Annotated in this window: 51 protein-coding genes (1 of these 51 only partly in view); 21 read left to right on the top strand and 30 right to left on the bottom strand. The window is 63.8% G+C overall.

Going from position 1 to position 57,252, the window contains the following annotated elements:
- The 4 genes from uca to FFS60_RS16955 form a co-directional block, all read left to right on the top strand.
- Positions 1–1,015, top strand: the end of a protein-coding gene (uca, locus tag FFS60_RS16970) for an urea carboxylase (protein WP_137822620.1). Its footprint begins 2,624 nt before the window's first position; only the last 1,015 of its 3,639 coding nucleotides appear in the window; its start codon lies beyond the left edge, outside the window; it ends in the stop codon at positions 1,013–1,015.
- Positions 1,016–1,119: 104 nt separating this feature from the next.
- A complete protein-coding gene (locus tag FFS60_RS16965) occupies positions 1,120–2,190 on the top strand; it encodes a DUF2157 domain-containing protein (protein WP_137822619.1) in 1,071 nt (356 codons plus the stop codon).
- A complete protein-coding gene (locus tag FFS60_RS16960; RefSeq protein WP_137822618.1) occupies positions 2,187–3,041 on the top strand; it encodes a DUF4824 family protein in 855 nt (284 codons plus the stop codon). Before FFS60_RS16965 ends, FFS60_RS16960 begins: the two co-directional genes overlap by 4 nt.
- Before the next feature lie 55 nt (positions 3,042–3,096).
- Complete coding sequence (locus FFS60_RS16955) at positions 3,097–4,590, top strand: sensor domain-containing diguanylate cyclase (protein ID WP_137822617.1); 1,494 nt, start codon at positions 3,097–3,099, stop codon at positions 4,588–4,590.
- A gap of 63 nt (positions 4,591–4,653) precedes the next feature.
- Here FFS60_RS16955 and modC read toward each other — a convergent pair whose 3' ends face one another.
- From modC to FFS60_RS16925, 6 genes are all read right to left on the bottom strand, one after another.
- Positions 4,654–5,739 carry a molybdenum ABC transporter ATP-binding protein gene (modC, locus tag FFS60_RS16950; protein WP_137822616.1) on the bottom strand — a complete coding sequence of 362 codons (1,086 nt, stop codon included), beginning with the start codon at positions 5,737–5,739 and terminating at the stop codon, positions 4,654–4,656.
- Between the two features lie 3 nt (positions 5,740–5,742).
- On the bottom strand, positions 5,743–6,429 hold the full coding sequence (gene modB, locus FFS60_RS16945; RefSeq protein ID WP_137822615.1) for a molybdate ABC transporter permease subunit: 687 nt from the start codon (positions 6,427–6,429) through the stop codon (positions 5,743–5,745).
- Positions 6,430–6,504: 75 nt separating this feature from the next.
- On the bottom strand, positions 6,505–6,951 hold the full coding sequence (locus FFS60_RS16940; RefSeq protein ID WP_137822614.1) for a diguanylate cyclase domain-containing protein: 447 nt from the start codon (positions 6,949–6,951) through the stop codon (positions 6,505–6,507).
- Positions 6,952–7,008: 57 nt separating this feature from the next.
- Positions 7,009–7,401: a lactoylglutathione lyase gene (gloA, locus tag FFS60_RS16935; protein ID WP_028626303.1), complete on the bottom strand. Its 393-nt coding sequence runs from the start codon at positions 7,399–7,401 to the stop codon at positions 7,009–7,011.
- A gap of 92 nt (positions 7,402–7,493) precedes the next feature.
- Positions 7,494–8,711: an argininosuccinate synthase gene (locus FFS60_RS16930; protein ID WP_028626302.1), complete on the bottom strand. Its 1,218-nt coding sequence runs from the start codon at positions 8,709–8,711 to the stop codon at positions 7,494–7,496.
- A 129-nt stretch (positions 8,712–8,840) separates the two neighbouring features.
- Positions 8,841–9,839: an OmpA family protein gene (locus tag FFS60_RS16925; protein ID WP_137822613.1), complete on the bottom strand. Its 999-nt coding sequence runs from the start codon at positions 9,837–9,839 to the stop codon at positions 8,841–8,843.
- 167 nt (positions 9,840–10,006) lie between these two features.
- Between FFS60_RS16925 and pyrC the strand changes: the two genes are divergently transcribed.
- Positions 10,007–11,053, top strand: a complete 1,047-nt coding sequence (gene pyrC / locus FFS60_RS16920; RefSeq protein ID WP_137822612.1) for a dihydroorotase — start codon at positions 10,007–10,009, stop codon at positions 11,051–11,053.
- Positions 11,050–11,724, top strand: coding sequence for a ribonuclease T (rnt, locus tag FFS60_RS16915; protein ID WP_028626299.1), 675 nt, complete (start codon positions 11,050–11,052; stop codon positions 11,722–11,724). The genes pyrC and rnt overlap by 4 nt, the downstream gene beginning before the upstream one ends.
- Before the next feature lie 70 nt (positions 11,725–11,794).
- On the opposite strand, the gene FFS60_RS16910 is transcribed toward rnt, so the two are convergent.
- A complete protein-coding gene (locus FFS60_RS16910) occupies positions 11,795–12,397 on the bottom strand; it encodes a peroxiredoxin (RefSeq protein ID WP_028626298.1) in 603 nt (200 codons plus the stop codon).
- A gap of 285 nt (positions 12,398–12,682) precedes the next feature.
- Here FFS60_RS16910 and FFS60_RS16905 point away from each other — a divergent pair, with 285 nt between their 5' ends.
- Entirely contained in the window at positions 12,683–12,901 is a 219-nt protein-coding gene (locus tag FFS60_RS16905; protein ID WP_028626297.1) for a bacterioferritin-associated ferredoxin, read from the top strand.
- Between the two features lie 204 nt (positions 12,902–13,105).
- Positions 13,106–13,576: a bacterioferritin gene (gene bfr / locus FFS60_RS16900; RefSeq protein WP_028626296.1), complete on the top strand. Its 471-nt coding sequence runs from the start codon at positions 13,106–13,108 to the stop codon at positions 13,574–13,576.
- A 178-nt stretch (positions 13,577–13,754) separates the two neighbouring features.
- Here the strand turns inward: bfr and grxD are convergent, their stop codons facing one another.
- The 3 genes from grxD to FFS60_RS16885 form a co-directional block, all read right to left on the bottom strand.
- Positions 13,755–14,081: a Grx4 family monothiol glutaredoxin gene (grxD, locus tag FFS60_RS16895; protein ID WP_028626295.1), complete on the bottom strand. Its 327-nt coding sequence runs from the start codon at positions 14,079–14,081 to the stop codon at positions 13,755–13,757.
- 93 nt (positions 14,082–14,174) lie between these two features.
- Entirely contained in the window at positions 14,175–16,283 is a 2,109-nt protein-coding gene (locus FFS60_RS16890; protein WP_137822611.1) for a molybdopterin oxidoreductase family protein, read from the bottom strand.
- Positions 16,284–16,418: 135 nt separating this feature from the next.
- Positions 16,419–16,856 (bottom strand): hypothetical protein, encoded by a 438-nt coding sequence (locus tag FFS60_RS16885; protein ID WP_028626293.1) that lies wholly within the window; start codon positions 16,854–16,856, stop codon positions 16,419–16,421.
- Between the two features lie 232 nt (positions 16,857–17,088).
- Here FFS60_RS16885 and FFS60_RS29070 point away from each other — a divergent pair, with 232 nt between their 5' ends.
- From FFS60_RS29070 to FFS60_RS16870, 4 genes are all read left to right on the top strand, one after another.
- Positions 17,089–17,259 (top strand): hypothetical protein, encoded by a 171-nt coding sequence (locus FFS60_RS29070; protein WP_245586460.1) that lies wholly within the window; start codon positions 17,089–17,091, stop codon positions 17,257–17,259.
- A gap of 4 nt (positions 17,260–17,263) precedes the next feature.
- Complete coding sequence (locus tag FFS60_RS16880) at positions 17,264–17,833, top strand: site-specific integrase (protein ID WP_371926443.1); 570 nt, start codon at positions 17,264–17,266, stop codon at positions 17,831–17,833.
- Positions 17,834–18,017: 184 nt separating this feature from the next.
- A complete protein-coding gene (argF, locus tag FFS60_RS16875; protein ID WP_028626292.1) occupies positions 18,018–18,935 on the top strand; it encodes an ornithine carbamoyltransferase in 918 nt (305 codons plus the stop codon).
- Complete coding sequence (locus FFS60_RS16870) at positions 18,932–20,041, top strand: ABC transporter ATP-binding protein (RefSeq protein WP_028626291.1); 1,110 nt, start codon at positions 18,932–18,934, stop codon at positions 20,039–20,041. The genes argF and FFS60_RS16870 overlap by 4 nt, the downstream gene beginning before the upstream one ends.
- A 98-nt stretch (positions 20,042–20,139) precedes the next feature.
- On the opposite strand, the gene FFS60_RS16865 is transcribed toward FFS60_RS16870, so the two are convergent.
- From FFS60_RS16865 to ybaK, 4 genes are all read right to left on the bottom strand, one after another.
- Positions 20,140–20,922 (bottom strand): PhzF family phenazine biosynthesis protein, encoded by a 783-nt coding sequence (locus FFS60_RS16865; RefSeq protein WP_028626290.1) that lies wholly within the window; start codon positions 20,920–20,922, stop codon positions 20,140–20,142.
- A 99-nt stretch (positions 20,923–21,021) separates the two neighbouring features.
- Positions 21,022–21,813, bottom strand: coding sequence for an ABC transporter substrate-binding protein (locus tag FFS60_RS16860; RefSeq protein WP_028626289.1), 792 nt, complete (start codon positions 21,811–21,813; stop codon positions 21,022–21,024).
- Between the two features lie 28 nt (positions 21,814–21,841).
- A complete protein-coding gene (gene glpK / locus FFS60_RS16855; protein WP_137822610.1) occupies positions 21,842–23,329 on the bottom strand; it encodes a glycerol kinase GlpK in 1,488 nt (495 codons plus the stop codon).
- 32 nt (positions 23,330–23,361) lie between these two features.
- A complete protein-coding gene (gene ybaK / locus FFS60_RS16850; RefSeq protein ID WP_028626287.1) occupies positions 23,362–23,832 on the bottom strand; it encodes a Cys-tRNA(Pro) deacylase in 471 nt (156 codons plus the stop codon).
- Positions 23,833–23,934: 102 nt separating this feature from the next.
- Here ybaK and FFS60_RS16845 point away from each other — a divergent pair, with 102 nt between their 5' ends.
- Positions 23,935–24,693, top strand: a complete 759-nt coding sequence (locus FFS60_RS16845) for a DeoR/GlpR family DNA-binding transcription regulator (RefSeq protein ID WP_028626286.1) — start codon at positions 23,935–23,937, stop codon at positions 24,691–24,693.
- Positions 24,694–24,830: 137 nt separating this feature from the next.
- A complete protein-coding gene (glpD, locus tag FFS60_RS16840; protein ID WP_137822609.1) occupies positions 24,831–26,360 on the top strand; it encodes a glycerol-3-phosphate dehydrogenase in 1,530 nt (509 codons plus the stop codon).
- A gap of 46 nt (positions 26,361–26,406) precedes the next feature.
- Here the strand turns inward: glpD and FFS60_RS16835 are convergent, their stop codons facing one another.
- The 5 genes from FFS60_RS16835 to FFS60_RS16820 form a co-directional block, all read right to left on the bottom strand.
- On the bottom strand, positions 26,407–27,402 hold the full coding sequence (locus FFS60_RS16835; protein ID WP_137822608.1) for an alpha/beta fold hydrolase: 996 nt from the start codon (positions 27,400–27,402) through the stop codon (positions 26,407–26,409).
- Between the two features lie 158 nt (positions 27,403–27,560).
- Complete coding sequence (betA, locus tag FFS60_RS16830; protein ID WP_028626283.1) at positions 27,561–29,246, bottom strand: choline dehydrogenase; 1,686 nt, start codon at positions 29,244–29,246, stop codon at positions 27,561–27,563.
- Positions 29,239–30,720, bottom strand: a complete 1,482-nt coding sequence (locus tag FFS60_RS16825) for a cytosine permease (RefSeq protein ID WP_137822607.1) — start codon at positions 30,718–30,720, stop codon at positions 29,239–29,241. The genes betA and FFS60_RS16825 overlap by 8 nt, the downstream gene beginning before the upstream one ends.
- 3 nt (positions 30,721–30,723) lie before the next feature.
- The gene (locus FFS60_RS28710) at positions 30,724–30,897 is read right to left on the bottom strand and encodes a hypothetical protein (RefSeq protein ID WP_171016533.1); all 174 of its coding nucleotides are present in this window, start codon (positions 30,895–30,897) and stop codon (positions 30,724–30,726) included.
- A gap of 99 nt (positions 30,898–30,996) precedes the next feature.
- Complete coding sequence (locus FFS60_RS16820) at positions 30,997–32,505, bottom strand: aldehyde dehydrogenase (RefSeq protein ID WP_137822606.1); 1,509 nt, start codon at positions 32,503–32,505, stop codon at positions 30,997–30,999.
- Between the two features lie 168 nt (positions 32,506–32,673).
- Between FFS60_RS16820 and FFS60_RS16815 the strand changes: the two genes are divergently transcribed.
- Complete coding sequence (locus FFS60_RS16815) at positions 32,674–33,579, top strand: LysR family transcriptional regulator (protein WP_028626280.1); 906 nt, start codon at positions 32,674–32,676, stop codon at positions 33,577–33,579.
- A gap of 40 nt (positions 33,580–33,619) precedes the next feature.
- On the opposite strand, the gene metE is transcribed toward FFS60_RS16815, so the two are convergent.
- Entirely contained in the window at positions 33,620–35,914 is a 2,295-nt protein-coding gene (gene metE, locus FFS60_RS16810; RefSeq protein ID WP_137822605.1) for a 5-methyltetrahydropteroyltriglutamate--homocysteine S-methyltransferase, read from the bottom strand.
- Positions 35,915–36,023: 109 nt separating this feature from the next.
- On the opposite strand from metE, the gene metR reads away from it, so the two are divergent.
- Entirely contained in the window at positions 36,024–36,941 is a 918-nt protein-coding gene (metR, locus tag FFS60_RS16805) for a transcriptional regulator MetR (protein ID WP_137822604.1), read from the top strand.
- Positions 36,942–37,083: 142 nt separating this feature from the next.
- On the opposite strand, the gene FFS60_RS16800 is transcribed toward metR, so the two are convergent.
- The 4 genes from FFS60_RS16800 to FFS60_RS16785 all read right to left on the bottom strand — a co-directional run bounded on the left by FFS60_RS16800 (position 37,084) and on the right by FFS60_RS16785 (position 42,685).
- The gene (locus FFS60_RS16800; RefSeq protein ID WP_028626277.1) at positions 37,084–38,427 is read right to left on the bottom strand and encodes a TolC family outer membrane protein; all 1,344 of its coding nucleotides are present in this window, start codon (positions 38,425–38,427) and stop codon (positions 37,084–37,086) included.
- Position 38,428: 1 nt separating this feature from the next.
- A complete protein-coding gene (locus tag FFS60_RS16795) occupies positions 38,429–39,712 on the bottom strand; it encodes an HlyD family type I secretion periplasmic adaptor subunit (RefSeq protein WP_371926442.1) in 1,284 nt (427 codons plus the stop codon).
- A gap of 66 nt (positions 39,713–39,778) precedes the next feature.
- Positions 39,779–41,515: a type I secretion system permease/ATPase gene (locus FFS60_RS16790; RefSeq protein WP_028626275.1), complete on the bottom strand. Its 1,737-nt coding sequence runs from the start codon at positions 41,513–41,515 to the stop codon at positions 39,779–39,781.
- Between the two features lie 528 nt (positions 41,516–42,043).
- The gene (locus FFS60_RS16785; protein WP_028626274.1) at positions 42,044–42,685 is read right to left on the bottom strand and encodes a TetR family transcriptional regulator; all 642 of its coding nucleotides are present in this window, start codon (positions 42,683–42,685) and stop codon (positions 42,044–42,046) included.
- Positions 42,686–42,887: 202 nt separating this feature from the next.
- Between FFS60_RS16785 and FFS60_RS16780 the strand changes: the two genes are divergently transcribed.
- The 5 genes from FFS60_RS16780 to FFS60_RS16760 all read left to right on the top strand — a co-directional run bounded on the left by FFS60_RS16780 (position 42,888) and on the right by FFS60_RS16760 (position 50,199).
- Positions 42,888–44,030 (top strand): efflux RND transporter periplasmic adaptor subunit, encoded by a 1,143-nt coding sequence (locus FFS60_RS16780; RefSeq protein WP_028626273.1) that lies wholly within the window; start codon positions 42,888–42,890, stop codon positions 44,028–44,030.
- 11 nt (positions 44,031–44,041) lie between these two features.
- Positions 44,042–47,176, top strand: a complete 3,135-nt coding sequence (locus tag FFS60_RS16775) for an efflux RND transporter permease subunit (RefSeq protein ID WP_137822603.1) — start codon at positions 44,042–44,044, stop codon at positions 47,174–47,176.
- Complete coding sequence (gene adeC, locus FFS60_RS16770) at positions 47,173–48,606, top strand: AdeC/AdeK/OprM family multidrug efflux complex outer membrane factor (protein WP_137822602.1); 1,434 nt, start codon at positions 47,173–47,175, stop codon at positions 48,604–48,606. The genes FFS60_RS16775 and adeC overlap by 4 nt, the downstream gene beginning before the upstream one ends.
- Before the next feature lie 293 nt (positions 48,607–48,899).
- Positions 48,900–49,199, top strand: a complete 300-nt coding sequence (locus FFS60_RS16765; protein ID WP_137822601.1) for a hypothetical protein — start codon at positions 48,900–48,902, stop codon at positions 49,197–49,199.
- Positions 49,200–49,500: 301 nt separating this feature from the next.
- Positions 49,501–50,199: a transglutaminase-like cysteine peptidase gene (locus tag FFS60_RS16760; RefSeq protein WP_137822600.1), complete on the top strand. Its 699-nt coding sequence runs from the start codon at positions 49,501–49,503 to the stop codon at positions 50,197–50,199.
- 38 nt (positions 50,200–50,237) lie between these two features.
- On the opposite strand, the gene FFS60_RS16755 is transcribed toward FFS60_RS16760, so the two are convergent.
- From FFS60_RS16755 to FFS60_RS16730, 6 genes are all read right to left on the bottom strand, one after another.
- Positions 50,238–51,812: a FadD3 family acyl-CoA ligase gene (locus FFS60_RS16755; RefSeq protein WP_137822599.1), complete on the bottom strand. Its 1,575-nt coding sequence runs from the start codon at positions 51,810–51,812 to the stop codon at positions 50,238–50,240.
- Between the two features lie 64 nt (positions 51,813–51,876).
- Positions 51,877–52,650, bottom strand: a complete 774-nt coding sequence (locus FFS60_RS16750; protein ID WP_137822598.1) for an SDR family NAD(P)-dependent oxidoreductase — start codon at positions 52,648–52,650, stop codon at positions 51,877–51,879.
- Between the two features lie 358 nt (positions 52,651–53,008).
- Positions 53,009–54,067, bottom strand: a complete 1,059-nt coding sequence (locus tag FFS60_RS16745) for a ferredoxin--NADP reductase (protein WP_137822597.1) — start codon at positions 54,065–54,067, stop codon at positions 53,009–53,011.
- A 13-nt stretch (positions 54,068–54,080) separates the two neighbouring features.
- On the bottom strand, positions 54,081–54,839 hold the full coding sequence (locus FFS60_RS16740; RefSeq protein WP_028626265.1) for a glucose 1-dehydrogenase: 759 nt from the start codon (positions 54,837–54,839) through the stop codon (positions 54,081–54,083).
- Complete coding sequence (locus tag FFS60_RS16735; protein ID WP_137822596.1) at positions 54,836–56,512, bottom strand: FAD-binding protein; 1,677 nt, start codon at positions 56,510–56,512, stop codon at positions 54,836–54,838. The genes FFS60_RS16740 and FFS60_RS16735 overlap by 4 nt, the downstream gene beginning before the upstream one ends.
- Positions 56,513–56,521: 9 nt before the next feature.
- Positions 56,522–57,028 carry a flavin reductase family protein gene (locus tag FFS60_RS16730; RefSeq protein ID WP_028628248.1) on the bottom strand — a complete coding sequence of 169 codons (507 nt, stop codon included), beginning with the start codon at positions 57,026–57,028 and terminating at the stop codon, positions 56,522–56,524.
- Between the last annotated feature and the right edge of the window lie 224 nt (positions 57,029–57,252).

Below are 57,252 nucleotides of genomic sequence, written 5' to 3'. Positions count from 1 at the left end.
GGCGCTGCTGGAAATCATTGCCGGACTCTGGGATGGCGTCTGCGCTGCCGGCGACCTGAAAGTGCCGTCGCGGATCATCCACTTGCCGCTCTCCTGGGATGACCCGGCCTGCCAACTGGCCATCGAGAAATACATGACCACGGTGCGCAAGGACGCCCCCTGGTGCCCGAGCAACCTGGAGTTCATCCGCCGCATCAACGACCTGCCAAACCTCGACGACGTACAGCGCACCGTGTTCGACGCCAGCTACCTGGTCATGGGCCTGGGCGACGTCTACCTCGGTGCTCCGGTGGCCACGCCGCTGGACCCGCGCCATCGTCTGGTGACCACCAAGTACAACCCGGCGCGTACCTGGACCGCCGAGAACTCGGTGGGTATCGGCGGCGCCTACATGTGCGTGTACGGCATGGAAGGCCCCGGCGGCTACCAGTTCGTCGGCCGCACCCTGCAGATGTGGAACCGCTACCGCGAAGTGGAAGCCTTCGCCGGCAAACCCTGGTTGCTGCGCTTCTTCGACCAGATCCGCTTCTACCCGGTATCCGCCGAAGAACTGCTGCACATCCGCCGCGACTTCCCCCTGGGTCGCTATCCACTGCAAATCGAAGAAAGCGAGCTGTGCCTGGCCGACTACCAGGCCTTTCTCACCCGCGAAGCCGAGGGCATCGCCGCCTTCCGCCAGCAGCAGCAAGCGGCCTTCAATGCCGAGCGGGAACGCTGGATCGCCACTGGCCTGGCACATTTCGAAAGCGAAGACGTCGCCGCCGACCTCGGCGAGGATGCCCCGCTGGGGGCCGGCCAGCATGCTGTGGAAAGCCATATCGCCGGCAACCTCTGGCAGGTGCAGGTGGAAGCAGGCACCAGCGTGAAGGCCGGGGACATTCTGGTGATCCTCGAATCCATGAAGATGGAAATCCCCCTCACCGCACCCCGTGATGGCGTCGTGCGCGAGGTACGTGTGCAGCCGGGTTCGCCGGTGCGCGCCGGGCAGCGGGTGGTGGTGATGGAGGAGGCGTGAGGAATCTCTTGGGCTGAAACCCCTACAGAAACATCCAGTCCCCATTGCCGCTCCCCATCCGCGGCCCTACAGTTCAAGCGGCACCGCACGCAAAAGGACCCGCAATGCCGCCGCTCAGCCGCGACCAGGCACAACACCGCGCCGACGACATCCAGGCCTTCTACCGGGAAGTGGAGCGCCTGCACGATGAGCAGGCGCTGCTGCTTTCCCCCGAACAGATCGAGCAGCTCGGCGAGCACCATCGTCAGTTGCTGGCGGATTACCGTACCGCCTTCGACATTGACTCTGACGCCCAGGCCAGACGCCTGTCGCTGGGCATGCGCATCGCTTCCTTGCTGGGCGCTTTGGCCCTGGCCGCCAGCCTGCTGTTCTTCTTTTATCAGTTCTGGGGCCTGTTCCCGGAAACCGCGCAGGTGGGCATTCTCACTGGCTTCTCCGTGGGCAGCCTGCTGCTGACCCTGCTGCTGCACCAGCGCGCGCCCTCCGGGTATTTCACCAAGCTGGCGGCGATCCTGGCCTTCGCCTGCTTCGTGCTGAATGTGGTCATGCTCGGGCAGATCTTCAATATCACCCCCAGCGACAAGGCCCTGCTGCCCTGGGCCGCCTACGCCCTGCTGCTGGCCTACGCCTGCGAGGTACGGTTGCTGCTGGGGGCCGGACTGGCGTGCATCATGGCGTTCGTGGCCACCCGCCTGGCGAGCTGGAGCGGGCTCTATTGGCTGGACTGCACCGAGCGGCCGGAACACCTGCTGCCTGCCGGATTGCTGATCTTCCTGGTGCCGCAGTTCATTTCTCAGGCGCGCTACAGCGGTTTCGCCGCAATCTTCCGGGTACTGGGCTTGTTCGGTCTGTTCGTGCCGGTGCTGGTACTGGCCACCTGGGCTGACGGCAGCTACCTGCCCTGGTCGCGCGACCTGGTGGAAGTCATCTATCAGCTACTCGGCTTCGGCGGCGCGGCCCTGGCCATCTGGCTCGGCAACCGCCGCGACTGGCCGGAAGTGGTGCACACCAGCCTGCTGTTCTTCGTCCTCTTCCTCTATATCAAGCTGTTCGACTGGTGGTGGGAGGTAATGCCCAAGTACCTGTTCTTCCTCGTCCTTGGCCTGGTCGCCGTGCTCATCCTGCTGGTGCTTGGTCGCCTGCGTCGCACCCACAAAGGGGGCCAGCGCACATGAGAAACCGCAACGCACTGCTCGGCGGACTCGCCCTGATCGGCCTGACCAACGCCATCGCCCTTGGTGGCGTCTGGCTGAACCGCAGCGGCGAGCCGGATAGCCGCCTGCTGCTCACCGAGCGGGAACTGCGCCGCAGCCACGACTGGGCCGACCGAGAAAACAGCGGCCTGGCCCTGCGTCTGGACTGGCGTCGTCCCAGCGATCCCACCAGCGACGACCGCTACCAGAGCCTGATGCTGAGCGAGGCCCAGCTGTTGGGCCTGGGTTTCACCACCGAAGGGCGCGATGGACGGCGTTTCGCCAACCGCAACCGCGAAGCGCTGGTGGTGCTGGAACTGGACGGCCCGGCACACAGGGCCGAGCTCGAACGCGCTAACCAACAACTGAGGAAGGCCCGCAGCGAGTTGCACGCCGCGCCAACCGATAAGCGCCTGCAGGACGCCGAAAGCGCCGCCCGCGACTATGTTGAAGATGCAGAGCAACGCGACAGCCGACTTCTTGCCGTGGATGTGGGCGTGGAGAGGGAGGTCCTGCGCAGTCGTTACCCTGACCGTAGCCGCTACGCCATCGTGCCCGGCCACGTGAGCGCCTGGGTACGCGAGGGGCACCTGACCGGTCAGATCAGCCGACTGCGCATCACTGAAATCAACGTCCCCCACACCTGGCGCGAAAGGCTGGACGAGGAGTTGGCGCGCAACCGCAATGGCGACACACCGCCGCGCTTTCGACTGTGGCTCAGTGTCGGCCAGCGCCTGGAGCCCTGGATCGATTCGCCCCCGGAGTTTCCGCGCGAAGGGCCCCGCGCAAAGGCAGGAGACGCCGTTAGCCTGGCGTCAAGTACCCGTCCGTGACGCTCGCATTAGCGCACGCTAGCATTGCGCCACTACCCAGAGGCCAGATTGCCCGATGCCGTTAAAAGAACACGCCAAGCAAAGCCATCGCCTGTTGGTCCTCACCCTGGTACTGCTGCTTGGCAGTGGCTTCCTGGCCACCTCTCTGGTGAGTTACCAGGCGTCGCTCAAGTCCATTCGCAACAGCATCATCAACACCGAATTGCCGCTGACCTCGGACAACGTCTACTCGGAAATCCAGAAGGACCTGGTCCGGCCCATCCTGATTTCCTCGATGATGAGCCGCGACACCTTCGTGCGTGACTGGGTGATGCAGGGTGAGAAAGACATCGAGCCGATGACCCGCTACCTGCGCGAGATCCAGGAGCACTACGGCGCCTTCACCAGCTTCTTCATCTCAGACCGCACGCTCACCTACTACCAGACCAAGGGTGTGCTGAAAAAGGTGAACCCGAAGGAGCCACGGGACATCTGGTACTTCCGCGTACGGGACATGAAGGAGCCCTACGAGATCAACGTCGATGTGGACATGGCCAACCAGGACCAGTTGACCATCTTCATCAACTACAAGGTATTCGACTACGACGGCAAGTTCCTCGGCGCCACCGGCGTCGGCCTGACGGTAGATGCAGTGATCAAACTGATAGACGAATACCAGCGCCGCTACGACCGCAGCGTCTACTTCGTCGATACCACTGGACGCATCGTCCTCACCGGGGCGGATGGCGGCCCGCTTGGTGCGCGGGTCGGCCAGTCGCTCGCCGAGGTGCCGGGCCTTGAGGACCTGCAGGCCAAGCTGCGCCGCCCACAGACCGGCAAATTCGAGTACCACGAACGCGGCCGCGACCACTACCTGAATGTGCGCTACATCCCCGAGCTGGACTGGTACCTGTTCGTCGACAAACACGAAGGCGGCCTGCTCGCCAGCCTGCGCAACACCCTCTACCTCAACCTGTTGATCTGCCTGCTGGTCACCGCCGTCGTGCTGGTGCTGGTGATCCGCCTGATGCGCCGCTACCAGCACAGCATCGCCGCGCTGGCCACCACCGACAGCCTGACCGGCCTGCCGAACCGGCGCGGCTTCGAGTTGCTCGCCGGCCAGGCACTGCAGGAGGCCCGGCGCGACCGCAAACCGCTGGTGGCGCTGATGCTGGACCTCGACCACTTCAAGATGCTCAACGACACCTACGGCCATCAGGCTGGCGATGAGGTGCTGCTGGGCTTCGCCCAAAACCTGCGGGACAGCCTGCGCCAGTCAGACATCATCTGTCGCTGGGGTGGCGAGGAGTTCATCATCCTGCTCAAGGACACCGGAAATTCCACCGCCCACCAGTTGGCCGAGAAGGTCCGCAGCGAAGTGGCCGCCAAGCGCTATCCCTTCAAAGGCGTGAACCTCCAGGTGACCACCAGCATCGGCCTGGCCCAGATGCATCCGGATGACTCGCTCGACAGCCTGATCGGCCGCGCCGACCGTGGCCTCTACCGGGCCAAGCAGTCAGGACGCAATTGCGTGTGCGTGGAGCCTTCGGGGAATCACGACGCCGTGTGATCCTGTGGGAACGAATTCATACGTGGATGAATTCGCTCCCACAATCCCCCATCGCCACCAACCTCAGGCCAGCAGCGCCACCGACTTGATCTGTGCCCAGAGCGACTGGCCCGGGTAGAGACCAAGCTGGTCGCGGGAGAAGCGAGTGATGCGCGCCAGCATCGGCGTGCCATCCACATCGAGGCGTACCAGAACGTGGGCCGGATTGGCGGCGGGAGACTCTTCCACCATCCGCGCCGGCAGCAGGTTGAGGATGCTGCTGTCGCGCTGCTTTTCCAGGCTCAGGCTGACATCCCGCGCCAGCACCCGGAAGCGCAGGGAGCGGCCCTCGGCGACTGGCGAGTGGGCCACCCGCACACTGAGTGAGCTGCCGGGCAGCCCCAGGGTCAGCAACTGGTACCGGGCATCGAAACCTTGCACCCGCCCTTCTATGACGACGCCCGCTTCATCTTCCCGGGCGGTGGGCAGGTCCAGGCGCGCCAACGTCTGGTCCAACGGACCGCTGGCCAGCACCTGGCCGTTGTCCAGCAGCACCAGGTGGTCCGCCAGGCGCGCGACTTCGTCCGGCGAGTGGCTGACGTAAATCACCGGAATATCCAGTTCGTCGTGCAGGCGCTCCAGATAGGGCAGGATCTCGGCCTTGCGCTTGAGGTCCAGCGCCGCCAGGGGTTCGTCCATCAGCAGCAGGCGCGGGCTGGTCAGCAGGGCGCGGGCGATGCCGACGCGCTGCCGTTCTCCGCCTGACAGACCGCCCGGCATGCGTTCCAGCAGATGGCCGATTCCCAGTAACGCCACGGCCTGGTCCAGCTCGACACGACGCTGCCCCGAAGGAATGCGCCGCAGTCCAAACGCCAGGTTGTGCCGCACCGAGAGGTGCTCGAACAGGCTGGCTTCCTGGAACACATAGCCCAGGGGACGCTTGTGGGTGGGCAGGAAATGGCCACGGGCGCTGTCCTGCCAGACCTCGCCATTGACTTCCAGGAACCCCTCCGCGGCCTGCTCGAGGCCGGCGATGCAGCGCAGCAGGCTGGTCTTGCCCGAGCCGGAATGGCCGAACAGGGCACTGACGCCCCGGCCGGGCAGTTCGAGGTCCGCCTTCAGGGCAAAACCCGGGTGGCGCAGGCGGAAACGTGCACGAATCTGTTGCATGGCTCAGGTCCAGCCGGGTTTCAGGCGCCGACTGGTGTTGAGCGCCAGCAGGATGAGGAAGGAGAACAGCAGCATACCGCCGGCCAGCCAGTGGGCCTGGGCGTACTCCATGGCTTCGACATGGTCGAAGATCTGCACCGAGACCACGCGGGTCTTCTCAGGGATATTGCCGCCGATCATCAGCACCACGCCGAACTCCCCAACCGTGTGGGCGAAACCGAGGATGGAGGCGGTGACGAAGCCGGGTCGCGCCAAGGGCAGCACCACCGAGAAAAAGGTGTCCCAGGGGCTGGCGCGCAGGGTCGCAGCCACTTCCAGCGGGCGCGGGCCAATGGCGGTGAAGGCGTTCTGCAGGGGCTGCACCACAAAGGGCATGGAGTAGATCACCGACCCGACTACCAGGCCGGCGAAGGAGAAGGGCAAGGTGCCGAGGCCGAGACTCTGGGTGAACTGGCCGATGAAACCATGGGGCCCCATGCTCACCAGCAGATAGAAACCGATGACGGTGGGCGGCAGCACCAGTGGCAGGGCAACGATGGCGGCCACCGGCCCCTTCAGGCGCGAATGGGTGCGCGCCAACCACCAGGCGATGGGCGTACCCACCACCAGCAGGAGCACCGTGGTGAGGGTCGCCAGCTCCAGGGTCAGCCAGATGGCGGCCAGGTCGGTACGGTCGAGGGGGAAATCCATGGGTTGGCCGGATGATCGGTTTTCGCTATGTGGCGAACTATATAGCGAAGCGCTGCGTCCAGCCAGAATCGGGCGTCAGTCGATTTCCGGCGCGCGGCGATGCAGGGCATTGTCTGCTTCAAGCAGCAGTTGCTCGAGGTCCTGACCGCGAGTGGACTCGGCATGGCCAATGCGCAGCGTCAGGCTCTGCTCTGCGGCACGGTTGAAGGCACCCAGACCGGCACGCAGGCGTTGCAGCACGGCATCCGGATCACCGTAGCCGGTGGTCAGCACGAGGAACTCACCACCGCCAAGACGCGCCAGCAGGCCTTTCCACAATGGCGAGATGGCGTCCTCGTCCTTGTAGTAGCAGCGATCGCCATCGCGCAGGACGAAGGTAGCGCCGTCGGCACCGACCAACTCCCGCGCCGCGCTGCGCACGATCTCGGCGATACGGTCGAGATCACGCGCCAGGGAAAGCTCCTGGATGGCCCGAACCAGGCATTCGAGATTACGTTCGTAGCTGACTGCGGAACCATCCATAGACCCACGCCTCCTGACCGGGGCGATGACGCCCCGGTTTCATATCAGCACAGAGCTTCAGTCGTTGCGAGAGGGAGACAGCAATTCGATCTTGTAACCGTCGGGATCTTCCACGAACGCCAGGATGCTGGTGCCGTGTTTCATCGGCCCCGGCTCACGGGTGACCTTGCCGCCACGGGCGCGGATGTCCTCGCAGGCTTTGTAGACGTCATCCACTTCCAGGGCGATGTGACCGTACGCTGTACCCAGCTCGTACTTGTCCACACCCCAGTTGTAGGTCAGCTCGATCACGCTGTTGTGGGCTTCGTCACCGTAGCCGACGAACGCGAGGGTGAACTGGCCATCCGGGTAGTCCTTGCGACGCAGCAGGGTCATGCCCAGCACTTCGGTGTAGAAGGCGATGGATTTGTCCAGGTCGCCGACTCGCAGCATGGTATGCAGCAGTCTCATCGTTGCTTCCTCATCGGTTGCCCGTTATCCCGGGCTTTAAACACAGACCCCGGCTCGTGGCCGGGGTCTGTAGGCTCAAGTCGACAAGCTTATCAGAACAGCTTGCGGCCCTTGCCTGCTGCGATGCGCATGCGCAGGGCGTTGAGCTTGATGAAGCCGGCAGCGTCAGCCTGGTTGTAGGCGCCGGCATCGTCCTCGAAGGTGGCGATGTTAGCGTCGAACAGGGAGTCGTCGGACTTGCGGCCGACCACGATGACGTTGCCCTTGTAAAGCTTCAGGCGCACTACGCCGTTCACGTTGGCCTGGGAGGCGTCGATCATCTGCTGCAGCATCAGACGCTCCGGGCTCCACCAGTAGCCGGTGTAGATCAGGCTGGCGTACTTCGGCATCAGCTCGTCTTTCAGGTGGGCCACTTCGCGGTCCAGGGTGATGGACTCGATGGCGCGGTGAGCCTTGAGCATGATGGTGCCGCCGGGAGTCTCGTAGCAGCCGCGGGACTTCATGCCGACGTAGCGGTTCTCGACGATGTCGAGGCGACCGATGCCGTTGATGCCACCGACACGGTTCAGTTCGGTGAGCACCTGGGCCGGGGTCATGTCCTTGCCGTCGATGGCAACGATGTCGCCGTTACGGTAGGTCAGCTCGATGTAGGTCGGGGAGTCCGGCGCGCTTTCCGGGGAAGTGGTCCACTTCCACATGTCTTCTTCGTGCTCGGTCCAGGTGTCTTCCAGCACGCCACCTTCATAAGAGATGTGCAGCAGGTTGGCATCCATGGAGTACGGGGACTTCTTCTTGCCGTGGCGCTCGATCGGGATACCGTGCTTCTCGGCGTAGTCCATCAGCTTCTCGCGGGACAGCAGGTCCCACTCGCGCCAGGGAGCAATCACTTTCACGCCCGGTTTCAGCGCATAGGCGCCCAGCTCGAAACGCACCTGGTCGTTGCCCTTGCCGGTCGCGCCGTGGGAGATGGCATCGGCGCCGGTCTCGTTGGCGATTTCGATCAGGCGCTTGGCGATCAGCGGACGGGCGATGGAGGTACCCAGCAGGTACTCGCCTTCGTAGACAGTGTTGGCGCGGAACATCGGGTACACGAAGTCGCGAACAAACTCTTCGCGCAGGTCGTCGATGTAGATTTCCTTGACGCCCATTGCCTGGGCCTTGGCGCGGGCCGGCTCGACCTCTTCGCCCTGGCCGAGGTCAGCGGTGAAGGTCACCACTTCGCAGTTATAGGTATCTTGCAGCCACTTGAGGATCACCGAGGTGTCCAGGCCACCGGAATAAGCCAGGACAACCTTCTTCACGTCCGCCATGCCATCAACTCCACGGGGGTTGTACGAAAAACCCGTGATTCTACTGACCCTGGCGGCCAAATTACAGTGGCGCGACAGCTTATGACGACGAGGCGACAGATTCTGTCGGCCGCGCGACGAGTGGTCGGGTCAGGACCCGGCCGGCGACTGGGATTTTGGGGCCGCACCCTGGACGCCAGGCTTGATGGGAGCTTCGGCCGGGGCAGCGGCGGGAGCAGGTGTCTCTGCCGGAGTGGTGGTCGAAGCCGGAGCGGTCGCTGGGGCCTCCACAGGCAACTCGACGCGGGAAAGCTGTACGGTGGCGCGGCGGTTCTTCGCCCGGTTGGCCGAGCTGTTGTTCGGTGCCAGCGGATAACGCTCACCATGGAAGCGCATGACCATTTGCGCCTCCGGGAAGCCATTGGCCTTGAAGTAGTCGAACACGGCCAACGCGCGGCGACGTGACAGATCGCGGTTGGTCAGGCGGTTACCGCTGTTGTCGGAGTGACCGTCGATTTCGATGTGATTGACGCTGGGGTCGGCCTTGATGAAGTCGAGCATGATTTCCAGCTTGGCCCTGGCCATGTCGTCCAGCTCGACGCCACCGTCAGGGAAACCGAGCTGCAGGTGCCTGATCTGGTCGAAGTTCACCGGCAGGAGCTTGGCGGTGCAGGCCAGGTAATCCTGATAGGCCTGATTGAACTTCACCGGCAGCAGGCGTACCTCCATGGCATCGCCGCCTTGCAGAGTGCGGTGGCGCACCAGCGGGCTGCGGCCTTCCAAAAGGCCTGTGAGCAGGCGTCCGGCCTGTTGCTGGGAACTGTTGAAGGGTACTTCACCGCCCCCGACGCTGACGACGCCGAGGTTGATGTCCCCCCTCCCCGGCTGCCAGGGCGCCGCAGCCGCCAGCAAGGTGGCGGAGCCGGCTCCCATCCAACGCTCGCGCGCCTTCAGGCGGAAGGTGGCCTGCTCGCCGGCTCGGCGCACGAACTCGCCCGCACCGAAGTCCGTGATGGGCTGCGAGAGGCGGCATTCGAACTTGTCCCCCTCGACCTTCCACTCGACTTTCTCCAGACGCGTCTGGAAGGTGATGGCCATGGCCGGCAGGCTGGCGAACAAGCTCAGGAAGACGAGATAGCGCTGGCGCACGGCGGGCTCCACGGGGAATTACGGCGTTCCTGCTGGATATCGGTGCCGCTCGGCAAAACTTGAGCGCGAATTTGGTTGCCCGATTGCCGCTGGCTCAAGCCCCGCGTGCCCCTGGAGGGCTTTTCCGGTAGCATGTCGGCCCAGTTCTGCCCGCCTGGAAGCCCCCCATGTCCGACCGTTTGACCCTCCTGCGTCCCGACGACTGGCACATCCATCTACGTGATGGCGCCGTCCTGGCCCATACCGTCGCCGATGCTGCCCGTACTTTCGGCCGCGCCATCATCATGCCCAACCTGGTGCCCCCGGTACGCAATGCCGAGGAAGCCGATGCCTATCGCCAGCGCATCCTGTCGGCACGTCCGGCCGGCAGCCGCTTCGAGCCGCTGATGGTGCTCTACCTCACCGACCGCACCAGCCCGGAGGACATCCGCGCGGCCAAGGCTTCCGGTTTCGTCCACGCCGCCAAGCTCTACCCGGCCGGCGCCACCACCAACTCGGACTCCGGTGTCACCAGCGTCGACAAGATCTTCCCGGCCCTGGAAGCCATGGCCGAAGTCGGCATGCTGCTGCTGGTCCACGGTGAAGTGACCCGCGGCGAGATCGACGTGTTCGACCGCGAGAAAGTGTTCATCGACGAGCACCTGACCCGCGTGGTCGAGCGTTTCCCGACCCTGAAGGTGGTGTTCGAGCACATCACCACCGGCGACGCGGTGCAGTTCGTAGAGTCAGCTTCGGCCAACGTCGGTGCCACCATCACCGCCCACCACCTGCTGTACAACCGCAACCACATGTTGGTAGGCGGTATCCGTCCGCACTTCTATTGCCTGCCGATCCTCAAGCGCAACGTGCACCAGGAAGCCCTGCTGGATGCCGCCACCAGTGGCAGCACCAAGTTCTTCCTGGGCACCGACTCGGCCCCGCACGCCAAGCACGCCAAGGAAGCTGCCTGCGGCTGCGCCGGCTGCTACACCGCGTATGCGGCCATCGAGCTGTACGCCGAAGCCTTCGAGCAGCGCAACGCCCTGGACAAGCTGGAAGCCTTCGCCAGCTTCCACGGCCCGGACTTCTACGGCCTGCCGCGTAACACCGACCGCATCACCCTGGTGCGCGAGGAGTGGACCGCACCCGCCACCCTGCCGCTGGGCGAACAAGTAGTGGTACCGCTGCGTGCCGGCGAGAAACTGCGCTGGCGCCTGCTGGAGGAACAAGCGTGAGCGAAGACCTGTACGACGACGAACTGGACGGCAGCCTGCCGTCAGGCCCCCGCCACCCCATGGCGGCGCGCTTCCGCGGCTACCTGCCCGTTGTGGTGGACGTGGAAACCGGCGGTTTCAATGCCGCCACCGACGCCCTCCTGGAAATCGCCGCGACCACCATCGCCATGGATGAGCAGGGCTTCCTCTACCCGGATCACACCCACTTCTTCCGTGTCGAGCCATTCGAAGGCGCCAACATCGAACAGGCCGCGCTGGAGTTCACCGGGATCAAGCTGGATCACCCACTGCGCATGGCTGTGAGCGAGGAGCACGCGCTGACGGAAATCTTCCGTGGCCTGCGCAAGTCGATCAAAGCCAATGGCTGCAAGCGCGCCATCCTGGTCGGCCACAACTCCAGCTTCGACCTCGGCTTCCTCAACGCCGCGGTGAACCGGACCGCGCTCAAGCGCAACCCCTTCCACCCCTTCTCCAGCTTCGACACCGCGACGCTGGCCGGCCTCGCCTATGGCCAGACCGTCCTGGCCAAGGCCTGCCAGGCAGCCGGCATCGAGTTCGACGGGCGCGAGGCCCATTCGGCGCGCTACGACACCGAGAAGACTGCCGAACTGTTCTGCGGCATCGTCAACCGCTGGAAGGAAATGGGCGGCTGGATCGACGACGACGATTGAGTCGTCGGCGAAACGCCAGACATGAAAAAGCCCCGAACTTTCGGGGCTTTTTCTTTCAGCCTGGAAACGCTTACAGGGAAGAAGCGTTCTCGGCCAGGTACTGGGCAACGCCTTCCGGAGAAGCGGTCATGCCCTTGTCGCCTTTCTTCCAGTTGGCCGGGCAGACTTCACCGTGCTCTTCGGTGAACTGCAGGGCGTCGACCAGACGCAGCAGCTCGTCCATGTTACGACCCAGCGGCAGGTCGTTGACGATCTGGGAACGGACAACGCCATTCTTGTCGATCAGGAAAGCGCCACGGTAAGCCACACCGTCTTCGGACTCAACGTCGTAGGCCTTGGCGATTTCGTGCTTCATGTCGGCGGCCAGGGTGTACTTGACCGGGCCGATGCCGCCTTTGTCTACCGGGGTGTTGCGCCAGGCGTTGTGGGTGAAGTGGGAGTCGATCGATACGCCGATCACTTCCACACCGCGAGCCTGGAACTCGGGAATGCGGTGGTCCAGGGCGATCAGCTCGGACGGGCAAACGAAGGTGAAGTCCAGCGGGTAGAAGAACACCAGACCGTATTTGCCTTTGATGGCCGAGGACAGGTTGAAGCTGTCAACGATTTCGCCATTGCCCAGAACGGCGGCAACGGTGAAGTCCGGAGCCTGCTTGCCTACGAGTACGCTCATTCCATGTCTCCTGAGTTGTCATGAGTAATCAACGGGGCCGGGCGTCACAGCCTGGCCGACCAATGTGGCGACGCCATGACACCCGCTCCAAAAACGACTGGCAATCATACACTCGGCAAAGGTCTCCGCCCACCGCTTTCGACTAGTGGGTCAAGTCCGGCGAATCCCCGTCCGGGAGGCCAGGAAAGCCTCTAGTCCGGGTCTTTCAGCCAAAGTTTTGACAATCATTCTCATTACTATTAGTATCCCATCCATCCAATAACTCCCTCCGAGCTTTGAGTCGCCATGTACGTCTGTCTCTGTCTAGGTGTCACTGACGGTCAAATTCGCGAAGCCATCTACGAAGGCTGCTGCAGCTACCGCGAAGTACGCAACACCCTCGAAGTGGGTACCCAATGCGGCAAGTGCGCCTGCCTCGCCAAACAGGTGGTCAAGGAAACCCTCGCCGAGGTGCAGAGCAGCCAGGCCGCCCTCGCCTACCCTGCCGCATACGCTATCGGCTGACCGTTTGGCGGAAACGAAAAGAACCGGACCTCCGCGTCCGGTTTTTTTGTGCCTGTTTTTCAAATATTTAGACTTCAAATGTAGAAGTTAAACATTCTTATTCATATTCAAATTCATTTGCAATTCAACTACTTATATTTGACATACAACAATACGGAGATCAAAATTTGCTGATCTTCAACTATTCCGACGGCAGGACTCCACATGAAAGGCGACAAGAAGGTCATACAGCATCTCAACAAGATCCTCGGCAACGAACTTGTTGCGATCAACCAGTACTTCCTGCACGCCCGCATGTACGAAGACTGGGGCCTGAAGAAATTGGGCGACCACGAGTACCACGAGTCCATCGACGAGATGAAGCACGCTGACACGCTGATCAAGCGCATCCTCTTCCTCGAAGGCCTCCCCAACCTGCAAGACCTTGGCAAGCTGATGATCGGCGAGAACACCAAGGAAATGCTGGCCAGCGACCTGAAGCTGGAGCAGCAGGCCATACCGGACCTGAAGGCCGCCATCGCTTACTGTGAAAGCGTGGGCGACTATGGCAGCCGCGAACTGCTGGAAGATATCCTCGAGTCCGAAGAAGAACACATCGACTGGCTGGAGACCCAACTGGGCCTCATCGAGAAAGTCGGCCTGGAAAATTACCTGCAATCGCAGATGGACGAGTAATCTGGAACCGGACAAAGAGCCCCGCATATGCGGGGCTCTTTCATTTATAACGTCTACGAATCAAAACCTTCCAAACAAGATTGTTTTCAATTAGCAAATAGAACACCGATATATACGAAGAACCATTAGAAATAAAAAAACCCCGCATTTGCGGGGCTCTTTTTTATTCAAGGGAGGATCAGGCGCTAGCCTTGCTCACAGCTTCCTTGACCAGGGTCTGCAGCTCACCCTTCTCGAACATCTCGGTAATGATGTCGCTGCCACCAACCAGCTCACCGCCTACCCACAGCTGCGGGAAGGTCGGCCAGTTGGCGTACTTCGGCAGATTGGCGCGGATTTCCGGGTTCTGCAGGATGTCGACGTAGGCGAACTTCTCGCCGCAAGCCATGAGGACTTGCGCGGCACGGGCCGAGAAGCCGCACTGCGGAGCGTTCGGCGAGCCTTTCATGTACAGCAGGACAGTGTTGTTGGCGATCTGCTCTTTGATGGTTTCGATGATATCCATTGGGCACCTCGGCTGAACTTTCCGACTGTCGAGTCGGCAGGATGGCGGCATTGTAACGGAAAGCCGAGCGGCGCGCTCGGGCTTCCCTTGTCCTCAGGCGGCCACCACTTCCACAGGAACGCCATTGAGCGCCGCATTGCCGGAAAGCGCGTCCAGTTGGCGCTCGTCGGTCAGGTCGTTGGCACTGGCGCCCGGCTGCTCGCTGGCGATGCCCATGCGCACACCAGGCCGCGCGTGACCCCAGCCATGGGGCAGGCTGACCACTCCGGGCATCATGTCCAGGCTGGCGCCCACCTCCACCTCGATCATGCCCACTCGCGAGCGCACTTTTACCCGCTGCCCGTCCACCAGTCCGCGGACTTCCAGATCGCGCGGATGCATCAGCAACTGGTGGCGCGGCTTGCCCTTCACCAGACGGTGATAGTTGTGCATCCAGGAATTGTTGCTGCGCACATGGCGGCGACCGATCAGCACCAGCTCACCTTCACGGGGCGCAGGTTGCGACGCGAAGCGTTCGAGGTCGCCGAGAAGAATCGCCGGCGCAGCCTCCACCTTGCCGCTGGCGGTCTTCAGGCGACCGGCCAGATTGGGTTTCAGCGGTCCAAGGTCGATGCCATGGGGATAGTCACGCAGCCGAGCCACGGAAAGCTTGTGCTCGGTGCGGTCGCCATAGGGGCCCGCACGCAGGCCGAGGTCTATCATCTGCTCCGGTGCCAGGGTCGGCTTCAGTTCGATGCCGGTACGCGCGGCGAATGCCTTGGCCAAACCGACGAATATCTCCCAATCGTGCAGCGCCCCCACCGGCCTGGTCAGCACCGCCTCGTTGAAACGGGTGACATTGCGCACGGCGAAAAGGTTGAACGTGGTGTCGTAGTGCTCGTGCTCCAGCGGTGCGGTGGGTGGCAGGATCAGGTCGGCGTAACGGGTGGTCTCGTTGATGTAGAAGTCGATGCTGAGCATGAACTCCAGACCGTCCAGGGCCTGTTCCAGTTGCCGGCCGTTGGGTGTGGACAGCACCGGGTTGCCGGCGACTGTCACCAATGCTCTTACCTGCCCCTCACCGGGGATGAGCATCTCCTCGGCAAGCGCTGCCACTGGCAGCTCACCGCCGTACTCGGGTAAACCGGATACGCGGCTCTGCCACCGATTGAAGTGGCCACCGGAGGTCGCAGCCACCAAGTCGACTGCCGGCTCGGTGCAGAGCACGCCTCCAACCCGATCCACATTACCGGTAACCAGGTTGATGAGTTGGATCAACCACTGACAGAGGCTACCGAAGGCCTGAGTGGACACACCCATCCGGCCATAGCAGACCGCGCTTTCCGCTGCGGCGAAATCCCGCGCCAGTTGGCGAATCTGATCTGCCGGAATACCGCAACGCAGGCTCATGGCTTCCGGCGTGAAGCGAGCGATGGCGTCCCGCACCTGCTCCAGCCCTTCGACCTGCAAATGGGTTGCGCGGCCCAGCCCTTCTTCGAACAAGGTATTGAGCAGGCCGAACAGCAACGCCGCATCCTGCCCCGGCCGCACGAACAGATGCTGGTCGGCCATGGCCGCGGTTTCGCTGCGGCGCGGGTCCACCACCACCAGCTTGCCGCCTCGCCCCTGCAGGGCCTTCAGGCGCTTCTCGACGTCCGGTACGGTCATGATGCTGCCGTTGGAGGCGAGCGGGTTGCCGCCGAGGATCAGCATGAACTGGGTGTGATCGATATCGGGGATCGGAATCAGCAGGCCATGGCCGTACATCTGCTGGCTGATCAGGTGATGGGGCAACTGGTCCACCGAGGTGGCGGAGAAACGCCCTCGGGTCTTGAGCAGGCCGAGAAAGTAGTTGCTATGGGTCATCAGCCCATAGTTGTGCACGCTCGGATTACCCTGATACACGGCCACCGCGTTGTTACCGTGGCGCGCCTGGATGTCAGCCAGGCGCTCGGCGACCAGGGCGAAGGCCTCATTCCATTCAATGGGCATCCATTCGTTTCCGGCACGGCGCATGGGCTGACGGATGCGATCTGGATCGTTCTGAATGTCCTGCAGGGCCACGGCCTTGGGGCAGATATGGCCACGACTGAAGCTATCCTGGGCGTCACCCTTGATAGAAAGGATGCGACGCGTGCCGTCATCCTGATCCTCGGTCTCAATGGTCAGGCCGCAGATGGCCTCGCAGAGATGGCACGCACGGTGGTGGAGGGTCTTGGTCATGGCCTGGCCTCTATTCTTGTTCGAGACGACCGGTTGGGTCGCAAGAACAAGACTATGGAGCCAGATTCGCTGCTCGACCAGCAGCGTCAGCGCCATGAATCGGCAGGCATCATGCCTGCCGATTCGCCACCCCGGTCAGCGGATGGACTTGATGGTGCCTTTGTTGCCGGTGACCTTGGCGGTCACCTTCTTGAACACGACATAGTCCTGCACGGTGAGTTCGTAGCGCGGCGCGACGATCAGGTCGGCACCGGACTCCTTGACCGCTTTGTAGGCGGCGGCGGACTTGACGGAGGAAATCGGGTCCGGACCGAAGGGCAGTCCACCACTGCTACCGCCACCGTAGGCTACGCCATCAGCAAATTGAGAGTCCCCACCGAACTGCAGGACGTTGAACAGAATGTTCACCTCGGACTGTCCGCTGATCTGCTCGCCCACAGCGACATCAGCCTTCAGGTCGGTCTTCACTTTGCCATTCAGCGGTGAAGTCGGCTGGCTGACGTTGTAGCTGCTGCAACCGGTCAGGGCAGCAAGGGCAGCAGCCAGGGCGGCGGGAACGAGGAACTTATTCATTGGGATCTCCATGGATCATTGAAAGTCTGAGCGGCTCCGCTGATGTTCCTAGCGCGGATGCCGTCCCCGGGAATCACCCGATTCCGGGGACCCGCAAACCTACCAACCAGCGCCGCGAAGCATCAGTTCATGCTTTCCGAAAAGACGTTCAGATAGTTTCCCGTCGTACCGCTCCTAACCACCCGGCATCCGGCTTCAAGGTGTTGGCCGAGACGACCTGGTCATCGCCACGGTGCGCCGCAATGCCCGGGACACGCTGTCGAGCGTGATGGAGGCAGCGGTAAAGGATGGGCTGATCGCACGCAACCGAGTGGCCTCGATCGCGCGGCCACGGGTGACGAAGAAGGTGATGGACCCGTTCACCCGCGAGGAAGCCGAAGCGGTGATCGAGCACCTTTTATAAGAAGCTGGCCGGGCTGACCCGCATCCATGCCTGCTACTTCGAGTTCGCGTTCTTCACTGGAATGCGGCCGGGCGAGTTGATGGCGCTTCGCTGGGAGGAGATCGATTTCAAAGGAAGGAACGCACACGTCTGCCGGATCGTGGTCGACGACGCGATCAAGGATCGCGTGAAGACCAAGCACCACCGGCAAGTGCTGCTGAATGACAGGGCGCCACATGCCCTGAAGGAGGCGCGGACGCTGACCCAGGCACGGAGTGCCTTCGTCTTCGCGCCGGCGAGGATGGAGGAGGGACAGGATTGGATCAGGAGTGACAGCACGACGAAGGGCTACGTCAACCAGGCCCTTCGCGCCCTGGGCATCCGCGTGCGGCGCCAATACGACACCCGCCACACCTACGCCACCATGTGCCTGATGGCCGGCATGAATGCTGCCTTCATTGCGAACCAGTTGGGGCACAGTGTACAAATGCTGCTCTCGACCTATGCGAAGTGGCTCAATTCCACCTCGGATTGGAGCGAGTTGCAGAAGCTGGAAAACCAGCAAATTGGTACGAAATTGGTACAGGAAAAATAGCGATACCCCTCTAGGCCGCGCCCTGTCTGGCCTCTGTTGGCATCATGCGACATTTCCTTATAAGATCGCGCCTTCCCCCTAAATCGTCGCCCCGTGCGGCTTCAACCGCCCGTCCCGCCTGCATTGTTCCCGCAATACCCGGCCAGGACACGCGGCCAGTGGCAAAAGAAGAAAGGTAGTAACCATGAGCGCTAGGCATTTTCTCTCCCTGATGGACTGTACTCCCCAGGAGCTGAACAGCCTGATCCGTCGAGGCACCGAGCTGAAGGATCTGCGCAACCGAGGCGTGCGTTACGAGCCCCTGAAAAGCCGCGTACTGGGCATGATCTTCGAAAAGGCGTCCACCCGGACCCGTCTCTCCTTCGAGGCCGGCATGATCCAGCTCGGCGGCCAGGCCATCTTCCTGTCGCCGCGCGATACCCAGCTCGGCCGTGGAGAACCCATCAGCGACTGCGCCATCGTCATGTCGCGCATGCTCGACGCGGTGATGATCCGGACCTTTGCCCACAGCAAGCTGACCGAGTTCGCCGCCCATTCGCGGGTGCCGGTGATCAACGGCCTGTCCGACGATCTGCATCCCTGCCAGCTGCTGGCCGACATGCAGACCTTCCTCGAACATCGCGGCAACATCCAGGGCAAGACCGTGGCCTGGATCGGCGACGGCAACAACATGTGCAACACCTATATAGAAGCGGCCATCCAGTTCGACTTCCAGTTGCGTGTCGCCTGCCCCGAAGGCTACGAACCCAAGGCCGAGTTCCTCGCCACAGCCGGCGACCGCGTCAAGGTCGTGCGCGACCCGCGTGAAGCCGTGGCCGGCGCCCACCTGGTCAGCACCGATGTCTGGACGTCCATGGGCCAGGAGGAGGAAACCGCCAGGCGCCTGGCGCTGTTCGCCCCCTACCAGGTGAACAAGGCACTCCTCGACCTGGCCGCGGAAGACGTGATATTCATGCACTGCCTGCCAGCCCACCGCGGTGAAGAGATCAGCGTCGACCTGCTCGATGATCCGCGCTCGGTAGCCTGGGACCAGGCGGAAAACCGCCTCCACGCCCAAAAGGCCCTGCTCGAACTCCTGGTCGAACACGCCCATCACGCATGAATCGCGAAATGCTCCTCAGCCTGCGCAACCTTACCTGCGGTTATCACGACCAGCAGGTTGTGCGTGGCCTCAACCTGCATCTCAATGCCGGTGATATCGGCTGTCTGCTGGGCCCCTCCGGCTGCGGCAAGACCACCACCCTGCGTGCCATCGCTGGTTTCGAACCGGTGCTGGAAGGTGAAATCCAGCTGGCTGACGAGGTCATCTCCCGCGCCGGCTTCACCCTGGCACCGGAGAAGCGACGGATCGGCATGGTCTTCCAGGACTACGCCCTGTTCCCGCACCTGACCGTGGCTGACAACATCGCCTTTGGCATCCGCAAGGAGCCCGACTGCGAACGCAAGGTCGCCGAGCTGCTGGAGCTGGTGAAGCTGGGGCATCTGTCCAGGCGTTATCCCCATGAACTGTCTGGCGGCCAGCAACAGCGCGTTTCCCTGGCCCGTGCCCTGGCGCCGGAACCACGCCTGCTGCTGCTCGACGAGCCCTTCTCCAACCTCGATGGCGAACTGCGCAGACGCCTCAGCCAGGAGGTTCGCGAGATTCTCAAGGCGCGCGGTACCAGCGCCATCCTGGTGACCCACGACCAGGAAGAGGCCTTTGCCGTCAGTGATCATGTCGGCGTGTTCCGAAACGGCCTGCTGGAGCAGTGGGACACGCCCTATAACCTGTACCACGAGCCGCTGACCCCCTTCGTCGCCAGCTTCGTCGGCCAGGGTTATTTCATTCGCGGCCAGCTGATTTCCGCCGACGCCGTGAATACGGAACTGGGCACCATCCGCGGCAACCGCGCCTATACCTGGCCCCAGGGCTCGGCAGTGGATGTCCTGCTACGCCCGGACGACATTGTCCACGCACCGGACAGCGACTTGCGCGCCACGGTGATCGGCAAGACCTTCCTCGGTGCCGCCACCCTCTATCGCCTGCAACTGGCCACCGGCAGTCAGCTGGAGTCCATATTCCCCAGCCATGCCGACCACCAGCCCGGGCAGGATGTCGGCATCCGTATCGCTGCCGATCACCTGGTGGTATTCCCCGCACAGGGGAGCGTCGCCGCCCATTTCACCCCACAGGAATCCGGAGTACGCCGCATCAGCGGTGCACTCTGAAACCTGTAGGGGCGATTTCAATCGCCAAGGGTGGCGCAGCTGCCCCTGACAGAGTTCCCGAGACAGACCTTCGGCCTGCTTGGCGAGTGAATTCGCACCTACACCCACAGCCGCCCGCTGGCCACCAGCACTGAATGCCCGGCAATGCTCACCCGGTCGCCATCCAGGCGGCACCAGAGATCGCCGCTGCGGGTGGAGCACTGTTCGGCTCGCAGCACGCGCTTGCCAAGGCGATTCGCCCAGTAAGGAATCAGTGCGCAGTGGGCGGCCCCGGTCACCGGGTCCTCCTCGATGCCGATCACCGGTGCGAAGAAGCGCGAGACGAAGTCGTGCTTCATACCCGGTGCGGTGATGATCACGCCGGACCAGGGCAACTTGGCCAACGCCTTGAAGTCCGGCGTGCACTCGCGCACCGCCTGTTCCGACTCCAACACTGCCAGCAGGAAGTTGGCTCCCAAGGCATCCACCGGCGCCACACCCAAGGCGTGCTCCAGGTCCAGGGTCACGCCCACCTCCTGCGGTACCTGGGCCGGGAAGTCCAATGCCAGGCGGCCTTCCTCTTCGCGCGTCACCCGCAGCTCGCCGGACTTGCTCATGAACTCCAGGCGATTCCCGGGCTCCTGATAGAGCTCGAACAGCACATGGGCGGCGGCCAGGGTGGCGTGACCGCAAAGCGGCACCTCGGCCCTGGGGGTGAACCAGCGGATGTGCCAGGCATTGCCTTCCTTCACCAGAAAGGCGGTTTCCGACAGGTTGTGCTCGGCGGCAATGCGTTGCATGAGCTGCTCGTCGAGCCAGGCATCCAGGCGATAGACCACGGCCGGATTGCCGCCGAAAGGACGCTGGGTGAAGGCATCGACCTGATGGAAATCCAGCTGCATGACACGCTCCTTGGAGTGGGGACGGGAAGATTCAGCATGCCAGCCAGCAACGCCCCACGCACCGTACAGTGGCCAGGTTCTATCACGGATACAGCCAGCTCAGTCTAGCGGAGGCAGGCCATAGCGCTGCAGCAGCTCGTTCATCCGCCCGGACGCGCGCAAACGCTGGAGCCCGGCCTCGAACATCGCCGCATGACGCGGGCTGGCCTCCAGGGCCGGTGAAAATGCCAGGTAGATGGGTACATCGGGCGATCGGCAGCCAGCCTTGACCAGCTTGGCCTGCTGGCCACTTCCGGCCAGGTAGGCATCCATGACCCAGGCATTCTCGATGGTGGCGTCGATACGCCCGAGCAGGATCTTTTCCACGTTCATTTCCAGGGCCTGGTCACCGGATACCACCTGGACATGCGCCGGCTTGTCCCGGTTGATACGGATGTAAGTATCGAGCTCCTGGCCGTAGCTGTAGCCGTTGATGCTGCCCAGCCTGATCCCGGAAAGGGAAAGCAGGCCCTGGTAGCGCCACGTGGCACCGCGGGCAGCGTAGAAGCACATACGCGACACACCAGGCGCGGTGGGCGTGAACACGAAGTCGGGAGCGTCCTGGACGCCGGCGCCGATCAACGCATCCAGGCGACCATTGCGCGTGTCGTGGACAGCCCGCGCCCAGCTCACCTGGCGGTACTCCACGCGGATACCCGCCTCACCAAAGATTTCCTGCGCCAGTTCGACGAAGATGCCGGGCCGCTCCGAGCCGGGCTGGCAATTGATCGGACACCAGATGTCCCCGGCGATCACCAGGGTCTCTGCATGAGCCGACGGGAAGAGCAAAGGTGCGACCAGCAGGCCCAGTACCTGCCAGCGGCGCTTCAGCGACCCTCGCCCTTCTCCCATCCTGCCTCCCGGCGTCTATGCGGTGCCTTTACGCACCGCTGCGCACCCTTTGCACGGCATCCAGCCAGCCGTCATAAAGTTTCTTGCGGTGGTCTTCGGCCATGCGCGGGGCAAAACGTTGCTGACGATGCCAGTGACTGGCCACTTCGTCCAGATCGCGATAGAGCCCCACCTGCAAACCTGCGAGGTAGGCCACGCCCAGGGCCGTGGTCTCGGTGACTTCCGGGCGTTCCACCGGTACCCCGAGGATGTCGGCAAGGAATTGCATCACCCAGTTGTTCTCCACCATACCGCCGTCCACTCGCAGGGCACTGGGCGCGGCGGCGCCGTCCTGGGCCATGGCCTCCAGCAGGTCGCGGGTCTGGTAGCAGACCGACTGCAACCCGGCAGTGACGATTTCCTTGATACCCGTATCGCGGGTCAAGCCGAAGATGGCGCCGCGCGCGCGCGGGTCCCAGTAGGGCGCTCCAAGGCCGGTGAAGGCCGGCACCAGGTAAACGCCGCAGGCATCGCCGGTCTGCTCGGCCAGGGCCTCGGTATCGCGGGCGTGGCTGATCAGCTTGATGCCATCACGCAACCACTGCACCGCAGCGCCGGCAACGAAGATGCTGCCCTCCACCGCGTAGGTCACCTTGCCATTCAGGCGATAGCCAACCGTCGTCAGCAGGCGGTTGCGCGAGACCACGGGCTGCTCACCGGTGTTCTGGATCATGAAGCAGCCGGTGCCGTAGGTACTCTTCACCATGCCCGGCTGGAAGCAGGCCTGGCCGATCAACGCCGCCTGCTGGTCTCCGGCCATGCCGCGCACCGGGATGCTGGCGCCGAGCAAGCTGACTTCGGTATCGCCAAACTCTGCGGCGCAGTCGAGGACTTCCGGCAACAAGCTTGCGGGGATGTCGAACAGACGCAGCAGCTCTGCATCCCATTGCTGGCTGTGGATATTGAACAGCAGGGTCCGCGAGGCGTTGGTGGCATCGGTGCGATGCACCTTGCCGCCGGTCAGGCGCCAAAGCAGGAAGCAGTCCACGGTGCCGAAACGCAGCTCGCCGCGCTCGGCGCGTTCGCGGGCGCCTGGCACGTTTTCCAGCACCCAGCGCAGCTTGGTGGCAGAGAAGTAGGGGTCGATGAGGAGACCGGTTCGACTGGCCACATCCGCTTCATGGCCGGCGGCCTTGAGCGTGGCGCAGTAGTCGGCGGTGCGGCGGTCCTGCCAGACGATGGCCGGGTGGATGGGAGTACCGGTCACCGCGTCCCAGACCAGGGTGGTCTCACGCTGGTTGGTAATGCCGATGGCGGCGATCTCGGCCGGATTCAATCCGCTCTGCTCGATGGCCTCGCGACAGACCTTCAGGGTAGTCAGCCAGATTTCCTCGCCGTCATGCTCCACCCAGCCGTCCTTGGGAAAGTATTGCTTGAACTCCTGCTGGGCACGCGCCACTGGCAAGCCCTGGGCGCTGAAAACGATGGCGCGGCTGCTGGTGGTGCCCTGGTCGATGGCGAGCAGGTAATGGGCCATGGCGATGCTTCCTTGTTCTTGTTCTGGGCTTTTTATGGACGACCGATATCGGCGAACTGACCTTGAGTATGGGCGGCCAGGGTGTCGGCGGAGAGCTCGACTTCCAGCCCGCGCCGGCCAGCGCTGACATGCACGGTGTCGAAATTGCGCGCAGTGCTGTCGATGAAGGTACGCAGACGCTTCTTCTGCCCCAGCGGACTGATGCCCCCCACCAGGTAACCGGTGGTGCGCTGCGCCAGATTGGGATCGGCCATCTCCGCTTTCTTGACGCCCGCCGCATGGGCCAGCGCCTTGAGGTCGAGGCTGCCCACCACCGGCACCACGGCGACCAGCAGCTCGCCCTTCTCGGTGGCGGCGAGCAGTGTCTTGAACACTCGCGCCGGATCCAGGTTGAGCTTCTCGGCGGCCTCCAGGCCATAAGAGGGCGCCTTGGGGTCATGTTGGTAGCTGTGCACCTTGTGCTCAGCCTTGGCTTTCTTCAGCAGGTCGATGGCAGGCGTCATGTTCGATTATGAAAATCCGGCGACAGATTCGGCGTACCTTAACGGGAAAAACCGTCATTCGACAGCCCGCCGCTATAATGCCGCGCAAAACAAGGAGCCAGCATGAACCTGGGCCCCCGGCAACAAGACATTCTCGACCTCACCCGCGAGCGCGGCTACGTCAGCATCGACGAACTGGCCCAGGCGTTCGCCGTCACCCCGCAGACCATCCGCCGCGACATCAACCAGCTCGCCGAGCACGGCTTGCTGCGGCGCACCCACGGGGGCGCGGCCAGCGAAGCCTCGAGCACCCAGAACACGGCCTACGCCATGCGCGCCGGGCAGAACCGCGACGAAAAGCAGCGCATCGCCGACGCGGTAGCCGAGTACATCCCCGACCATGCATCGCTGTTCATCAACATCGGCACCACCACCGAAGCGATTGCCCGTGCCCTCATGGGCCACAAGGGCCTGAAGGTAATCACCAACAACCTGCACGTGGCCGCGCAACTGGCCGACAAGCCGGACTTCGAAGTCCTGGTGGCGGGCGGAACGGTGCGCAGCGACGGCGGTATCGTTGGCCAGGCAGCGGTGGATTTCATCCAGCAGTTCAAGGTGGACTACGCCCTGGTGGGCATCAGCGGCATCGACGAAGACGGCAGCCTGCTGGACTTCGACTACCAGGAAGTACGCGTCTCCCAGGCCATCATCGAGAACGCACGACACGTGTTCCTCGCCGCCGACTCCAGCAAATTCGGCCGCAACGCCGTGGTACGCCTGGGCTCCATCACCCAGGTCGACCGGCTGTTCACCGACCACCAGCCCTCCCCTGCCCTGACCCGCCTGCTGGCCGAGCACAAGGTGCATCTCGAGCGGGTCTGACCCCTTCCCAACTGTATGAATTTTTCATGACCACCCGGCGCGAAACCGCGCATCGGGCTAGTCATTTTCCGCTCGCTCGACTAGGCTACTTTCGAAACTGAACATTGAAAGTTCGATTTCGACCTTGGTGCCTGCCCATGAACCACAATCACTCCCCCATCGCCGAAGTCTATGACCTGGCGGTCGTCGGCGGCGGCATCAATGGCGTCGGCATCGCCGCCGACGCAGCCGGCCGGGGTCTGTCGGTATTTCTCTGCGAGAAGGATGACCTCGCCCAACACACCTCTTCGGCCAGCAGCAAACTGATCCACGGCGGCCTTCGCTACCTGGAGCATTACGAATTCCGCCTGGTGCGCGAAGCCCTGGCCGAGCGCGAAGTGCTGCTCGCCAAGGCGCCGCACATCGTCAAGCCCCTGCGTTTCATCCTGCCCCACCGGCCCCACCTGCGTCCGGCCTGGATGATACGCGCGGGCCTGTTCCTCTATGACCACCTCGGCAAGCGCAAGCACTTGCCTGCCTCCCGCGGCCTGCGCTTTGGTGCGGGCAGCCCGATGAAGGCGGAAATCACCCATGGGTTCGAGTACTCCGATTGCTGGGTCGACGACGCCCGACTGGTGGTGCTCAATGCCATGGCGGCCCGCGAGCGCGGCGCCCATGTTCATACTCGAACCCGCTGCGTCAGCGCCCGGCGCAGCAAGGGCCTCTGGCATATCCACCTGGAACGCGCCGACGGCAGCCTGCTGTCGATCCGCGCTCGCGCCCTGGTGAACGCCGCCGGCCCCTGGGTGGCTCGCTTCATCGAACAGGACCTCAAACAGTCGACGCCGTACGGCATCCGCTTGATCCAGGGCAGCCACATCATCGTGCCGCGCCTGCATGACGGCGAGCAGGCTTATATCCTGCAGAACGAAGACCGCCGCATCGTCTTCGCCATTCCCTATCTGGAACGCTTCACCCTGATCGGCACCACCGACCGCGAATACCACGGCGACCCGGCCTCAGTGGCGATCACGCCCGAGGAAACCCGCTACCTGCTGGAGGTGGTCAACCGCCACTTCAAGCGTCAGCTGAGCGAGCAGGACATTCTCCACAGCTATGCGGGCGTGCGCCCGCTGTGCGACGACGAGTCGGCCGACCCGTCGGCAGTGACCCGCGACTACACCCTGGCGCTTTCCGCCCACCCCGGCGACGCACCACTGCTCTCGGTGTTCGGTGGCAAGCTCACCACCTACCGCAGGCTCGCCGAAGCGGCCCTGGAGCAACTGACCCCCTGGTTCCCGCTCGCCAAGGGCGCCTGGACGGCGACCGCGCCGCTACCCGGTGGCGAAAAGATGGAAAGCCGCAGCGCTCTGGTGGAAGCCCTATGCGCGAGCTTCGGCTGGTTGCCCACCCACATCGCCCGGCGTTGGGTCAACCTCTACGGCAGCCGCTGCTGGCACCTGCTGCGCGACGTGCGAGAGCTGGCCGACCTCGGCGAACACCTGGGGGCCGGCCTCTACACGCGGGAAGTGGATTATCTCTGCCAGCAAGAATGGGCCGTCAGCGCCGAAGACATCCTCTGGCGTCGCACCAAGCTGGGCCTGTTCATGAGCGCTAGCCAGCAAGCTCGCCTGTCCCAGTACCTCAAACACGAATACCCGCGCCGGCCACGGGCGGATGCGGCGTAAGCCAACCATCCGCGAGCAATCCCTACCCTCCCAACTGCAAGGCGGCTCAGAGCTGTGCCACATGCCCCTCGGCGCGATGGGCCATGAGGTGCGGCAACACCGCGGATAACAGCGGTTCCTTGAAGGCGTCCTGGAAGCGATGGGCCAGGCCGGGAATCAACTTCAGCTCCGAACCCTTGATGTGCGCTGCCACATGCACACCGTGCATCACGGGCAGCAGCGGATCGGCAGTACCGTGCACCACCAGGGTCGGTACCTGCAGGCGATTGAGCATGTCGACGCGGCTTGGCTCGGCGAGAATCGCCAGGATCTGCCGCTGCACACCTTCGGGGTTGAAGGAGCGGTCATAGGCGCGGGCGGCCTGCTCCAGCAACTGCTCGCGATCATCACTGATCTCAGGGCTGCCCAACGCCGCCAGCAGGTCTGCCTGGTGCTGGAGGGCCACCTCACGACTCGGCGCCTCGCGCCGCGCCAGCAGTTCCAGCAGGGCCGAGTTGGGAGCCGGCAGGCCCTGGGCTCCCGAACTGGTCATTACCAGGGTCAGGCTGAGTAGCCGTTCCGGCGCCAGGTCGGCCAGGTGCTGGGCGATCATCCCGCCCATGCTGGCGCCCAGCACGTGGGCCTGCTGGATATGCAGCGCATCCAGCAGGCGCAGCGAATCGCCGGCCATGTCGCGCAAGCCGTAAGGTGCCGAGACTGGCAGACCGAGGCGGTAGCGCACCACTTCATAGGCCAGGTTCGCCGTGGGTACGGTGCCCGTCCAGGCCGACAGGCCGACATCGCGATTGTCGAAGCGAATCACCCGGAAGCCGCTCTTGCAAAGGCGCTGCACCACCTCGTCCGGCCAATGGATCAGTTGCCCGCCCAGGCCCATGATCAGCAGCAGTGCCGGGTCCCGCTCACGGCCCACGCTCTGGTACGCCAGGCGCACCTCGCCCAGGTCGACAGTCTCCGTCGGCGCGGTCACATCGCAGCGGGTATCGGCAAAAGTAAAGGAAGGCAGGCCGCAAATGAGCGCGGCGAGCAGGATCAGCACACGCATGATGGAAATCCAGAACGCAAAACCCCAGTTGAACGCGATTCTGATGAATTCCTTGCGTTCGCTCTGCCACAGAACCGTGACAATTTCATGACGAGCGCTGAACGGTCATTGCCAGGCCCAGGGCGGCGGCCGATCCGGCCGCTGCCTCGGGCCCGGACTCAGGCGCCCACCTGGCGCAGAGGGGCGCTAGTGCGTTGGGCGGTTTCCCAGTTGTCGGCAAGCCCCACCGGCATGTCCTCGGGCGCCAGTGGCCGGCGCCCGCGCACCAGGTCCGAGGCACGCTCGGCGAGCATGATGGTCGGCGCGTTGAGGTTGCCGTTGGGCTCCGTGGGGAAGACCGACGAATCGATAACCCGCAACCCCTGGATGCCGCGCACCCGCAATTCGGAATCCACCACCGCCATATCGTCCTCGCCCATGCGGCAGGAGCCGCAGGGGTGCATGGTGCTTTCCATGTTGGCACGCACGAAGGCGTCGATCTCCTCGTCCGTCTGCACCGCCGGGCCGGGTGCCAACTCTTCACCACGGTAGCGGTCCATGGCGGGCTGGCCGATGATTTCGCGGGTCAGGCGCACACAGCGACGGAAGCCTTCACGGTCCTCCTCGCTCTCCAGGTAGTTGAAACGAATTTCCGGATGCTCGTAGGGGTCGGCCGACACGGCGCGGACATGCCCCCGGCTTTTCGGCTTGTTGGGGCCGGTCAGCACCATGAACCCGTGCCCACGGAACGGCTTGTCACCGTCGTAGCGCATCGCCGCCGGCAGGAAGTGGAACTGGATGTCCGGCCAACGCAGCCCCTGTTCGGAGCGGATGAAACCACCCGCCTCGAAGTGGTTGCTGGCACCCAGGCCGTCCTTGAACAACAACCAGCGCAGGCCGATCAGAGCCTTGCCCAGCAGCCCCATCTTGCCGTTGAGGGTGATCGGCTCCTTGCAGGCGTACTGGATATAGATTTCCGAGTGGTCCTGGAGGCTTTCCCCCACACCCGGCAAATGGTGACGGACTTCGATGCCAGCCTGCCTCAGCACCTCCGTCGGGCCAATGCCGGAACGCTGCAGCAGGTGAGGCGAGCCGATGGGGCCCGAGGACACCAGCACCTCGCGATTGCAGTGAACGGTGTGGGTCTGGCCACCCTGGTCGTACTCCACGCCCACCGCGCGCTTGCCCTCGAGGAGGATGCGCCGGGTCATGGCGTGGGTGACCACCGTCAGGTTGGGCCGCTCCATGGCCGGGCGCAGGTAGGCGTTAGCGGTGGACCAGCGCACGCCATCCTTCACCGTCATGTGCATGGCGCCGAAACCTTCCTGCATGTAGCCGTTGCAGTCGTCGGTCTTGATGTAGCCGGCCTGCGCACCCGCCTCCACCCAGGCGCCATACAGCGGGTTCTGCATGTTGTTGCCATTGTTGGTGGCCAGTGGGCCGCTGGCGCCGCGGTAGTCGTCGCCGCCGAACTTGTACGTCTCGGCACGCTTGAAGTAAGGCAGGCAGTTCCGGTAGCCCCAGTTCTTCGCCCCCAGGCTTTCCCATTCATCGAAGTCATAGGCGTGGCCGCGGATGTAGACCAGGCCGTTGATGGAGGACGAGCCACCGAGCACCTTGCCTCGCGGACAGTGCAGTCGACGGCCGTCGAGATGCGGCTCGGCCACCGTCTCGTAGCGCCAGTTGTACTTCTTCGTGTTCATCGGAATGGAGAAGGCGCTGGGCATCTGGATCAGCACGCTGCGGTCACTGCCGCCGAACTCCAGGACCAGCACGGACGTGCCGGCATCCTCGGTCAGACGGTTGGCCAGCACACAACCGGCAGAACCCGCGCCGATGATGATGTAGTCGTATCGCTTATTCATTGCTGTAACCCTTTGCGGTGAGGCCCAGGGCCTCGGTCTTGCGGTCGCTGCTCTTTGGGTAGGCGCCCCAGCCCAGGCGGGCAGCCAGCACGCGGGTCAGTGCGTAGTGGACCACCCCGGCCAGCAGGCAGGACGGCAGGGAGGCGGTGGCGAACGTGAAGAAGGTGGTGTTGGCCAGGGTCTGCGGGTTGAACACCACCACGTAGATGGCGAAGCCCGCTACCAGCGCAACCAAGGCGGCCGGATTGAAACCGCGCCAGAAGCGGAATGGCGAGTGCGCTTCGTCTGCGTAGAGATGGCGCAGGTTCAGGCGCTGCCGGCGGAGGAAGAAGTAGTCGGCTATGCCGATACCCGCCAGGGCGCTATTCAAGGCCGAGGTCCACACCAGGAAGATGAAGAAGCCGTCGTAGATACCCGGTGCGAACAGCACGATCAGCCCCGGCGCCACGCAGAACAGCACCACCAGCCACTCCCATCTCATCTCCCGCAACGTCTGCCCGGCCAACTGGCGCAGACCTACAATGGACGTGTAGAGGATGTTCACCATGCTGGTGACGTTGGCGAAGGCCACGAAGCCCAGGGCGATGACGCCGAAGGTCAGGCCGCCGATGCGGGTCATCCACACCGTCGGGTCGCTGTCACCCAGCGCGGAGGCGGCCAGCAGCCCCACGACTTCGCCCAGAACGGCGGCGGCGAAGATGCCGATGATGTTCGGCCAGTAGGATGTCCGCTGGTTCTTCGACAGGCGCGCCAGGTTGCCGACATAGGGCCACCAGGAGAACCCGGCGGCCATGTTCACCTCGACGGCGATCATGAAGTTCACTCGCTTGTCGTCGAAGGGTGCGTCCAGCGCGGGCAGGGCCATCAGCTCGGAGAAGTCATGCTCACTGAGGATCATGTAGAACATCGCGCCCATGATCAGCACCAGCGCCGGCGCGACGATGGTGTTGAACACCTTGATCGACGTCGGCCCCTTGGCGACCACGAAGCCGGTCAGGACGATGGCGAAGAAACCGGAGGCCAGTACCAGCCAGCCGTCGGCATCGGTCTTGTGCTCGGACACCAGACCGGTGAGACCGTCGATGGAGCGGCCGAACATCAGCCCCAGCACCGCCAGCCAGCCCATGGTGAGGAACACTACCGCCAGCACGTACACCAGCCGGCTGCCGTTGCCGCCGAACATGCTGCGCAGAAAGGTGAATTGCTCGGTGCCGTACTTGCCGCACGGCACGCAGGTAGCGAAGGTGGTCAGCAGCACGCCGAGAATGTTGCCGATGACGATGGCGGCAATTCCCTGCATGGGCCCGACGAACAGCGCTGTGGCGCCACCGATGAGGAAGGCCCAGGTAGCGATGGCCAGGGCGGAGTTGGCGTAGGTGAATTCCCAGAAACCCCACATGCGTTCGGCGGGTAGCAGCGGCGTGTCTCCCCGCTCCGCTTCTAGGCTGTGATTGACCGGTTCGTGATTGGCCATGGCTCAATACCCCCAGAGGTAGAAGCCGACGACCAGGACCAGCGTCATCAGGGTGGTTGCGATGTAGTCGACGGCGGTCAACGCCCCCGGCCACTCCTTGCTCTCTTCCAACTGCTCGTACACGCGTATGCGTCTTTCAAGCTCCTGCGCACGATCGATATCGGGTTGGCTGTTCATCTGGGCATCACCTCAAGGGGTTCTTGTTATTGAAATTCGATGCATCCCGGCCAGTGGCCACCGGCGCCGAAGCCCCGGTGGCGGGTTCCGCCCCACTCCTCAGGGCAGTGTGATCCACACGGCTTTGGTTTCCAGCAGGTATTCCAGTTGCTCCGCCCCGAGGTCCTTGCCATAGCCCGACTGCTTGTAGCCGCCGAAGGGCATGGAAGGGTCGATGGTGCTGTGGGCATTGACGTACACCGAACCGGCACGCAGGCGCGGAATCAGGCTGTGAACGCGACCGAGGTCGTTGGAGTAGAGCGCGGCGGCCAACCCGAAAGGCGAATCGTTGGCCAGGGCCAGCACCTCTTCCTCATCGTCGAAGGGGGCGGTCACCAGCACCGGGCCAAAGATCTCTTCCTGGACGATGCGCATGTCATTGCGGCAGTTGGCGAAGATGGTCGGTTGCACGAAGAAGCCGGGGCCTTCCACGGGCACGCCGCCGTAGAACAGCTCCGCACCTTCCGCCTTGCCGGCCTCGATGTACGCCAGCACGCGTTGCTGCTGCTCGCGGGACACCATCGGGCTGATGAAGCAATCGGGGTCCAACCCGGGCGCAATCTTCAGGGTTGCGGTGTAATCGGCCAGCTCGCGCAGGAACTCGGCGTAGACGCTGCGATGGACATAGGCACGGGTGCCGGCGTCGCAGACTTGCCCGGAGTTGAAGAACACCCCGTTGGCCACCGCCTGGGCCGCTGCCTTCAGGTCGGCGTCGGCCAGGACGATCACCGGTGACTTGCCGCCCAGCTCCAGGGTCAAGCGCTTCATCTGGTCCATGGCTGCCTTGCCTACCGAACATCCCACCGGGGTCGAGCCGGTAAAGCTGAGCTTGTCGATGCCCGGGTGGCTGGCCATGGCCGCCCCCACCACGCTGCCGCGCCCGGTAACGATGTTCACCACGCCGCCGGGAATGCCCGACTCCTGTACCAGCTCGGCGAAGCGCAAGGCCGAGAGGGAAGTCAGCTCCGCAGGCTTCACGACCACGGTACAACCTACCGCCAGCGCAGCCCCAAGCTTCCAGGCCATGGTTTGCAGCGGGAAGTTCCAGGGCACGATCACCCCCACTACGCCCACCGGCTCCTTGCGGGTGTAGGCCAGGTAATTGCCGGGCAGCGACGGCTCCACGGTACGGCCATGAATCTTGCTGGCCCAGCCGGCGAAATAGCGGAAGGTGTCGATGGTGCCCTGGATATCCACCGCGCGGGCCTGAGTCACGGACTTGCCCATATCGATGGATTCGATCTCGGCCAGCTCATCGGCATTCGCTTCGATCAGGTCGGCCAGTCGATGCAGCAGACGCTCCCGCTCCAGGGGCTTGAGTTGACGCCAGGGGCCGCCATCGAATTGCGCGCGGGCGGCTTGCACGGCGCGATCCAGATCATCAGCCGTGCCCATGGGAATGCGCCCGAGCACACCTTCGCTGGAGGGTTCGATCACGTCGGCGCTGGCACCGTCGGAGGGGTCCTGCCAGGCACCGCCGATGAACAGCTTCCTGGGCCTGGAGAGGAAGTGTTGGGTCGCTTCGGAAACGCCGAATTGCTGCAGGTAGTTTTTTGTTCTGGTGTCCATCGTCGCTCTCGTCTTCATGCGCAGGTCGCGTGGAGGGAATGACGGCGAACAGGTCTTGCCAGGGATCGCCGTTGAGCTGACTATGGCCCCGGCCTAACATTGGTAAAATGCAAAATATCAGATACATGAATCGGCATTTACCGAAACATCTGATGGCGGGAGGTTGCGATGATCCAGCTCTATGACGTCGACCTGAAACTGCTGCGAGTTTTCGAGACCATCGTCAAATGCGGCGGCTTCTCTGCTGCCCAGGCCGCTCTCAATGTCGGCCAGTCCACCATTAGCGAACAAATGACCCAGTTGGAGGCCCGCCTCGGGGTGAAGCTCTGCCAGCGCGGGCGCAGCGGCTTTCGCCTCACCGAGCAGGGCGTGGCCATCCACGAAGCGACTCAGCGCCTGCTATCGGCGGTGGAGGCCTTCTGCATGGACGCCGACGTGCTGAAACAGCACATCAGCGGCACCCTCAACCTCGGCATCATCGACACCACTATCACCGACCCGGACTCCCCCCTCCCAAGCACGACCCAGCGTTTCGTCGCGCGTGGGCACGATGTCCATCTCAGCGTTTACGTGGGCACCCCGTCGGAGCTGGAAGAGCGAGTCCTGGACGGTCGCCTGCACCTCGCCATCGGCCACTTCCCGTTCCGTGTTCCAGGCCTGAACTACTCGCCGCTCTACCAGGAGGCGCTAGGCCTTTACTGCGGCCGCCACCACCCGCTGTACGGCTGCGAAGCGGATGACGACGAACTGCAGCGGCAGATCGCTGCCTCGAAGCTGGTAGCACGCGGATTCATGCAGCAAAGCGATCTGGAACTGGTCGGCGCAAACCGCGCCGCCGCAACGGTCGACAATATCGAGGCACTGGCGATCCTGATCATCTCCGGCGCCTACCTGGGCTTGCTGCCCCGGCATTTCGCCGCCCGCTGGGTAGACAGTGGCGACATGCGTCCGCTGCTTCCCGAACGCCTGGCGCCGTCGGCCAGCTTCGACGCCATCACCCGTCGTGGCGTGGCGCCGCCGCCCATACTGCGGGCATTTCTCGATGACCTGGCCAGCAGCGCACTGCACGTCTGAGCCCCCTTCCCCACTGCGAAGAGGGGAAGGAAGCCCCCCTTCAACGGCAGTTGAACTCCGCCCGCAACTGCCGCGCGGCCGCGACCATGTTCACCAGCGCCGCCTCGGTTTCCGGCCAGCCACGGGTCTTCAGGCCACAGTCGGGGTTGACCCAGAGACGTTCGGCAGGAATGCGCTCGGCGGCCTTGCGCAGCAGCTTGGCCATCTCGGCACTGTCCGGCACCCGTGGTGAGTGGATGTCGTAGACGCCCGGCCCGATCTCGTTTGGATAAGCAAAAGCCTCGAAGGCATCCAGCAACTCCATGTCCGAGCGCGAGGTCTCGATGGTGATGACGTCGGCATCCATCGCGGCGATGGACTCGATCACATCGTTGAACTCGCTGTAGCACATGTGGCTGTGGATCTGGGTTTCGTCCTGTACGCCACTGGCGGTCAGGCGGAAAGCTTCGGTCGCCCAGTCCAGGTAGGCCTGCCAATCGGCCTTGCGCAGCGGCAAGCCTTCGCGGAAAGCCGCTTCGTCGATCTGCACGATGCGGATGCCGGCCTCTTCCAGGTCCAGCACTTCGTCGCGGATGGCCAGCGCCAGCTGCCTGGCCTGCACCTCGCGGGGCACGTCCTCGCGGGGGAAGGACCACATCAGCATGGTCACCGGGCCGGTCAGCATGCCCTTCATCCACTTGGCGGTCAGACCCTGCGCGTACGTGATCCACTCCACGGTCATGGCTTTCGGGCGACTCAGGTCGCCGAAGATCACCGCCGGCTTCACGCAACGGGAACCGTAGCTCTGCACCCAGCCGAAGCGGGTGAAGACATAGCCATCCAGCTGTTCGGCGAAGTATTCGACCATGTCGTTGCGCTCAGCCTCGCCATGCACCAGGACGTCCAGGCCCAGCTTCTCCTGCACGTCCACCGCGTGCCGGATTTCGCTGTGCATGGCCTCGGTGTATTCAGCGTGGGAAAGCTTGCCCTGCTTGTAGGACTGGCGCGCCAGACGAATGGCAGAGGTCTGCGGGAAGGAGCCGATGGTGGTGGTCGGGAACGCCGGCAGGTACAGACGCTCATGCTGCTTGGCGATACGCACGGCGAAGGGCGACGGACGTTGGCTGTCTTCCGGTTTCAGAGCCGCCACGCGAGCCTGCACGGCCGGATTGTGGATGCGCGGCGAGGCAGCACGGCCGGCCTGCACGGCACGGCTGGCGGCCAGGGCTTGCAACACGTGCGGCGCTTCCGGCTCGGTCAGGGCGCGGGACAATACGGCGACCTCCTCGCACTTCTGCACAGCAAAGGCCAGCCAGCTCTTCAGTTCGGCATCCAGCTCGTCTTCGCGAACCAGATCGACCGGGCTGTGCAGCAGCGAACAGGACGGTGCCACCCAAAGACGGTCGCCCAGGCGCTCGTGGGCATGGCGCAGCACGTCCAGCGCCTTGTCCAGGTCGCAGCGCCAGACGTTGCGGCCGTTGACCAGGCCAAGGGACAGCACCTTGTAGGCCGGCAGGCGGTCGAGGATGGTCGGATACTGCTCGGGCGCGCGCACCAGGTCGATGTGCAAACCATCGAGCGGCAGGCCGGCAGCCAGGCCGAGGTTGTCTTCCAGGCCGCCGAAATAGGTGGCGATCAGCTTCTTCAGCGGATCTCTCTGCAGCAGGTTGTAGGCGCGCTCGAAGGCGTTCTTCCAGTCCTGCGGCAAGTCCAGCACCAGGATCGGTTCGTCGATCTGCACCCATTCCACACCTTGGGCAGCCAGGCGCTGGAGAATCTCGCCGTAGACCGGCAGCAGTCGCTCCAGCAGGTCCAGCTTGTCGAACTCGCCCCCCTTGGCCTTGCCCAGCCAGAGGTAGGTCAGAGGGCCGATCAGTACCGGTTTCACTGCGTGGCCCAAGGCGTGAGCTTCTTCCACTTCCTCGAACAACTGCTCCCAGCTCAGGGTGAATGGCTGGTCGGCGGAGAATTCCGGTACCAGGTAGTGGTAGTTGGTGTCGAACCACTTCGTCATTTCCTGGGCATGGGCACCGCCGCAGCAGCCCTTACTGACGCCTCGCGCCATGGCGAAGAGCGTGTTCAGGCTGGCGTTGCCATTCTCTGGCCGGAAGCGCTCGGGAATCACGCCGAAGGTCAGGGAATGCGTCAGCACCTGGTCGTACCAGGCGAAGTCACCCACCGGCAGCAGCTCGATGCCGGCTTCCTTCTGCAATTGCCAGTGCTCGGCACGCAGTTGCCGGCCGACGGCGCGCAGGCCGGCTTCATCCAGTTCGCCCTTCCAGAAGGCTTCCTGGGCTTTCTTCAGCTCTCGGTCACGGCCGATGCGCGGGAAGCCGAGGGAATGAGACAGGGCCATGTTGTCGAATCTCCATGCAAATGATGGAGCCAATTGTCGACAGCCCATGGCACTTGAGACAAACTCAACTTATTCGCATTGATCTCAAATTCTATTCATGGAGAGCACCATGCTCGAGCTGCGCCATCTCAAAACCCTGCACGCGTTGCGCGAAGCCGACAGCCTGGTGGAAGCTGCCGAACGCCTGCACCTGACTCAGTCCGCCCTCTCCCACCAGTTCAAGGAACTGGAAGAGCGCCTCGGCATGCAGCTCTTCGTGCGCAAGACCAAGCCCGTTCGATTCACCAGCGCCGGCCTGCGCCTGTTGCAGCTGGCCGACAGCGTGCTGCCGCAACTGCGCAGCGCCGAGCGGGACATGGCCCGCCTCGCCGGCGGCACCGCAGGCCGTCTGCACATGGCCATCGAGTGCCATAGCTGCTTCCAGTGGCTGATGCCGACCATCGACCAGTTTCGCGATGCCTGGCCCGAAGTGGAGCTGGACCTCGCCTCAGGCTTCTCCTTCGCCCCCCTGCCCGCCCTGGCCCGAGGGGACCTGGACCTGGTGGTGACGTCCGACCCCATCGACCTCGCCGGCATCACCTATGTGCCGCTGTTCACCTACGAGGCGCTGCTGGCGGTGGACAACCAGCACGCCCTGGCCAGCAAGCCATTCATCGTTCCCGATGACCTCGCCAGCCTGACCCTGATTACCTACCCGGTGGAACGCGACCGCCTGGATATTTTCACCCGCTTCCTCGAGCCGGCCGACGTGGAGCCCGCCCAGGTGCGCACCTCGGAACTCACGGTGATGATGATGCAGTTGGTCGCCAGCGGTCGCGGCGTCTGCTGCCTGCCCAACTGGGCCTTGCACGAGTACAGCTCGCGCGGCTACGTCACCGCCAAGCGTCTGGGTGAGAAAGGCCTGTACTGCACCCTGTTCGCGGCGATCCGTGCCGATATGCTGGATGCGCCTTTCATGCGCGACTTCCTGCTGACGGCCAAGGACACGTCGTTTGCCACCCTTGAAGGGGTATGTGCGGCGCGCTGAACAGTCCCTCACCGGTGACTCGCGCCTGATATGACGGGCGGTGTTTTGCTAGAACGAAGCCAGGCCCGACAAAGGGCTGGTGGATGTGAAAAGCGACATCCACCCTACCTGTCAGTCCGTAGCTTCGCCCCCTTCGATCACCTCAAGGGCGCATCGGAATTGTCGGCCCCAGGTAGGCATTCGCCTGCTGGATGTCGTCCTCACCCAGTGAGCCCACCGACGAAGCCAGGCGCAGGCGCGACAGCAGATATCGCAACTTGGCCTCCAACAGGTCACGGCGGGCGATGAAGGCCTGCTCCTCGGCATTGAGGATGTCCAGGTTGGTACTGGTGCCCGCCTGGAAGCCCTTGCGCGCCGAGTCCTGCGCCCGTTCGCTGGACACCACTGCGGTCTCCAGTGCGCGCACCCGCTGCTCGCCGCTCTGCACACCGCGAAACTCACGAGTAGTGCCCGACAGCACTTCCTCGCGGCTGGAGTTCAACTGGTCGTTGGCCAGCTCGCGGTTGGCAGACGCCTGACGCACCTGGGCGCTGGTGGCGCCGCCGGCGAAGATCGGCATGCGGAACTCCACGCCCACCGAACCGTACTTGTTCGTCTGGTCCTGGGTAGAGACCGAATCGCTTTCCGAATCGTTGTAGGCCGCGACGAAGTCCAGGGTCGGCCAGTGCCCGGCCCTGGCCCGGCTCACTTCTTCATCGGCGATGTCCAGACTGCGGCTACGGGCAATGATGGTCGGGTTATTGGCCCGTGCGTCGTTGATCCAGTCCTGCAGGCTTGGGGGCTCCAATGGTGGCGTAGGGAACTCGGTACGCAAGGTGGACATCTGCTCCGGCAGCACGCCAAGCAGTTCCTGCAGCAGGCGCCGTGCCACCAGCAGGTTGTCCTCGGCTTCGATCAGCTCCGCCTGGGCCAGGTCGCGCCGAGCGGACGCCTGATCGACATCGATCACCGTCCCGTCACCCAGCTCGTAGCGTCGTTTGGCGGCCATCACCTGGTTCTCCAGGTTCTTCAGCTTGGCGTTGGCCAGGTCGATGGTTTCCAGCGCTAGCAGCACGGCGAAGTAGCGGCTAGCCAGACTGACTGCCGATTCCTGCGTCTTGGCATCGAACACTGCGTCACTGAACAGGGTGCGTTGCTTGCCTTGGCGGAACTCCGCCATCCGCTGCTTGTTGAACAGCGGTTGGCGCAGCTCCACCACCGCCCCCCTTGAGTCGTACTCCAGGTCGCTCTCCACGGAGCTACCGAAGACATTGTCCTGTTCGCTGGTCCCGTCCACCCGTTTCCAGTAGACGGTGCTACTGATGTTCGGCAGCAGGCCGGCCTTGCCCAGTTCCTTGTATTCCTGGCCGGCCTGGCGTTCGTGCACCGAGGCCAGGTAGGTCGGCCCCTGATTCTGGTAAACGTTCCAAGCTTCGCTGAGGTCCATGGCCGTCGCAGGCAGGGCGACGGCTCCGAGAAAACCGGCTAGAGCCTTCCGGAGTCTCATTTTACTGCTCCTTGAATGCACTTCCGACGCGGCCCAGCAGGGGTTTCATCAAGTAACTCATCAGGCTGCGCTCGCCGGTCTTAATGGTCACGGTGGCCGGCATACCTGCCCGGATATTGTTAGGCCCGAGCAGCTTCATGCCTTCCTCGGTCACTTCCACCTGCGTCAAGTAATAGGGCTGTTTGCTGGCTTCGTCCACCAGACGGTCGGCCGCGACCGTCATCACCCGACCGGGAATGTTGGGTGTCTGCGCATGGTTGAAGGCCGGGAAGGTGATATCCACAGGCAGTCCCGGCACCATCTTGTCGATAGCCTGTACCGGCACCTGGGCATCCACCTGCAGGGGTTCCTTGTCCGGCACCACGTCCATGATCCGCTCACCGGGCTGGATGACACCACCGACGGTGGCGACGTTCAGGCCCAGGACGATGCCGTCGATGGAGGAACGGATCACAGTGTTTTCCACCTGGTAATCCACCGAACGCAGGCGTTCGCCCAAGGAAGTGGTTTCCTTCTGTACATCGGTCAACTGCGACTCCACTTCCTTCTGGAAATCCTGCTCCCGCTGGAGAATGCGCAGTTTGAGTTCGGCGATCTGGTTCCGGGTGCGGCCGATGTCCGCGATGTTCTGCGCCATGGAGCCGTTCAGTTCCGAGGCACTGCGTTCCAGTTCGAGCATACGGTTACGCGGGATGTAGCCTTCCGCGGCGAGGCTGCGCACACCTTCCAGCTCCTGCCCCAGCAGGCTCGACTGGCTGGCGCGGGTGGCTTGCACCTGGCGCAGCCCCTTGAGTTGCTCTTCGGCGCCATTGAGGTTCTCGTGCAGGATGCTGATCTCGCCCAACAAGGCCTTGCGCCTGGTGTGGAAAAGCCGTTGCTGCAAGGCTATTGCCTCCTGCAGGCGCGGGTCGCCAGCAAAACGCTCCAGCAGGTCCGGTGTGAAGGTCACCGAATCAGCGCCATCACGCTCGGCGGACAGGCGATCTTCCACCGTCTTGGCCACGATGTACTGGGAGCTCAGGGCACCCTGCTCGGCGATCGCCTGGGTCGGGTCCAGACGCACCAACTCCTGGCCGGCGCGCACCTTGTCGCCCTCGCGTACCAGGATGGAGTCCACCGTGCCGCCGGTGAGGTGCTGGACGGTCTTGCGGGCATTGGTGACGTTGACCGTGGCATTGGCCACTACGCCAGCATCCAGGGGAGCCAGCACGGCCCAGACCAGGAAGCCGCCGAAGCCAGCCAGCACCATCCAGATGCCCCAACGGGCCGGGCGGGTGTCATCCATGTCCACCTGTATCGGTTGTTCGACCCGTACCAGGGCCTTGCTTTCGCTTGCCGCTTGCATGATCGATTACTCCTTTGCCCGCATCGAGGCCAGGTTGGGCGTGCCCACAGAGGGCATGACGCTGGCCTGGCGCAGCGCTGCGAACACCTCGTCGCGAGGACCGAACAACTGCATGCCGCCATCGCGCAGCAGCAGGACCTTGTCCACCGTGCTGAGCACGCTGGGGCGGTGGGAAATCAGGATCAGTGTCTTGCCGCGCTTCTTCAGGTCGAGGATGGCTTCCACCAGCGCCGCCTCGCCCAGGTCGTCGAGGTTGGCGTTGGGCTCGTCGAGCACGATCAACGAAGGGTCGCCATAGATGGCACGGGCCAGGGCGATGCGCTGTTTCTGCCCACCGGACAGCGGGCTGCCGTCTATCCCCAACGGCGTGTCGTAGCCCTTCTCGAAGTGCAGGATCATCTCGTGCACCCCGGCACGCTTGGCCGCGAGTATCACTTCTTCGCTGTTCAGCTCGCCAAAGCGGGCGATGTTGTCGGCAATCGTGCCCTCGAACAGCTCCACGTCCTGCGGCAGATAACCGATCCAGGGGCCCAGTTCTTCTTTGTTCCACTGGTAGATGTCAGCACCGTCCAGGCGCACCTTGCCCGACTGCGCCGGCCAGACACCCACCAGCAGGCGGGCCAGGGTGGACTTGCCAGCAGCCGACGGCCCGATGATGCCCAAGGCCTCGCCAGGCGAAAGGCTGAAATTGATCCCACGCAGGATGGTCGATACGCCGCCTGGTGCCGCCGACATGGCCTGTTCCACCGACAGCGCGCCCAGGGGCTTGGGCAGCGCCATGGCGTCCTTGCGTGCGGGGAAGTCCTGCAGCAGTTTGGACAGGCGCTCCCAGGAAGTGCGGGCAGACAGCAATTGCTTCCATACCCCGATGGCCTGTTCCACCGGCGCCATGGCACGACCGCTGAGGACCGAACTGGCAATCATCATGCCTGCCGTGATCTCTCCCTTGATCGCCAGCAACGCGCCAGCGCCGAGGATCAGCGATTGCAGGGTGATGCGCACGAAACGGCTGGCGCCGTTGATGTAGGCGGCGCGGTCAGAGGCCAGGGTCTGTTTCTCGAGAATGCGTTGATGGTTGCCGTACCAGCGTTCGCGGATCGCCGGCAGCATCCCCATGGCTTCGATCACTTCGGTGTTGCGCAGGTTGTTGTTGGCGAAGGAGCCAGACGCCATCGACGCCTGGTTGGCCTCCGCCAACGGGCCACGGGTTATCACCTCGGTGAGCAGAGCCAGGCCGAACAGGATGACCGAACCGACCAGCGTGATAATGCCCAGCAGCGGGTGCACGAGGAAGATCACCAGCAGATAGATGGGTGTCCAGGGGGCATCGAAGAAGGCGAACAGGCCGTTGCCAGTGAGGAACTGGCGGACCATGGACAGATCCTGCAGGGCCTGGGCCGGATTGCCGCCGGCGCGGCGCAGGTTGCGTTCGAAGGAGGCATTGAAGATGCGCTTGTTCAGGCTCATGTCCAGTCGGTTGCCAAGGCGAATCAGCACGGTCGAGCGCACCACCTCCAGCAACGACATGAGCACGTAGAGCCCAAGCATCAGGACCGTCAACATCAACAGGGTGGTGACGTTGCTGCTCGCCAGCACGCGGTCGTAGACCTGCAGCATGTAGAGGGCGGGCGCCAGCATCATCAGGTTGATAACCCCGCTGAAACCGCCAACGACATAGAACGTGCGGCGCAAGCGGTTCAGGGCTTCGGACAACTCGGTACGGGGCTGCGAGAAATTCTTCATCTCGGCGATCCACTGGCTGAGTGATGGGTTAGGCGATGGTCCGGTCGCCTTCTTATAGTTCGAGCCCCTGGAGCGAAACGGCGCTGCCCCCACAGAAGCCTACAGACATCCTTAGCCAAGTCTCATGCTGGCCGCCAGTGACGGACCCCACCTGCCGGACGGCTGCGGGATTAACCCCGACCAGCGACACCAGCGGACGGATGAGAGAATTTCGTATTAACCCTGAAAGCACCGTTCCAGACGGCGTGCAGCCTGATTCTCGAGAAGAATGAAGACGCCTGGAGGCGAGTTGGCGAGCCGAATTGGCGCCGGATAAATGACACACCCATCGGATACCGGGAAAGAGGCCGCACCGATTCCGCGTGAACCGAACGCCTCCATCCACCCTTCCGCGCGGTCACAGCGCGCAGGTGGAGCGGGTGGAGCCTGATGCGTCGCAGTAAGCGGCGCTTCAGCGGTTCGTCGACGAATTCGCCCCCACAGCCGACACACGGTCCAGGAAGAGGACTGAAGCGTTGCAACCGAGCGTCACGCCGTCCTGACCCGTAGCGCCGGGCTGAAATTCAGCATATCCATCAGGCTATCCACCAGGTTCTCCGCCTCGCCGGCCAGGGAAAATCCGTCCGGCACCAGCAGCCAGTTGGTCTGGATGCCTTCCATGTACGCATGCACGCTGATGGCGGCACGGCGGCAGTCCAGGTTGGCGGGTAGCTGGCCACGACTCACCGCATTGCGCAGGGCCTTGGTGATGCGCAAGTCGCACTCGGCACTCTGGTCCTGCATCTTCTGCCGCAAGTCACCCAGCTCTTCGGTGTACTCCACCTTGTGCCGCAGGATCTCGTGGATGCGCCGGCTCTGCGGGTCGAGTTCCACGCGCTTGAGCAAGCGCACCAGCAACTGGTGCATGCGTCCCAGGGGATCGGGCTCGTCTTCGCTCTCGCTGGCGCGGGCCAGTTCCTCCAGGGGCATGTGGATTCGCTCCAGCATGGCCTGGAACAGATCGGTCTTGTTCTCGAAATGCCAATAGATGGCACCGCGGCTCACTCCGGCGGCAGCAGCAATCTCAGCCAGCGAGGCGCGGGAAACCCCCTTCTCGTGAAATACCCGCTCGGTGGCGTCGAGTATCTGCACGCGGGTTTCTTCGGCTTCCTCTTTGGTACGTCTGGCCATTCGCCACTGGGACCTATCTGATTGCTGACAAAGGAAAAATCATCATTCCGCCGAAATAATTTCTGACACCGGCTCTGGAAGATTCGATTTACAAACATTCACGCATGTAAGTATATTCGTACACCTCTGTAAGAATCCAGAACCCGCCTTGCGCCCGGCCCTCCCCCAGGGCCGCATCCCAGAAACAATGAGGTCCCTTCAGATGCCCATGAAGCCAGCCTTTGCCGCCTTGGTTTCCGCCATCGCTCTGGCCACACTCGCCCTGACCGGCTGTCAGGAAGCCTCGGCTCCCCCGCCCGCCGAGACGCCCAAGGTTGGCGTCGTCACCCTCCAGCCCCAGAGCTTCACCCTGACCACCGAACTCCCAGGCCGCACCGCAGCATTCCGCATTGCCGAAGTGCGTCCGCAGGTGGACGGCATCATCCAGAAGCGCCTGTTCGCCGAAGGCAGCGAGGTCAAGGCCGGGCAGCAGCTCTACCAGATCGACCCGTCCGTCTACTCCGCCACTTACAAAAGCGCCCAGGCCAGCCTGGCGTCGGCGCAGTCGCTGGCGGATCGCTACAAGGATCTGGTCAGCGACCAGGCCGTGAGCAAGCAGGCCTATGACGAATCCCAGGCTGCCCGCCTGCAGGCCGAGGCCGCGCTGGAGAAAGCGAAGATCGACCTGCGCTACACCAAGGTGCTGGCACCGATTTCCGGACGCGTCGGCCGCTCGACGGTCACCGAAGGTGCCCTGGTGAATAACGGCCAGACACTGGCCATGGCCACCATCCAGCAGCTCGACCCGATCTACGTTGACGTCACCCAGTCCACCAAGGACCTCCTGCGCCTGCGGCGAGAGATGGCTGAAGGTCAGCTGGAAAAGGCCGGGGGCAATGGCGCAAAAGTTTCATTGCTGCTCGAAGACGGCAGCGAGTACCCGCACAAGGGCAGCCTGGAGTTCTCCGAAGTCTCGGTGGACGAAGGCACTGGCTCGGTGACCCTGCGCGCGGTCTTCCCCAACCCGGAACACACCCTGCTGCCGGGCATGTTCGTCCACGCCCGCCTGGGCTCGGCGGTGAAGCAACAAGCCATCCTTGCGCCGCAGCAAGGCGTGACCCGCGACCTCAAGGGCCAGGCCACCGCGCTGGTGGTGAACGCCGAGAACAAGGTCGAACTGCGCCAACTGAAAGCAGAGCGCACCGTCGGTGACCGCTGGCTGGTCAGCGAAGGCCTGAACCCGGGCGACCGCCTGATCACCGAAGGCCTGCAGTTCGTGCGCCCGGGCGTCGAAGTGAATGCCGCGCCGGCGACCAATGTGGCTGCCCAGCAGCCCGCGGGTGACAACCTGGCCAAGAGCCACTGAGGAGCCCATAGATGTCGAGATTCTTCATCGATCGCCCGATCTTCGCCTGGGTGATCGCGCTGGTGATCATGCTCGCCGGCGGTCTGTCCATCCTCAAGTTGCCGATCAACCAGTACCCCAGCATCGCCGCGCCTGCGGTGGGCATCCAGGTCAGCTACCCCGGTGCCTCGGCGCAGACGGTGCAGGACACCGTGGTGCAGATCATCGAGCAGCAGCTCAATGGCATCGACGGCTTGCGCTACATCTCGTCGGAGAGCAACTCCGACGGCAGCATGAGCATCACCGCCACCTTCGAGCAGGGCACCAACCCTGACATTGCCCAGGTGCAGGTACAGAACAAGCTCCAGCTAGCCACCCCGCTGCTGCCGCAAGAAGTGCAGCAACAGGGTATCCGCGTGACCAAGGCGGTGAAGAACTTCCTGCTGGTCATCGGCGTCGTCTCCGAAGACGGCAGCATGGACAAGAACGACCTGGCCAACTACATCGTCTCCAACATCCAGGACCCGATCTCACGGACCAAGGGCGTCGGTGACTTCCAGGTATTCGGTGCCCAGTACGCCATGCGCATCTGGCTGGACCCGGCGCGCCTGAACAACTACCAGTTGACCCCGGTAGACGTGAAGACCGCCATCCAGGCGCAGAACGTGCAAATCTCCTCCGGCCAGCTCGGCGGCCTGCCCGCCTCCCCCGGGACCCAGCTGAACGCCACCATCATCGGCAAGACCCGCCTGCAGACTCCCGAGCAGTTCGGCAACATCCTGCTGAAGGTGAACCGCGACGGCTCCCAGGTGCGCCTGCAGGACGTGGCGAAGATCGAACTGGGTGGCGAGAACTACAGCATCAGCGCCCAGTTCAACGGCAAGCCCGCCTCCGGCATGGCCATCAAGCTGGCCACCGGCGCCAACGCCCTGGATACCGCCAAGGCGATCCGCGCCACCATCAATGAGCTGGAACCCTTCTTCCCCGCCGGGATGAAAGTGGTCTTCCCCTACGACACCACCCCCGTGGTTTCCGCCTCCATCGAAGGCGTTATCCACACCCTGGGCGAAGCCATCGTCCTGGTGTTCCTGGTGATGTTCCTGTTCCTGCAGAACTTCCGCGCCACCATCATTCCAACCCTGGCCGTGCCCGTGGTCCTGCTGGGCACCTTCGGCGTGCTGGCGATGTTCGGTTTCACCATCAACACCCTGACCATGTTCGCCATGGTGCTCGCCATCGGCTTGCTGGTGGACGATGCGATCGTGGTGGTGGAAAACGTCGAGCGGGTGATGGCCGAGGAAGGCCTGTCGCCGTTGGAGGCCACCCGCAAATCCATGGGCCAGATCCAGGGCGCACTGGTGGGCATTGCCCTGGTGCTCTCGGCCGTGTTCCTGCCGATGGCCTTCTTCGGTGGTTCCACCGGCGTGATCTACCGGCAGTTCTCCATCACCATCGTCTCGGCCATGGCCCTGTCGGTGCTGGTGGCGTTGATCTTCACCCCGGCCCTCTGCGCCACCCTGCTCAAGCCCATCGACAAGGGCCACCATGAGAAGCGCGGCTTCTTCGGCTGGTTCAACCGCAGCTTCGACCGCAGCGTGCAGAGCTACGAGCGTGGCGTGCGCGGCATCCTCAAGCGCAAGGCGCCCTACCTGCTGCTCTACGTGGTGATCCTCATCGCCATGGGCTGGCTGTTCACCCGCATTCCCACCGCCTTCCTCCCCGAGGAAGACCAGGGCGTGCTCTTCGCCCAGGTGCAGACGCCGTCCGGCGCCAGTGCCGAGCGTACCCAGGTGGTCGTGGACCAGATGCGCGAATACCTGCTGGAGAATGAGAAGGACACCGTGAAATCCGTGTTCACCGTGACCGGATTCAACTTCGCCGGCCGTGGCCAGAGCTCGGGCATGGCTTTCATCATGCTCAAACCGTGGGAAGAGCGCACCGCCGAAGGCCAGAGCGTGTTCGACCTGGCCCAGCGCGCGCAGCAGCACTTCTTCAGCTTCCGCGACGCGATGGTCTTCGCCTTCGCCCCGCCGGCAGTGATGGAACTGGGTAACGCCACCGGCTTCAACTTCTTCCTGCAGGACCGTGCAGGTGTCGGCCATGAAGCGCTGAACGCCGCCCGTGACCAGTTCCTCGAACTGGCGGCGAAGAACCCGGTGCTCAACCGCGTGCGCGCCAACGGTCTGCGCGACGAGCCCCAGTACCAGTTGCTGATCGACGACGAGAAGGCCCGTGCCCACGGCATCTCCCTCTCCGACATCAACAACACCGTCTCCATCGCCTGGGGCGCCAGCTACGTCAATGACTTCATCGACCGTGGCCGGGTGAAGAAGGTCTACCTGCAGGGTGAACCCGAAGCCCGAATGAACCCGGAAGACCTGAACAAGTGGTTCGTACGCAACGATGAGGGCCAGATGGTGCCGTTCAGTGCCTTCGCCAGCGGCGAATGGACCTACGGCGCACCCAAGCTGGCCCGTTACAACGGTGTGCCGGCGGTGGAAATCCTCGGCGAGGCGGCTCCGGGCCACAGCTCGGGTGAAGCCATGGCTGCGGTGGAAGAAATCGCCAAGCAGTTGCCAGCCGGCGTCGGCTACTCCTGGACCGGCCTCTCCTACGAGGAACGCCTGTCCGGTGCCCAGGCCCCGGCGCTCTACGCCCTGTCGCTGCTGGTGGTGTTCCTCTGCCTCGCGGCGCTGTACGAGAGCTGGTCGATCCCGTTCTCGGTGATGCTGGTGGTTCCGCTTGGCGTCATCGGTGCGCTGATGTTCACCAGCATGCGCGGCTTGTCCAACGACGTGTTCTTCCAGGTCGGCCTGCTCACCACCATCGGCCTCTCGGCGAAGAACGCGATCCTGATCGTCGAGTTCGCCAAGGAGCTGCACGAACAGGGCAAGAGCCTGTTCGATGCCGCCGTGGAAGCCTGCCGCATGCGCCTGCGCCCGATCATCATGACCTCGCTGGCGTTCATCCTCGGCGTGGTGCCCCTGGCCATCTCCAACGGCGCTGGTTCCGGCAGCCAGCACGCCATTGGTACCGGCGTGATCGGCGGCATGCTCACCGCCACCGTCCTGGCCATCTTCTGGGTGCCGCTGTTCTACGTGCTGGTCTGTTCGCTGTTCAAAGACAAGGCGAGCAAGGCCGCGATCAAGAAGGAGGCCCTGCAGTGAGGCGTTCCCTGATTTCCCTGGCCATCGCCGCGACCCTGCTCGGTGGCTGCTCCATGATTCCCGATTACCTGCGCCCGGAGGCGCCCGTGGACAATGCCTGGCCCCAAGGCGAGGCGTACAGCCAGGGCGAGGCCCAGGTGAACACCGCCGCTGCCGACCTCGACTGGCGCGAGTTCTTCCAGGACCCGGCGCTGCACCAACTGGTGCAGCTCGCCCTGGACAACAACCGTGACCTGCGCACCGCCGCGCTGAACGTCGAGGCCTACCGCGCGCTCTACCGCATCCAGCGTTCGGAGCTGTTCCCCAGCGTTTCGGCCGACGGCACCGGTACTCGCCAGCGCCTCCCCGGCTCCCTGAGCGAGAGTGGCCAGGCCACCACCAGCGGCCAGTACAGCGCCACCCTCGGCGCCAGCGCCTGGGAGCTGGACTTCTTCGGCCGCCTGCGCAGCCTGAACGAACAGTCCCTGGAACAGTACTTCGCCACAGAGCAGGCGCGCCGCAGTACCCAGATAAGCCTGGTGGCCTCTGTGGCCACCGCCTATCTCGACTGGCAAGCCGACCAGGCCCTGCTGCAACTGACTCGGGACACCCTCAAGACCTACCAGGAAAGCTACGCCCTTACCCAGCGCAGCTTCGACGTGGGGGTTGCCGACGCCCTGGCCCTGAGCCAGGCGCGAACCGCCGTGGAAAGTGCCCAGGTCAGCCTGGCGCAGTACACCCGCCTGGTGGCCCAGGACCGCAATGCCCTGGCGCAACTGGTGGGCACCGGCCTGCCGGCGGACCTGCCCAAAGGCCTGGCGCTGGACGCGGACCTGCTCGCCGAAGTACCGCCGGGCCTGCCGTCCGACTTGCTGCAGCGTCGGCCGGACGTGGTCCAGGCCGAGCACCTGCTCAAATCGGCCAACGCCAACATCGGCGCGGCACGCGCGGCGTTCTTTCCCAGCGTCAGCCTGACCGCCAACGCCGGCAGCATGAGCAACGAGCTCTCCGGGCTGTTCGACGCCGGCTCCGGCAGCTGGCTGTTCCAGCCGAGCATCAGCCTGCCGATCTTCAACGCCGGCCGCTTGAAGGCGAACCTCGATTACACCGAGCTGCAGAAGGACATTCAGGTGGCGCAGTACGAGAAGGCCATCCAGGTCGCCTTCCAGGAAGTTTCCGACGGCCTCGCGGCGCGCACGACCTACCAACAGCAGCTCGGCGCCCAGCGCGCCCTGGTGAAAACCACCGAGGAGTACTACCGCCTCGCCGAGCGCCGCTACCGCACCGGCGTCGACAGCTACCTGACCCTGCTGGACGCCCAGCGCCAGCTGTTCAGCGCCCGCCAGCAACTGATCGGTGACCGCCTCAACCAGCTCGCCAGCGAAGTGAACCTGTACAAGGCCCTCGGCGGCGGTTGGAAAGAACAGGGAGAAAGCTCCCCGAACGCTTGATCCGCGACTCCCCTATCCTCAGGGACGAGGAATCCACGCGGCGCCCCCGCGATGCTTGGCGGGGGCGTACTTTTTCCGCCCATCGCAGCCTGCCACAACCACCCCGATGCCCTGCAACAGGGCACCCAAAAACGGGCATGAAATTCGGAAAACTCCATGCCATTCATTGGCTTGCCTGTGCCCGTCGGTCCATTTCCTTGCCATCGGTCAGGCCACCGCCACGCGCTGTAACAATGGCCGATCCTGTTCATCCAACTCGTGGGGAGGCGAGTGGGCAACAAGAGGAAACGACGATGAAATCGACATTCAGCACGACCACCCTCAGCGGCCTTTTCCTGGCCCTGGCGGTGACAACGGGATCGGGTACGGTCCTCGCGGAGAATGGAAGCGACCGCCTGGACGAGTACCGGATACGCAACCAGCAACTGCTGCAGATGAGGGAGGATTCCAGCGAGAGCTTTACCCGGATGGTCGAGGAACAGCCGACCGCAGCTGGCCAGTCTTATGAGGATGAAGGCATGCGCTCCGATGAGCGACAAAAGCCGAAGTATCAGTCGTTGATCCACCAACAGAGGGTCGAATACGGGAAGTAACCCCGTAATGACCGCCCGTCGGGTGCGCGCCCAAACCTACGCGCCCGTCGGGCAGACAGTTAGCGAAGTTTCCGACAACCGGCCAGAAACGCCGGACCTCGCCCCAGAGCCATTGGGCCGCTCCCGGAACTTCGCCAACTCTGCCGTGCGTCTCCTGCTGCTTGCAGCGCCACATGTACTGACCCTAGTGTTCCCACATCCTCGAACCGGCGGAGGGCATTTCCTTTTCCGGTGATTCGCTCAACGGATTGATCCACCGCAGAACCCGGCTCCGGCCGCTTTCCACTGGAGAGTCAACCCGTTGCAGAAGCCCGTCTCACGCCGCTTCGGCGTACCCCTTTCCTGGCAATTGCTGGCAGTCACCCTTTTCAGCGGCAGCCTGCTGCTCGGCACTGGCGATGCCAACGCCGCCTGGAGCGTCGATCCGGTGCTGCGCAAGGCGGAAAAGCGCTACGGCCGAAGCGGCCCGGCCAAGGACCGTCTCCAGGCGTGGCACGACCTGCTGGAAGGCGGTCGTCGATTGGCCGAACGGCAACAGCTGCAGGCGGTCAACCGCGAGATCAACCGCCAAGTACGCTTCAGCGACGACACTGCACTCTGGCAGCGCCGCGACTACTGGGCCACTCCCGTGGAAACCCTGGCCAAGGGCGCCGGCGACTGCGAGGACTTCGCCCTCGCCAAGTACTTCACCCTGCTGCAACTGGGCATCGCCCCGGACAAGCTGCGCATCACCTACGCGCGCGCGCTGGAGCTGAACCAGGCGCATATGGTGGTGACCTACTACGAAACCCCTGATGCCGAACCCCTGGTGCTGGACAACCTGGTCGACGACATCCTCCCCGCCTCCCGCCGTACGGACCTGGCCTTGCGCTACGCCTTCGACACCCAGGGCCTCTACGCAGTGAATGGCCGTGCGTTCAAACGCGTCGGCAGCACCACCGAACTGCCGTTCTGGCAAGGCCTGCTGGCGCGAATGGAGAAGGAAGGCTTCACGCTCTGAGCCGTGTGGCCTCGGCATCCTTCCTGGTCAGGACGAACTCAACTGACTTCCACCATCCTGCGCAACGCATCCTTGGTGACCTTGCCCGCCGCGTTCAGCGGCATGGCCTCCACCACCTGCGCGCGACGCGGCACCTTGTAGTTGGCCATCTGCTCGCGGCACCAGGCGAGGAAGTCACAGGTATCCACGTGCTGCCCGGCAGCCGGCAGCAGGAAGGCCATGGCCACTTCCCCCAGGCGCTCGTCGGGGATACCGATCACCGCTGCCTGGGCGATGCCCGGATAACGCAGGATGACCTGCTCGATCTCCGCCGGGTACACGTTGAAGCCACCCGTGATGAACATGTCCTTGATGCGGTCGGTGATCCGCAGGTAACCGTCCTCGTCCAGTACCCCGATATCCCCGGTGTGCAGCCAGCCCTCGGCATCGATGGCTTCGGCCGTAGCCTCGGGGTCATTGAAGTAGCCCTGCATCAGGTTGTAGCCCCGTACCAGCAATTCCCCCGGTTGGCCCGGCGGCACCGGCTGGCCGGTGCCGTCCACGCAGCGCACTTCCACATCCGGAAAGGCACGGCCCGAGGTGGTCGCCACCCGTTCCGCCGAGTCTCCCGGCCGGCAGATCGTGACGAAACCACAGGCTTCGGTCAGGCCATAGGCGGTGACAATGGTTTCGAAACCCAGCTCGCACCCCATGCGCCGCACCATCTCCACCGGCACCGAGGCAGCTCCGGTCACCGCTACCCGCAGGCTGGACAGGTCATAACGCTCACGCTCGGGGAAAGCCAGGATCGATTGGTACAACGTCGGTGGGCCGGGCAGTACGCTGACCCGCTCGCGAGCAATGCGCTCCAGCATTGCCGGCACGTCGAACACTTGCTGCGGCAGGATGCAGCAGCCGCGCATCAACGCCGCCAGCCAGCCGGCCTTGTAGCCGAAGCTGTGGAAGAACGGGTTCACGATCAGGTAACGATCACCGGGACGCAAACCGACCATCGTGCTCCAGTCGCGGACGATACGCAGGTTCTGGCCGTGCCCCGTCATCACGCCCTTGGGTTTGCCGGTGGTGCCTGAGGTGAACAGCAGGTCGGACAGGCTGTGCTGACCAACCTGGCTTTCGCGCACCGCCAGTTCCGCCGGAGAAACCTCCTCGGCGAGCTCCATGAAGGCGTCCCAGCTCACGCAGCCCTCGGCCATGCCACGCAGACAGACCCGCGTACGCAAGGCCGGCAGCGCCTCACCGGCCAGCAATGCCGGGTAGTCCGTGCCGAGGAACTCTCCGATCACGAACAGCAGACTCGCGCCGCTCTCGCGCAGGATGAAGCCCGCCTCGGAGCCCTTCATCCGCGTGTTCAGCGGCACCAGCACCGCCCCCACGCTCTGCAGGGCGATGGCGGCGACTATCCATTCATGGATGTTCGGGGCCCAGATCGCCACGCGCTCACCGGACTGCACCTCCAGCGCCAACAAGGCGCGCGCGGCCTGACGGCGCAACTGGTCAAGCCGGTGATAGCTGATGCGGGTGCTGTCGTCCTCGATGGCCATGGACTCGCCGTAGCGCGTTGCCGCAGCGGCCAGCAGTTCAGGAATGGTCAGGGCGCTTTCCAGGTTTGGCATGGGCTTTTCTCGGGCGCGACGGGACAGCGGCCGGGTAACCCCGGCCGTGGTGAAGGCAAAGAAATCAGGCTTGTGGCGGTGCGAAGCGGCGACCGGCGGAGAAGCCGCCGTCGACACCGATCATCTGCCCGCTGACGAAGGACGCATCGTCCGAGGCGAGGAACAGCGCGACATTGGCCACCTCCTCCGGACGCCCCGCGCGGCACAGCATGTGCTGGGAGGCGAAGAAAGCGTGGAAGGCCTCCTGCTCCTTGACCATCTGGGTCATGGGGGTATCGATCAGTCCCGGGCAAAGGCCGTTGACGCGAATGTTGGCATGGCCGTAGTCGATAGCCAGGGAGCGGGTGAGCTGGCTGATGCCGCCCTTGGAGACGTTGTAGGCGGTGTTGTTGTCGCAGCCCTGCTCACCGAAGATCGAGCCGACGTTGACGATGGAGCCGCTCCTTTGCGCCAGCATCGGCACCAGGGCGTACTTGCTGGTGAGCATGCTGCCGGTCAGGTTGATGTCCAGCACCCGCTGCCATTCACTGGTGGGCGCGCTGGTGATGTTGCCCTGGCTGGCGACTCCGGCGGCGTTGACCAGCGCATCGATACGCCCGAAGCGGCGCACCACCTCTTCCATCACGGCCTGCACCCGCGCCTCGTCACGTACATCCAGGGCCATGAACAGCGGTGCCGGGATCGATCCCTCCAGGCTCGCCGCAACATCCGCACGGGGCTCCCCCACGTCCAGCCCGACTACCTGCGCACCCTCGGCAACGAAGCGCCGGACGCAAGCCAGACCAATACCCGATGCGGCGCCAGTGATGACCGCGACCTTGCTAGACAGACGTGCCATGGGAAACCTCATTACTTGTTCTTGGAATGGTTTTTTCAGCGAGTCTACAGAAACCGGTACGGTGGATGATCGTCCATTGGGACTACACCTGCAGGGAGGGTTTCACACGGATCAATGCGGCGGCGAATTCATTCGCAAAGAGCGGCGCAACTGCCCCCGCAGAGCCATCGGGCGAACCTTCGGTCCGCATGGCGATTTAAATCGCCCCCACAAAACCTCTCCCCCGGTTCAGACCCGGCAGGCTTGGTATCAAGCGCACCACCAATTTCCGCACCAAGAAAAAACCCGGCCGAAGCCGGGCGTAAAGGCACAGACATACACGCTCAATACCACCCGCGAGGGCGGTAGCCTCCGGCTGTCACCCCGGAAACTTCAGTTTCAGCCGCGCACTGCCTGGGCGGCCCTGGCACGCCAGGGTCCAGCCTTCGGCCAGCTCGGCGGGGCTGAGAATATCGTTGCGGGAGAGCACCACCTCGCCCTCCTCCACCTTGCACATGCAGGCGCCGCAGAAGCCCTCTTCGCAGGAATAGGGCGCATCGAGGCCGGCATTGCGCATGCTCTGCAACAGGGTCTCACCGGGTTGAACGGTCACTGGGTTAAGTTGGCCATCCAGCTCCACCAGAAGCTCCTCCACCGCCGCGCTGGCGGGTACCGGCATGACCGCCTGCGCATCCGCGTCGGGCGGTGAGACGAAGCGTTCGACATGAATGCGCTCACGCGCTTCTCCTCGCGCCAGCAACGCGCGCTCCACGGTATCCATGAACGGCCCCGGCCCACAGATGTAGAACTCCGCACCCGCATGGCCACGTACCAGTTGGTGCACCTCGCCTTCGCTGAGAAAGCCCTGCACCGAGTCCAGCACATGCACCACTTCCAGCTGCTCCACGTGGGCCTTGGCCAGCGCCTTCAGCTCGTCGCGGAAGATCACCGAAGCCTCGTCGCGATTGGCGTACACCAGCTTGATTCGACGCCGGGTGGTCTTCAGTGCCGACTTGAGAATGGAGAACACCGGGGTGATCCCCGAACCACCGCCGAACAGCATCAGGTCATGCTCGCCGGGGCGCAGGTGGAAGTGCCCGGCCGGCGGCAGCACCTCCAGCAAGTCGCCGGGGCCCACCTGGTCGTTGAACCAGTTGGACACCCGGCCGCCTTCCACCCGCTTGATGGTGACCTTGGGCAAGGCATCGCAATCCGGCGAGCTGGACATGGAATAGCAACGCGTCAGCCGCTTGCCACCGAGCATCACGCGAAAGCCGAGATACTGCCCCGCCTTGTAGCGGAAGCGTTCTTCCAGCCCTGCAGGAATCCGCAGCACCAAAGAACGGCTGTCGTGGGTTTCGGCGATTACCTCCGCCACTTCCAGGTGGAAGGCGCCGGAGTGTTGGGGTTCGATCACGAGAGGCTGCGCGCTGCCCATGGCCATCTCCGCGTTACAACAGGCCGCTGACGGTCTGCGCGTTGTCGATGCGCAGTTCACTGCCATTGATGAAGCGTGACTCGTCCGACGCCAGGAAGAGCACCAGATTGGCAATGTCGCGTGGGGCGCACATGCGATTTTTCGGGTTCTGGTCCAGCACGTCCTGCGGCACGTCCTGGAGACCGGTGAGGGGCTGGGTCATGGGGGTGTTGATACCGTCCGGGTGCACGCTGTTGCAACGGATGCGGTAACCCTGCTCCTTGCAGTGCAGCGCCACCGAGCGGGTCAGCGCTGCCACGGCTCCCTTGGAGGCGGAGTAGGCGCAGAAGGCCGGCATTCCGCCCAGCGCCGCCACCGAGGACATATTGATGATGGAACCGCCACCGCTGTCTTTCATCGCCGCGATAGCGTGCTTGCAGCCGAGGAAATAGCCATCGCTGTTGACCCGCTGGATCTTTTGCCAGAGCTCCAGGCTGGTGTCTTCGATGCTGGCCAGGGCCAGAATGCCGGCGTTGTTCACCAGCACATCGAGACGGCCAAAGGTTTCCAGGGTGAGCCTGATGACGTTCTGCCAGTCGGCTTCGCTGGAAATATCCTGGCGGATAAACAGCGCGTTCTCGCCAATCTCAGCGGCGACCTGGCGACCGGCCTCGTCATTGAGGTCGGTGAGCACCACCTTCGCCCCCTCTCTGGCCAACAGCAGTGCGTCCTCGCGCCCAGCCCCGCTGGCGGCGCCGGTGACAATGCAGACTTTGCCTTCGACTCGTTTCATTGTTGTTCTCCTTGGGAAGCTTTGGCAGCCCGAACCAGACCGGCCACGTGAGCGCCAACACGGCGCCCTGAGTAAACGCAGTCAGCGAGGGACAGACCGGATACGTAAAAGTTGGAGGCAACGCCAACCGCGTTGCGGCCGGCACTGAACAGACCGGAGACCGCCTGACCGTCGCGGTCCAGCACCTGGCCGCTGCGCTCGCAAACAGCCAGGCCGCCCAGGGTGATCACCGGACAGGGATAGAGCGTGCTGGTGAAGGACAGGTCCAGGGCATACCAGGGCCCCTCGTCCAGCGACGCGAGGAAACCGCGCGACTTGCCCAAGGCATCCTCGCGCAGGCCACGAGCGGCATCACCGTAGTCCGCCAGCGTCTGCTCCAGGGCTTCACGGGGCAGACCGACCCGTGCAGCCAACTGGCCGACGCTGTTGCCGCGCTTGGCATTGAACAGCAGGTTGAGCAGGGCCGGCAGGCGCTGGAAGGACCAGACCTTGCCCGGGCCGATCTGCGCGAACGCCTCGCGGAACAGCGCACGATTGATAATCAGGATCGCGCGGCCACCCTGTTCTTCCACCATGGCGTGGCCGAGCTTGGCGCCATAGACCTCTTCGTTGCAGTAGCGATACCCGGCGCCGTTGACGATCACCCCCTTGGCCCAGGCCAAGGGGGGATTGATGAAGCGCCAGGCGCTGACTTTTTCCATACGCTGCAGCGTACCGCCTGCGCTGTGACCCAAACGCATGCCGCTGCCGTTGCAGCCGCTGGTACCCAGCGGCAACCCACCGAGGTAGCGCGGCGCATGGACGGTGAGCATGGCGCGGTTGAACACGAATCCGCCGGCACTGAGCAGTACGCCGTGATGGGCACGGATCAGCCGCCGCTCCGCATGGGCCAGTTCAAGCCCACGCACCTTGCGCCGCAGGCGTTCGGCCAGGGCCGGTGCATAGGGGTGCAAGGCGTCGGTCCAGCGCGCCAGCCGTGCATGGCGTCGCGCGGCGCGGCTGCCCGCCGGAATTCCCCAGGCCTCGACACCGATAACCCGACCGGTGCCATCCAGCACCAGGCGACGTACCTCGCACTGAGTGCGCAGACGCACACCCTGGCGCAGGGCACTGGCCTTGAGCGGTGCGTACAGGTTGTAACCGGACATCCCGGAGCCCAGGGCACGGTGGCCACGCGGTGCGGGCCGGGCCGTAGCGGCATAGCTCGGCACGGCTTCGTTGCCGGAGTAATAGAGGAAGTACTGATCGCTCGGGTAGGAGGTTTTCATCGGCGGCACGCTGCCCTGGAAGGCGGCGCCTTGCCGCTCCAGCCAGGCCAGGTTGTCTCTACTGCGCTCGCAGAAATCCTGCAGCGTCTCGGCGGACACCGCGTCGCCCACTTCCTGGCACAGGTAATCGAACATCGCCTCGGACGAGTCGCTGACCCCCGCCTCGGCCTGTTGCGGAGTTCCACCGCCGGCATAGACCACGCCACCGCTGCGCGCCGTCGCGCCACCACCAGCGAAGCGATCCAACGCCAGCACGGAAGCTCCCTGGCCGCGGGCCTCCAGAGCAGCGCAGACGCCGGCGCCGCCAAAACCGACCACCAGCAGGTCGGTACTGTCATCCCAATTGAGCTCTGCAGCGTCAACCACCTGCAGCGGGTCTTCCGGGCTCTGCTCCATCACGGTCATGCGGCGTCCTCAGCAAGCAGCGGCCAAGGCCGGCGCAGTGGTGGTGTAGGCGCCGTCGAGGTAGACCAGCGGGCTGATCTCCGCGCTGTTGTGGATCGCCACAATCCGGCCGATGAAGATGGTGTGGGTGCCGTAGCTGAACTTGCCGTCCTGCTGGCAGAGAATCGCCGACTGGGCGTCGCCCAGGTAGGGAATGCCGCCTTCGCTGCTGCGCCAGTCGCCCCGCTGGAAGCGCGCCTCGCCCTTCACCGGGCCGCTGCACAGGTGCGACAGCTCCTCCTGCTCCAGCCCGAGGATGTTCACGCAGAAGTCCGCACCGGCATCCAGCACCCCGTGCAGCGACGCGCTCTGGTTTACGCAGATCAGCAACGACGGCGGCTCGGTCGACAGTGAATCCACCGCCGTGGCGGACATCGCGAAACGCTCCTGGCCGTTGCTGGTGGTGATGATGGTCACGGACTTGGCCAGACGACGCATCGCCTGGAGCATCGCGGCTTTCAGATCGGCCTGGCTCATCGCACTGCCCTCTTGTTGTGCTCAAGTGCTGCCGATTTTTCGCCAGCCCCGGCCGGGCAACATCGTCCGAGGGGACTAGTTGGATTGCCGGACATATGGTCCGTTTGAGGGATGTCCCGACCCTTGCCCGTTGTTTGAATGCCCGGCGATAGGTGGAAAAGCCTTCAACCGGAGAACAACAACATGCTCGACCACGACCTGATCCGCCAACGCCTGAAACAACG

Origin of the sequence: Pseudomonas sp. D(2018), from assembly GCF_005502555.1 — a bacterium.
Taxonomy (GTDB): domain Bacteria; phylum Pseudomonadota; class Gammaproteobacteria; order Pseudomonadales; family Pseudomonadaceae; genus Metapseudomonas; species Metapseudomonas resinovorans.
This window is presented reverse-complemented; position numbering and strand designations above follow the sequence as displayed.

Excerpts from the sequence above, each read along its gene's own strand:
- gloA (WP_028626303.1), bottom strand. The coding sequence starts at position 7,401 with ATGAGACTGCTGCATACCATGCTGCGAGTCGGCGACCTGGACAAATCC.
- pyrC (WP_137822612.1), top strand. The coding sequence starts at position 10,007 with ATGTCCGACCGTTTGACCCTCCTGCGTCCCGACGACTGGCACATCCAT.
- grxD (WP_028626295.1), bottom strand. The coding sequence starts at position 14,081 with ATGGATATCATCGAAACCATCAAAGAGCAGATCGCCAACAACACTGTC.
- modB (WP_137822615.1), bottom strand. The coding sequence starts at position 6,429 with ATGGATTTCCCCCTCGACCGTACCGACCTGGCCGCCATCTGGCTGACC.
- FFS60_RS16815 (WP_028626280.1), top strand. The coding sequence starts at position 32,674 with ATGATCCAGCTCTATGACGTCGACCTGAAACTGCTGCGAGTTTTCGAG.
- FFS60_RS16940 (WP_137822614.1), bottom strand. The coding sequence starts at position 6,951 with ATGGATGGTTCCGCAGTCAGCTACGAACGTAATCTCGAATGCCTGGTT.
- FFS60_RS16790 (WP_028626275.1), bottom strand. The coding sequence starts at position 41,515 with ATGAAGAATTTCTCGCAGCCCCGTACCGAGTTGTCCGAAGCCCTGAAC.
- bfr (WP_028626296.1), top strand. The coding sequence starts at position 13,106 with ATGAAAGGCGACAAGAAGGTCATACAGCATCTCAACAAGATCCTCGGC.
- FFS60_RS16780 (WP_028626273.1), top strand. The coding sequence starts at position 42,888 with ATGCCCATGAAGCCAGCCTTTGCCGCCTTGGTTTCCGCCATCGCTCTG.
- FFS60_RS16845 (WP_028626286.1), top strand. The coding sequence starts at position 23,935 with ATGAACCTGGGCCCCCGGCAACAAGACATTCTCGACCTCACCCGCGAG.
- FFS60_RS16930 (WP_028626302.1), bottom strand. The coding sequence starts at position 8,711 with ATGGCGGACGTGAAGAAGGTTGTCCTGGCTTATTCCGGTGGCCTGGAC.
- modC (WP_137822616.1), bottom strand. The coding sequence starts at position 5,739 with ATGCAACAGATTCGTGCACGTTTCCGCCTGCGCCACCCGGGTTTTGCC.
- FFS60_RS16865 (WP_028626290.1), bottom strand. The coding sequence starts at position 20,922 with ATGCAGCTGGATTTCCATCAGGTCGATGCCTTCACCCAGCGTCCTTTC.
- ybaK (WP_028626287.1), bottom strand. The coding sequence starts at position 23,832 with ATGACGCCTGCCATCGACCTGCTGAAGAAAGCCAAGGCTGAGCACAAG.
- glpD (WP_137822609.1), top strand. The coding sequence starts at position 24,831 with ATGAACCACAATCACTCCCCCATCGCCGAAGTCTATGACCTGGCGGTC.
- FFS60_RS16835 (WP_137822608.1), bottom strand. The coding sequence starts at position 27,402 with ATGCGTGTGCTGATCCTGCTCGCCGCGCTCATTTGCGGCCTGCCTTCC.
- glpK (WP_137822610.1), bottom strand. The coding sequence starts at position 23,329 with ATGGCCCATTACCTGCTCGCCATCGACCAGGGCACCACCAGCAGCCGC.
- FFS60_RS16890 (WP_137822611.1), bottom strand. The coding sequence starts at position 16,283 with ATGACCAAGACCCTCCACCACCGTGCGTGCCATCTCTGCGAGGCCATC.
- FFS60_RS16820 (WP_137822606.1), bottom strand. The coding sequence starts at position 32,505 with ATGGACACCAGAACAAAAAACTACCTGCAGCAATTCGGCGTTTCCGAA.
- FFS60_RS16735 (WP_137822596.1), bottom strand. The coding sequence starts at position 56,512 with ATGACCGTGATGGAGCAGAGCCCGGAAGACCCGCTGCAGGTGGTTGAC.
- FFS60_RS16755 (WP_137822599.1), bottom strand. The coding sequence starts at position 51,812 with ATGCCAAACCTGGAAAGCGCCCTGACCATTCCTGAACTGCTGGCCGCT.
- FFS60_RS16960 (WP_137822618.1), top strand. The coding sequence starts at position 2,187 with ATGAGAAACCGCAACGCACTGCTCGGCGGACTCGCCCTGATCGGCCTG.
- betA (WP_028626283.1), bottom strand. The coding sequence starts at position 29,246 with ATGAATAAGCGATACGACTACATCATCATCGGCGCGGGTTCTGCCGGT.
- metR (WP_137822604.1), top strand. The coding sequence starts at position 36,024 with ATGCTCGAGCTGCGCCATCTCAAAACCCTGCACGCGTTGCGCGAAGCC.
- FFS60_RS16910 (WP_028626298.1), bottom strand. The coding sequence starts at position 12,397 with ATGAGCGTACTCGTAGGCAAGCAGGCTCCGGACTTCACCGTTGCCGCC.
- argF (WP_028626292.1), top strand. The coding sequence starts at position 18,018 with ATGAGCGCTAGGCATTTTCTCTCCCTGATGGACTGTACTCCCCAGGAG.
- FFS60_RS16765 (WP_137822601.1), top strand. The coding sequence starts at position 48,900 with ATGAAATCGACATTCAGCACGACCACCCTCAGCGGCCTTTTCCTGGCC.
- FFS60_RS16885 (WP_028626293.1), bottom strand. The coding sequence starts at position 16,856 with ATGAATAAGTTCCTCGTTCCCGCCGCCCTGGCTGCTGCCCTTGCTGCC.
- FFS60_RS16745 (WP_137822597.1), bottom strand. The coding sequence starts at position 54,067 with ATGGGCAGCGCGCAGCCTCTCGTGATCGAACCCCAACACTCCGGCGCC.
- FFS60_RS16800 (WP_028626277.1), bottom strand. The coding sequence starts at position 38,427 with ATGAGACTCCGGAAGGCTCTAGCCGGTTTTCTCGGAGCCGTCGCCCTG.
- FFS60_RS16750 (WP_137822598.1), bottom strand. The coding sequence starts at position 52,650 with ATGGCACGTCTGTCTAGCAAGGTCGCGGTCATCACTGGCGCCGCATCG.
- FFS60_RS16955 (WP_137822617.1), top strand. The coding sequence starts at position 3,097 with ATGCCGTTAAAAGAACACGCCAAGCAAAGCCATCGCCTGTTGGTCCTC.
- FFS60_RS16730 (WP_028628248.1), bottom strand. The coding sequence starts at position 57,028 with ATGAGCCAGGCCGATCTGAAAGCCGCGATGCTCCAGGCGATGCGTCGT.
- FFS60_RS16870 (WP_028626291.1), top strand. The coding sequence starts at position 18,932 with ATGAATCGCGAAATGCTCCTCAGCCTGCGCAACCTTACCTGCGGTTAT.
- FFS60_RS16740 (WP_028626265.1), bottom strand. The coding sequence starts at position 54,839 with ATGAAACGAGTCGAAGGCAAAGTCTGCATTGTCACCGGCGCCGCCAGC.
- FFS60_RS16825 (WP_137822607.1), bottom strand. The coding sequence starts at position 30,720 with ATGGCCAATCACGAACCGGTCAATCACAGCCTAGAAGCGGAGCGGGGA.
- FFS60_RS16905 (WP_028626297.1), top strand. The coding sequence starts at position 12,683 with ATGTACGTCTGTCTCTGTCTAGGTGTCACTGACGGTCAAATTCGCGAA.
- metE (WP_137822605.1), bottom strand. The coding sequence starts at position 35,914 with ATGGCCCTGTCTCATTCCCTCGGCTTCCCGCGCATCGGCCGTGACCGA.
- FFS60_RS16795 (WP_371926442.1), bottom strand. The coding sequence starts at position 39,712 with ATGGATGACACCCGCCCGGCCCGTTGGGGCATCTGGATGGTGCTGGCT.
- FFS60_RS28710 (WP_171016533.1), bottom strand. The coding sequence starts at position 30,897 with ATGAACAGCCAACCCGATATCGATCGTGCGCAGGAGCTTGAAAGACGC.
- FFS60_RS16775 (WP_137822603.1), top strand. The coding sequence starts at position 44,042 with ATGTCGAGATTCTTCATCGATCGCCCGATCTTCGCCTGGGTGATCGCG.
- FFS60_RS16860 (WP_028626289.1), bottom strand. The coding sequence starts at position 21,813 with ATGGGAGAAGGGCGAGGGTCGCTGAAGCGCCGCTGGCAGGTACTGGGC.
- FFS60_RS16785 (WP_028626274.1), bottom strand. The coding sequence starts at position 42,685 with ATGGCCAGACGTACCAAAGAGGAAGCCGAAGAAACCCGCGTGCAGATA.
- FFS60_RS16965 (WP_137822619.1), top strand. The coding sequence starts at position 1,120 with ATGCCGCCGCTCAGCCGCGACCAGGCACAACACCGCGCCGACGACATC.